We start from the raw sequence: 55,381 nt of genomic DNA, 5'->3' as shown, positions 1-55,381 counted from the left end.
TCTGCCGTCAGGTATTTGATCCGTGCCTCTGCCTTCGCCAACCGTCTCTCCATCGACTCGTCTTTCTTCGGGCGTCCGCCTCCCAGTGCCTTTCCACGTTTGTCGTTCCGGAGACCCTCCTCTCCGTCTTTTCGGAACGTTTTGCGCCAGCGAATCAACGCAGAATGCGCTTTTCGTTTCCCGATCACCGTCAGGTCGAATCCGGCCTCCGTGAAGATATGTTGAGGTCCCTTTCCTTCCATATTCTCACGTACGGCCCTGACCTTGAACTCGGTCGTGTACTGGATCGAGCGTTCTGATACGGAAGCGACGTTCGGATTTTCTTCGAGCTGATTGATTTAGGTCATGGTGAAGATGATTTTACTCATGATTGTTTCTCCCGTCTGATTGAATAGGTTCATTATAGCGATTCGTATCCATACGAAAACCCCGAATGATGCACTTTTTTTCAAGTGTCTATCATTCGGGGTTCAGTTCAACGTTCTGCCGAGTATCTTTTATTTATTGCTCTCCCGGACTTAACATTTTGTTCCATAAAAAACCTGAAATAAGATAGTTTTTCAACCTTTCTTCGTCATATTTAGATATCGCTCTTTCTATAAGAGTAAAATATTGATCCTGAACACCTGCTACAAAATCATTACTCAAATAGACTCCATTTCTCTCTTTAGAATATACAAACTCTTCAAGCATAAGTTCTCTTACTCGGGCATCATTTAACGCTATAAAATTCATAGACATCCAAATTACCTCCCTTTATTGGTAGATTAATTATGTATAAACCAAATATTAAACGAAAGAGAATTAATTAACAAATCAATTTGTTTAAATCTTCCCTTTAATTATAGGATATGCCGAACAGCGACAATCACTAGCAAAAGTCAAATGGGGTCGAGTATGGGGTGGAAACTGCCTGCTTCCTCTCCCGTCCCATGTTTGATTAGATAATTGACTCAGAGGTGCCCCAATGAAATAAGGCTCAATGGTAGATGGAGGAGCTGACAATTCGACCCAGATCAAGACGATTACAGCAATCACAGAGTACCGGGCAAATTTACCTATTAAAAAGAGCCATAACGTCAGCACACTGCCAGACAATACTTGCTCACTAGAAAGGTTCCAACTCCTTCAGACCTATGAAAAGCATCCTTATAAATCTTAACGTTTTATTCACCCCCTCTGTGGACTTCCACCGTCCAACCTTCTCTACCAGAATCGAACTATCGCCTGGTGGGGAAAATACTTCCTATCCACTTGTCGGCTTCCCTAAATCACTTATCGTCCCGTACCTCTCTCACGCCTATTTTCAATCTCTATCACTAAAATGGCTGCCCCGGTACAGTCGCGTAACCACTCAGGTAGACATACAGGTCGGCGTGTCCGTCAACTACTCGTTCGTCTTGACCATTCATCGAGCTTGAGAGGTTACAATTCTCTTGTATGGGCATCCTATCACCCCTTCCAGGAAACTTCTAATGTCTAATGGATTGGATCCAGACGTATACAGACCATATCTCCCCTGCTTATCTTTTTTGGGTAATTCACTTGACACGGAATCAATAGATCCGTAACACCATTGTTTTTGGGGATCAATGATTATATTAAATCAATCCATACTTTATAAAAAACAAGTATGTGAGGAATCCACAGATATATCCATAATCCAATAAATATTCTCCTGTTTCTATTCAGTTTTATGTATATTCAGTTAAAATTTGTATTATTTATAAAAAATGGTATGATTAGTATAATATAATATAGTATATTTTATAGGAGTGATCACTATTACTAATTCTTCAGAAAATTCATTAAAGAAATTGAATGACCTTGTTTGGTTGGACTGGGCCAAAGAAATACAGTCTATTGCCCAATCAGGCTTAGCTTATTGCCAGGATGTTTATGATCAAGAAAGGTACGAGCAATTACGAGATTTAAGTATAGAAATTTTGAACAAATACACAACAGTAGATAAAGATATTATAAAACTAGATTTTGCAAACGAAGTAGGATACGCCACTCCTAAAGTTGATGTACGGGGTGTGGTTTTTAATAAAGAAAACCAAATATTATTAGTTAAGGAAAAAGAGGATGCGGAATGGGCATTACCTGGAGGGTGGGGCGATATAGGTTATTCTCCTTCTGAGGTTGTAGTTAAAGAAATACAAGAAGAGGCTGGCATTGAAGTCGAAGCAGTAAAGATGTTAGCTGTTTTAGATAAAAGAAAGCATAACCATCCTCCAGAACAACATTATGTTTATAAAATCTTTATTGAGTGTAAACAGCTTTCTGGTGAATTAGGAGTTGGAATCGAAACAAGTGACGTCGGGTTCTTTGATTTAGACAATTTACCTGTTCTATCAATTCAAAGAAATACATATGAGCAATTGAATCTAATGTTTGAATTTAATAAGAATCCTAATAAAAACGTAGTTTTCGACTAAGTTCATATTCTATGGCGAACCAAACTACAAATGATAGGTAATTTCAAAAAGTGATTCCATTTATAAATCGACCTAAGAGAGGTCAAACAATATAATTAACTGCTTATATTGCATAAGCCCGGCCTCCTACCGAGCTCATGTTTTTTTCTTATCTTCATTAGCCGGTGTTTTAATAATTATGTAGGCATCCAGTTCTTCTAGAAAGTGCTCGACGTTTTCGAACTCTTGTAAGTAGGACACACCTAGCCTTCCGGAAGCCGAAAAGGGTCTCCACCACGGATTTATCTAGGCGGTTTCCTCATGGGACATGTACCGGGTAAAATCGCTATCCAAAAAATCGTCGTCTGCTGATAAAAAGATCAATTGCCCAACATCAACAACAGCCTGTGAAGGAGACAGAATCTATCCAATAGATGCCATCCCTTTTCGGTGAATCGGTAAATGGTTGCAATTTTAAACGGGTGACTCGCTCTACTGAATCGAGAGGGCTGGTAGATAGTTAGATGATGCATCGCAGTGTAACGAAAAAGTAAATGGATTTAAAAAGACAACTACGGCACAATGCCGAAGTCATCTGATGACAGAGTAGCTACATGGTACTCACTTCATAAACTAGCCAATAAACAGGGCGCAGTTGAGTTTTGCTTTCACTCACTTTTTCAATAGTAGGAGATGCATCTGCATCGTTCGTACTATCATCCAATTACGTTGAAACAGCGCTATCACATACTTCAAATAACAATTCTGTGAAAGAATACGTATAATGCGCTTCCTCATCACTCGGGTAAAAACACACTTTCGCCTCTTGATCATTGAAGGTCAAAGCATGTAAGTCTAAACAAACGAGCGACGAACTAAAGTCCTCCATCTGTATTCCGATTAGATATGAAGGAACTTCATTTTGAGATTTGCTACGTAGCTCCTCGTTATATTTTTCAAGTCTAAATACAATATCTAACTGGCGATTAGATGGATTGATTCCCCAAATCTCATTATCATGCGTAGCTAGGTAACTAAATTTTTTTAGAAATTCTCTGTACATCGGAGGAAGTGTGAGCTGAAGACGATTTTCGACTTCAAACATCTCATTTTCAGTTGCCCCTTTTCCTACTACGAAAGCTTGCGGATATTTCTCGATTAGTTTTAAGCACCGATTGAACTTGGCGTTAATATTCACCATGCTTTGTCTCCTTCGCTTCTTACGCGATGCTATTCAGGTAATCTTTTAAATTCGAAGGAATAGGAGAAACAGAGTGGTTCCGTATACGGAATTTGTGTGTTCCCATACACTAACATCGTGTAAAAATCTTTTCATACTTTATTCTGTAATCTGTTCTAAAGAGAAGTTCAATACTTCTACTTCACACCCTGCCGCTTCTACATCCGGGCTACACGCATACGGTCCAATCTTCAAATTGGTCACGTCATGTAAGTGTGCGATTCGGAGTTGCTCTTTGTGCTCTCCTGTTACGTGATACAACGTGACGTCTTGATTGAGGTAGTGGAGTTCAAAGACAAGCGGTGCGTCAAACAGCGTATTGTCGACGTCCCGACACGACCAGTCCGAGTACCCGAAGCTCGTCACGACAGCACCGAGATGTGACGGACCATCCGGAATGAATTCAGCCGACACTTTCACCCAGTGATCGTCGTTCACATAAAGCAAAATCCCCGCTTGATCATATGTCGCATTCGGGTTTAATTTTACTTCGATTCGGCACTTGAATTCCCCGTCCGGAGAATGCTGTAACAACGCATGACCTGTCAGACGGTTAAACTGATAATGGGTATTGCGCCAAAAATCCGTATCTGGATCCGTCACGAAGCGTAATGGTGTTTCCTCCTTGATCCGTGTCGGTCGATTGAGCCATTTCATTCATAACACCCTCCTTTTTATCGCCCTCTTAACTTCCGTAACTTTCGATAGCCACGAATGAGCATATCGAGCATACAATCCCTCCTATTTTCGATGAACCCTTAGACTACTTGACGAAGTCGTTGCATATCCTTATATAAAGCCGATCGTTTCAAACGTCTATTCTGTATTAAGTATTGCACATCCGACCGGTTATCGTACATCAGTTGGATATGGAAATAATTAATGTATTCAAGAATCGCAAAGACATACAAAAACAACGTGATTCGTAACCCGTACACTGGAAAATCGGATTGAAAGCGAATCCAATCGAGTCCGAATGCACATGCTGTCAGGACGATCAAAGCCAGATTGAAGACACGACAGTGACGTAATCGTCGGATGACGGATTCCGGGGTGATCGACGTTCCTTCCTTCTTCAGACGCCTTGACTTGCTGTACCAATACCAAGCTCCTTGAATCAACAACAGCTCAAACAAAAACAGTGACATCCAAAAGGCACTGAGTTCAAATAACTGCAGTCGTGGAAAGACACGATTGCCAAACCAGCTGAGTGGTAAAATCGTGACGACCGTGAACAATTCTCCTCGGTACAGATAGGCGAGTCGTTCCGCAACGAGCTGCTTCATGGCGTCACCCATTCAATCCGGAACTTACTTCCTGGACCAAGCCGTGCAATCAATGGTTGATCGGCCTCAATGACGCGTCCGAGGACGTTGACTCGCTCATCTGCCGACAAATTACGTTTCGTGATTTGAACCTCGCCCGCGTATCGTCCGTATTTTTCATTATCGATCGTAATCGTTCCAAGCAGACGGGCAGACGGATCTTGCGGTGTTAGATCGATCGTCGACGGCTTCATCCGCGACTCGACGGACCGAATGACATCCCGCGCCGGATCAAACCGATTCGTTTCCGTCTCTCGTTGTATCTGTCGTCCGTTCGCCACGGCTCGGAGGAGGATGATTCCGTCTTGCTCTGCTTCGAATTGCCGGATCGTCGCCTCCGTCAATCGTGAATCTCCGACGAGGATTCGATCGACGGTCGATTGTAAATCGATATAACTGGCGAACGGTGACGCATGCCGGTGTTCTTCAAGTGTCGGTAACGTCTCAAACAACGGTCCACGGAGTGTCTCGTCACCCGGTATGAATGCTTGGACCCGTAATCCTTGCGCCTGCAACCAAGCATTCTTTGCATCAAACCACGTCCGGTCGAGTCCTGTTTCCGGTCGCGGATAAAAATTATGCCACGCTTCCGTGTGATCGATTCGCAGACCCTGTGCCTTCATCTCCGTTAATTCATCTGCTGTTAACGTACTAGCGTTCAGCGCGACCATCATTTGGTTCGATAACGTCGCGATTTGCTGCGGGCTGATGCCGTAATCAAGACGCAGTCCAGTGACGCCCCAGTCCGTTAACGTCGCTGCTGTCTCCCATGTCTTGCCGAGCGTCGCGAGCGACGCTGGTGCGATGTCCGCCACGAGTTCGAATCCGAGCTCACGTGCTAAACGACCGAGCGCTTGCAAGCGTTCGACGTACAGTGAAGAATCGTCCTCGGGAATATGTAGCGATGTAAAGAGCGACGTAAAGCCAACAACACGCATCCGCTGTAGCCACTCGCTCGTCTCGTCTGTGATCGGTTCACTTAAATAGATTGATAATCCTTTCATCTACTCACTCCTTCTCTTTATCTACTTAGGGAAAAAGCAGCTGATTCCTTCTTTTTCGAAGGATTCAACTGCTTTTCAATACCTTAAATACCGTCTGCCATCTCTTCTTTGAAACCGAACCAATACGTGAACAGGAATCCTGCCGCGTACGAGATGACGAGACCACCGATGTACGTCAAGTACATTCCGTTGTCGATCAACGGTGTCAATGACAAACCGGATACGCCGACTCCAAGCGCCGTCGTCTTCATCGTTGCTTGGAAGGCACCACCGACTGCTGCGCCGAGACATGCCGTTACGAACGGACGACCGAGCGGCAACGTAACACCGTATAACAACGGTTCACCGATTCCGAGGAATCCGACCGGAATCGCCCCTTTGATGATGTTACGCAGGCGCGGATTGCGCGTCTTGACGAAAATCGCCATTGCCGCCCCGACTTGACCCGCTCCTGCCATTGCAAGAATCGGTAAGAGTGGCGTGTTGCCAATCGTGTTCAAAAACTCGAGATGGATCGGTGTCAGTCCATGATGAAGACCAACCATGACGAGTGGTAGGAAGAAGCCGGCCAGTACTGCCCCGGCGAGTGGTCCACCGACCTCAAGTACGGCATTGATTGCTTTCATGATACCGTCTGACAGCAGTCCAGCAACCGGCATGATCGCATAGAGCGAGGCAAATCCGACAATCAGCACCGTAAACAGTGGCGTAAAGATAATATCGATCGATGCGAACATGAAGCGACGGATGTGTTTCTCAAGATAGGTCATCAACCACGCAGCGAAGATGACACCAAACAATCCGCCCCTACCTGGAACGAGCGGTTCCCCGTAAATCGTGATGTCCGCAAGCACGGGGTTGAATAGAATCCCACCGGCAATCGCCCCGAGCACCGGTGTTCCACCGAACTCCTTCGCCGTATTCCAACCGACAAGGATTGCGAGATATGCAAAGACCGTCCCACCGATCAAGAGTAAAATCTGCATCCATGTCTGTGTTGCATCGACACCCGCATTTTTCGCGAAGTTCGCACCACCGTTGATGATACCGGAAGCAACAAGACCCGGAATGAGCGGGATGAAGATGTTCCCGATTCGGCGCAAGAAGCGTTTGAATGGTGACTGTTGTTTTGCTTTTACTTTTTGCCGTTCGACGGCAGCTCGTTCTTCTGGCGTCAGATTTGGATCAACGGACTCTTCCCCGATTGCGAGTCCCGTCTCGCGACTTAAGTGGTCGGCTACCCGATTGACCGTTCCCGGACCGACGACGATTTGTAACGTCTCGTCATCAATGACCCCCATGACGCCGTCAATCCGCTTTAACGCATCGATATTTGCTTGCGTCGGATCCTTTAACGATAAACGAACCCGCGTCATACAGTGCGCAAGCTGCCGGAGATTATCTTTTCCACCGACGTGCTCGAGAATCGCGTGTGCCAGCACTTCTTCCTTCTTCATCGTGTTTCCCCCTTAGAGTGCGTCTCGGACGAATCCGTTTGCTTGTTGTAATCGTTCGACGGCTTCTGTATACGAAACATTCGCGAGAATCATGACGATTGCCGTCTTGACGTGACCGTGCGCTTCACTAAAGACACGCTCCGCCGTTACAGCGTCGACTCCTGTTGCCTCACAAATCATCCGCTTCGCCCGGATCTCCAGTTTCTCGTTCGTCGACTGGACGTCGACCATCAGATTTTGATAGACCTTGCCGACACCGATCATCGCCGCCGTCGAAATCATGTTCAAGACGAGCTTTTGTGCCGTTCCAGCCTTTAGTCTTGTTGATCCCGTCAAGACTTCTGGACCTGTTTCGACTTCGATTGCATAACGCGCGTGCCCACTGATGACCGCATCCGTGTTGCAAGAAATCGCTGCCGTCACCGCTCCGACTTCCTTCGCGTAATCAAGCCCGCCGATGACATACGGCGTCCGACCGCTTGCTGCAATCCCGATGACCGTATCACGAGCTTCTAGCTGGAGCCCTTTCAAATCGTCGACGGCAAGCGTCCGACTATCCTCTGCTCCCTCGACCGCTTTGATCAACGCGCGTTCGCCGCCAGCAATCAAACCGACGACCATGTCTGGTGAGACCCCGAACGTCGGCACACATTCTGCCGCGTCGAGAATCCCGAGCCGTCCGCTCGTACCGGCACCGATGTAAATCAAGCGTCCTCCGTTTTTGAATGATGCAATGACGTGTTTGACGACTTCCGCGATGACGGGGATTTGTTCCCGAATGACCTTCGCGACCGTTTGATCCTCAGCGTTCATCACCCGTAAGACATCTTCGACTGTCATCTCATCGAGTTGCATCGTCCGTTCATTTCGACGTTCCGTTGCTAATTGATCTAACATCTGCTTCACCCTTTCTCTTCCCTCCCTTTATTATACAATTAAGAAATTTTAATTCAATATTATTTATTTAATTTTGAAATTAAATTTCGATATATAAAAATAAGGTTTTGTCCTTCTTTTTCAGGCTCGGTCTCTTGATTTCCTGCTTGTCGTAATTTCCTTATTCGCAAAGTCCAATAACGCAGACATTCGCTCCCGTCCAATCGTCGCGACGAGTAATGGGATGCGTGGTCCGTAGGATTGATTGATCGTCAGTTGATAGAGTAGCGTCGCATAGTGTTTCTGCAGGCGAAGCGTCTCCTTTTTTTCAGCTTGCCGTGTCAAACGGTAGAAGGCAGAGAGGATGTCTTCATCCGTTCGAAGAGCAACGACGAATTGTTGGATCCAGTCCTGTTCCGTTCCCGTCAGTTGCGCATGTAGTTCATAATTCGGAACAGAACTGATATGAAGTTCCCGCTCCGGACACCATTGCGTAACGAAAGTACGAGCACGGTCAATCTGTTCAGGCGGAACGCTCGCGCAAAACACATTTTCAATCAAATCAGGTTCAAAACCAACCATCGGACCAATCATCGTCAACTGCGTAAACGAAACGAGATGAGCAGTTCCACGATGACTCCAACGCAGACTTTGCTGAATGTCTTCGGATTGACGCGATGAGTGTGCGACAAAACGCTCGAACTCACTGTAATTGCGTAACACATCTTCATCTAGCCCGATATGAAAGGCGTGATTCGGACGATGTTTCGCAAATAAGAACAGAAGAATGCTCGGTGGATAGACGGCGAGTAGATCTTGCGGAGTCAAGACACCACCGCATGAACTCGACATTTTTTTCGACTCCCCTTTTAGACGAATGAATTCATACGGGAGATAGAGCGGTGCCGGCTGTTGGAAAATTTCTTGCGCAATCCGGGACGAAACCGTGTAACTTCCGTTTGCTGCTGAATGATCCTTTCCACCCGGCTCGAAATCGACGCCTTCATGTGCCCAGCGCATCGCCCAGTCGACTTTCCAGTTCAATTTCATCCGATGTTCCGTCCGCATATCGACCGTTGCCATATGACCACATCGACAGCTGTAATGGTACGTGGCTTCAGCTTCATCGAACGAATCGATGGTAGTGGCGTCGGTTCCACAAGCAGCACAATAGACGGTCGCCGGGTAAAACGCTGCTCGCTCATCATCGGATCCTGCTGCTGTCTTATGGTCGATCAAGATGTCATAAATCGCGTGACGATGGCGAAACGCGTGGATGATTTGTTCAGCATAAATGCCAGACGTATAGGCTTCGTGTTGATAACGGTAGTCTGGTGTGATCTCGAATGCTGTCAGCATCGTTTCGAATTGCTGTTCAAAGTACGTCGCGTAACTCATGTCGGATCGATCCGGTGCCGGAACGGCGCTATAAGGCATCCCGATGTATCGAGTAAATGCTTGATCGACATCCGCTGGTACTTTCCGAAAACGATCGTAATCGTCCCATGAAAACAAAAAGCGGACGTCTTTGCCGAGGTCTTGCAGCGCACGCGCAACGAAGTACGTCGTGACGACTTCCCGGAAATTGCCGATATGAACGGGACCCGATGGACTGATCCCGGCAGCACAGACGTATGTCTCTTTATCTGGCTGACACTCGATAATGGTTCTTGCAGTGTGTTCTGCCCAATGCATGATGATTCCTCCAGTAGTAGACAAAAAGCTGATTTTCGCCCGTTAGTTGCCTAAAGGACGAGAATCAGCTTCCCGTGGTACCACCTTTGTTCGTCCGCCTGTCACCAGACGAACCTTCACATGTACAATCATACATGCTCTCGATAATGGGAGAACCCATCGTAGCATCATCCATATCGGAATCCGTACGAAGCTCGGAGGCTTTTTTCAGAGAGAAACCCGGTCATCCGCTCTCACCATCTCGGACTCGCTTGGCACCGTCAATTTCTTCCTACTCTTCTCGTCATTGCCTTGATTATGTAATTTTGATTAGCATACAGATTCATCCAGTTCATTGTCAATTCTTTTTTGAAAGATGAGGGGATACAAGATAAAACTTTATTTTGAGTTTCGATGGTGAAAATCATCGAATTCAAACAGTGATTGTATCATTCCCACCCTGGAAGTGGTCGTGGTTGCTCTTCAACGAAGGCACGATATCCATCGAAGCTCAGTCCTTGACGTTGCGGATTATGGTTACGAATCAACGGATCACCTGTCTCGTCCTCGTTCTGCCAAAACCGATGTTCCGTTTGAAAAACCATGATCGACGAATACTGGAATCGCTCTGCCATTAGATATTCTCGAACCGATTGCATCACTTGTTCAAAGCGCGAATCCGAGTCGTAGCTACTGCCAAGACGTTCTTTTTCTTGTTTCCCTTCGAAAATCTTAACCGAGAAATACGCATCCCTTTTCGCAATCGGATACTCGATTTCAACGCGAACCGAGTCGACGAAGCGAATCGGTCGTGGTTTGTTCACTTCCTCTTCAGAATTGTGATTCTCTACATAATAAGCATCTGTTGCAATCGAGAAGTCCTTGAACTCCCAGAACATATCGCCTTGCGCAATAATCGCATACTCGAGGAACGTGCCGAAGTTCTGTCCAATCGGGTCAGTCTCCTCTGTCGATAACTCATGAAACATCCAGTGCATATACGGTGTCTCATCCGTCTTTGCATCTTCCGTCTGGATCAATACATATCCTTCGTTCATTTCGCCAATCATCAAGAAGTGATCATAGTCTTCATGGATCAGGTCGTCCTCTTTAGCCTGGATTGTCATTTCAATGACTTTTTCAAGTGGATAGAGTTCGATACCAAGACCTTGGATCATGAACAACTCCGCTCCGTCATGTAAACGAAGGAATGTCTTATATTCACTTGGTAACGTTAGTTTGAACTGTTTTTCAAATGACTGAATCGCCTGTTCCGTCACCGGATCATTTAAATTGAATTGAGCGACTCCTGTATCGTATCGCCGCTGAATGAAGGTCGACCCGTGACTGATTTTTTGTGATAAGACGTCAAGTACCGCTTCGATTTGGTTCATTTCTTTCATGGGTCCCATCCTTTTCATTTTCGTATTCGTGAATGATACGACTTCACCCTATACACCATACCATTTTTTCAATTATTTGGTTTATTCCATCCTACGCGTTCTGTGGTATTCTCGTTCTAATATCATTTTAAAAAATTGCATTCGAAGAGGTGACTCATGTCTAAATCATCATCGATGTTGCTCATATTACTCGCTGCGATCTTTTGGGGCACGACGGGGACCTCACAAGCCTTTGCGCCAGAAGATGCACACCCGATTGCAATTGGTGCCGTTCGTCTGGCTGTCGGTGGACTGTTCTTACTCTGTCTCGTTCTCTTCAAAGGAACGCTGACGTTACGCGACTGGCCGGTGCGGACGATTTTACTTGCTGCCGTCAGCATGGCGGCTTACCAGCCACTGTTCTTCTCCGCTGTATTGATGACCGGTGTCGCCGTAGGTACCGTCGTCGCAATCGGTAGCGCGCCGATCTTTTCCGGGTGTATCGAGTGGCTGTTCCTAAAGAAACGTCCAGCGTTGCTGTGGTGGGCATCGACCGGACTATCGATCACCGGTTGTCTGTTGCTTTTGAACAATCAAGGAACAGTTGCGATTGATCCAATCGGGATCGTCCTTGCACTCGGTGCCGGACTATCGTTTGCCGGGTATACGTTCGTCAGTCGAGACCTCGTCAAGACACACGCACCGCTGTCAGTCGTTGCCGTCATTTTTACGACGAGCGCCTTACTGTTGTCACCTCTGCTCTTCTTATTCGATCTCTCCTGGTTGTTCACGTCACGTGGTGCCGGAATCAGCCTCCATCTCGGCGTCGTTGCGACCGGAATCGCTTACTGGTTATTCGCGAAAGGACTATCGAACGTACCATCGTCGACTGCCGTCACGCTCTCGCTCGGTGAGCCGCTGACTGCCGCCTTGCTTGGTGTGTTCGTCCTCGGTGAACAGTTAAATGGTACGGCCTGGTTCGGAATCTCGTTATTGTTACTCGGAATCGCCTTATTGATCGGTTCGTCTCGCCTAGCAGCGCGCCAAACCGTTTTGACAGAAGAACGACAAACTCGGACTGGAGGCTAAATCATGCAAGAAATCACGCTTGAGAAACTACAATTTCGCGAAGATTATCACATCGGACTCAATCAGTTCTTGATGGATGTCGCAACTGGTAACCGATTGATCTTTCATTTTCGCGGGCATACGGAGGAGACGATGGTCATCGTCGGCGACTACAGCTGTAATTACTTCCGATTGACCTTCGAAGCGGATGCGATTCTGCTTCGTTCACCGGACCTCTACGAACTAAAAGAAGATGTTGAGATCAACCCGATTCCACTTCTGACGCTGACAGATTCAAAGCTACTGACGTTCGCACGTGAAATGATGAATCTCGATCCTACAAAAGACTGGGTTCATTACTGGCTCCGGGCGTTCGAGCAAGATTTTCATGTCTTGTCTCCCCGTCCACCGGTTCTGACCGATCTCGGACATAAGCGCAGTGATGCGATCGTCACCTATTCATTTGATTCGTTTAGCGTTGAATGACCTGAACCATTTTCATACGCAAAAGATCCACGAAACGGATATTCGTTTCGTGGATCTTTTCTATGAACATTCATAGGAGCAGATTATGGATGATCAATCGTATACTCCATCATCCAGCACGTATCTTCATTGATTTTTTTAACTTTCTGAAACCCACATTTTTCATAGGCTTTAATTGCTCTAAGATTTGATACGTCAGGATCTAGAATAATTCGATTTACTTCCTTATCTCGAGCGATATCTTCAACGAATAACTTTATCATTTTCGTTCCAATACCCTTATTAAAAAGTTCAGGATAACCAATAAACTGGTCAATTCCAATTATGATAAAATTCGCAGGATATCCAAATACCTCTTTTTGTTCGTCCGTTATCAAATAACGTTGCATGAATCCAATAGGTTCATCCTCTAACTCTACGATGTATGGAGCGACAGGTATCTCTCCATTTACTCTCGGTTCGTATTTATCTATCACTTGTTGCAACGTAAATGGTGCGTTCATATCTCCATAGAACTCTAACACTTCTTTTGTACTTAACCATTGAGACATGATTTCATAATCAGTATGTTGCATCTTTCTGATTGAGATAGAATTGATTTTCATATGTACCTCTCACATTCATTCGTAACCGTCCGACGATTCACACCGGACGGTTATTTGGTTTATAAATACAAAGATAGCGTTCTTTCAACTGACTGGACGGAATCGACCGGACTGAACCGCTGTACGACACGACCTTGGCGATCGATTAAAAACTTCGTATAGTTCCATTTAATCTTCGACGACAGCAGACCGGAGCGTTCGCGTTTTAGGAATGTATAAAGCGGATGCTCATTTGGTCCATTGACGTCGATCTTCTGAAATATCGGAAACGTCACGCCATAGTTCAGCTGACAGAACTGCATCGTCTCTTCCTGACTCGCGAACTCCTGCTGATTGAATTGATCGCACGGAAAGCCAAGCACCGTGACTCCTTGCTCGTCATATTTATCGTACAATGCCTGTAGTTCGCCAAGTTGTTTGACGAGCCCACATTTGCTTGCCGTGTTGACGATCACGAGGACACGCCCTGCATAGTCACCTAATGAAACAGTCTCGCCCGCTGCGTTTTGTACGGTTGCATCGTATACGGTTTGCATGTTTCCCAGCTCCTTTGCCCCGAGTATAAGACAAAACGCGCACCCTGTCGTTTTCAGGCATGCGCGTAATGCTTTACCAAATCGTCTCTTCTTTGTCGCTCAGTTTGATGACGAACGGTAGGATCAAAACGAACAAGAGACTGACGTATCCGAGCGATAAGTAATGTTGCGAGTCTTTTGAAATGTATTGCTTCACACCGCAGTTCGGACACGCTTTGCCATGTTTCGCAAATCCGACAGCGAGCACTTCTTTCGTTTTGAACTTATATTGGCAATTCGTACAACGTACCATCTGATCATCTCCTTCTTCCTTATCTACTGGTGGATTCAGGAAAAGTTTCATGAAATCGAAGGTAACCGACATCTTACCTCATCGATTCTTCCCGGTCACTCAACCGAATCAGAAATGGCAAGAACAGGACGAACAAGAGACTAATATTCCCGAGTGATAGATAAAATTGTGACTTCCGGGACATGTATTGTTTCACGCCACAGTTCGGACATGGTTTGCCTTTCCCGTGTATTGCAACACTGACAGCGAGTAGTTCTTTTTTGTTGGACTTATACTGACAATTCGTACAGCGTGCCATGACATCATCTCCTCCTCAATTTAGCTGTCCCTCTTACAATTACCTTTCAGATGGATACGCATTAGACCAGTGATAAGGTTGAAGCTGTTGAAGTGATTTAAACAGAATGGTTTGCTCAGTGTTCGTCACTGCCGCTAGAACATCCGGTCCAAAATAATTCAATCGTTCCTGACAGACTCCACACGGCGTCAAGATTTTAAATGGTGCTTGTTCATCATCCCGAACGACACACATCGTATGCGTGATGCGGCAATTGAGTTTGTGCGCCTCAAGAATCGCTCCGGTTTCTATGCATAACTCGGTCGAAGCGTTCACTACTTCTGGCGCCACACTCGTCAAAACTTGACCGTCATCGGTCGCCATCGCTGCTGCCCCACCCCATCCATTTGGATATCTGCTATTGATCAATTCCGTCGCCGCCTCGAATAATCGTTGTTCGATTGTCATGACATCACTCCTATCGATAAACGCATCTTCAAAAATTCATAACTTCCACCATTCGTCGCCTGTTGGAAGCGTTCGACGGGAAGGAAGCCACTTTTCGTATACAAGCGAATCGCCCGTTCGTTGAATGTCGCGACAGCTAATTCAATTTGTTTAGGTGCATACCGGTCCATGATGAACGCAAGACCGGCCTCTAAAAATACCACTCCATTTCCTCGGCCCGTCAAATCTGGTCGCATGCCAAGACCGACGTCAACGACGTCTGCGTTTGGTTCAAATACATAATAGCCAATCAATTCTTCCCGATCTAACACAGCAAAATAATGTTCCGTCCGCTTTGCTGGATTGAGAAATTCTGCTAAATCTTCTTCGTCGTTCGGCATATCATAAAATGCAAACGTCCCGTCATATTGCCACTCGTAGGCAATTTGTTCCGCCTGTCGTTGTGTCAGCGGTGAAAATGTATAGCTCACCATGATTCAGCTCCTCTTCGGTTCGTCAACGCGATCGATTCTTTCGATAGTCTAACAGTAGCGGCAATACGTTTAATCCGATTGAGATGAACGTCAACACCCACAGTGCCCGCTCCATGCCCGGTACGACGTCTTGTAACGCTGCCCAATCTTCTCGAGCCACGAATTCCGCGACGAGTCGGTATTCCGCGCACAGCGTCAGTGCCGTAAAACTCAGTCCAAGCACCATCAGGAAACGATAATCCTTATCAATCAAATAAAAGATGATATTCAGTGCCGTAAATCCAATCGCCAGTAAACCCAGTATGATCCACATCTTTCATTTCCCCCAAAGATAATTCGTTGTGTAATACCGTTCGTTTTGAACGCTTTTCAAGATTATGTATGCCTCATGCTACTTCACTCATACATTTTTGGTATCATTCATTTACTTTAATTAAGACGCGTATATTCAAGTGCGTGGTGAGCGGTATTTATAAATACTCCAGATGCTGAAAACACTTAAAGTCGTTCCAATGAACGAAAATAATGTTGTCGTCATTCCATTTTGTATCATGAAGCCAATTGGCATTAATCCGATAAATGTCAGAACAATAAAGGATTGATAGACTACATTGATGATATTGATTAGTGGATGGTTAAAGAACGATAAAATGAGCGGTGGTAAGAACAATACGATGGTCATGATCACCGAAATACGAAAGGCTACCGGCTCCTCTAACGAAATGACGTGATCTCCTACTGCATTTTTTGATGCGATGAATAATAATGCCACTGCGGAGCACATTGTTAAAAACACGAGCAATACTTTTCTAAGCATAATTTGACCTCCTTTTTTCCATCATACCATTCCCCTAAATAAAATGTTTATATTATACTTTAAATAACATCATTTAACAATTATTAAAAAATTTATATTTTTATTTTTTATCTTTTTATAAACTAAATAGCATTACTTTCTATACCTTACTCACAAAAAATCCCTTCTTAGACTAAAGTCCATGTAAGAAGGGATTTAATATGCAAAACGATACATTTCTCTTTTTTTAGAGTGTTATGGATTTAACTGATCAACAAGAGTATAGTTACCTGCTTCGACATAAGTCGTAAAACGATCCAGAATACTTTGCCATGAAGCACGTTGTGCATCCGGATCATTCACTTGATCGTCTTCAAAAATTTCAATCACTTTCGTTCGATGGCGCAACGGAATGAACATGACTTCGACAAGTCGTCCATCTTCTAATTGATAGCGCAAATGCTCTAAGGGTGAGACCTCCTGATACGTACCCAAATATTCGACATATGTCGGACTTCCTTCGCGTTGCATTCGACTTTTAAAATGTCCCTGTTCCATTAATTCGTTCTCGACATGTGTCGTGTACCAGCCATTCGACGATCGATACCATTGCATCATGTGCTGCGGTTCTGTCCACAGACGCCATACGGTCTCGATTGGAGCTGAAATCGTTGACGATATCATTAAAAAATTATCCAACATGTTCCCTCCACTTCAAAGTCTTCATTAAAGAAGTTAATCCTCTTAGATTTTTTCTAAGGATAACTTTCGATAGACTAGTCTAATTTCCCTACTTATTTATCGAAATAGTTTTAAAGAACTAAGAAAACAGGTCAGATGAAATGTTTATTCAGGAACTTTGTACCTTAGTCATAAAAGAAAGTAGAAATTCAAAATAAAAAACCGCTCAACAGAGCGGTTCGTGAGAAAAATCCCGATTTTCACATCAACTGTGCAATGAGATTTTTATAGGTGCTAGAAATGGCTTAAGCCTGCGGACGTTTTCGACGCAAACCATAGTATTGGTAGAACTGAACTTCGATGTTCCCGTTATAGAGCTTCCGGCGCTTCGTCGCTGGACGACCGTACGCTTTTTCGAACTCAACATACGACGTGATCATATAGACACTGTAGTATGGGAATTCTTTGTACGCCGTTCCAATCTTACGGTAGAGCTGATGGACTTCACGTGCGTCCTCCAAACGCTCCCCGTAAGGCGGGTTCCCGATGATGACACCGAAGTCTTCCTTTGGTTTGAAGTCTGCTGCGTCGCGTTGCATGACGTTGATCGCATCGCGGACGTCTGCGAGTTCTGCGTTCGTTTTCGCGAGCTTGACCATCTCTGGATCGACATCGCTTGCGTAGATCTTCAACGGTTTGTCCCACTCTGCTTTTTCGTTCGCTTCGTTGATCGCATCGAACCATGCCTTCTTCGGAATGCATTTCCATTCCTGTGAGACGAACTCGCGGTTGATGCCTGGTGCGATATTACGCCCAATCATCGCTGCTTCGATCGCCAGTGTACCTGAACCGGTGAAGACGTCGTAGAGCGGCATATCCGGCTTCCAGTTCGTCAGCATCAGCATCGCTGCTGCCATCGTTTCTTTGAGTGGGGCTGCTGAGTGGAACTCACGGTAGCCGCGTTTGTGTAATGCGTCGCCTGACGTATCGATCGTTAATGTTGCGATATCTTTTAACAACGCAACTTCAATCGGATAGCTTGCGCCTGTCTTCGGCAACCATTCCGTTCCTTTGTTGTACTGTTCTTGCATGTGCGAGACGATTGCTTTCTCGGTGATCTTCTGACAGTCACGGATCGAGAACAGCTTCGACTTGACCGAACGACCGTTGACGATGAAGTTCGCATCCCACGGCATCAATTCGTGCCACGGCAGTGCCTTGACTTGATCGAACAATTTTTCGAATGTCGTCGCGCGGAACTCAGCAACGACGAGTTTGATCCGGTCCGCTGTCCGAAGCCACATGTTCAAACGGGGAATGTCCTCCATCTCACAATCGATGTAGACCTTTCCGTCCTCGACCGTACATTCGTATCCTAACGCACGGACTTCTTTTGCGACGAGCGCTTCGATTCCCATCGCCGCTGTCGCGATGACTAAGCGTTTTGCCATATCGCGTTCACTCCTTTATTGTTTCTTCCACTGAATCGTTTCATTGCAATAAAAAAAGAGCCCAGGGTGGACCTGGACTCTCGTTCAACTTAAAAATAACAGCCTATGTGGTCCTGTAAGCCATGTTCTGTTCCTTAGTGTTTCAAACGGTTTGACCCTCACACGCAGGCGACAATCATCTATCTCCGTATTTGCATACGCTCTCCTTCGCGTTCAGTTCCGCTCCGGAAATTCCCCTACCAAATTTGGGTTTCTCGCTCGTGGGGTTTACCTCGTTCCACCTTCATGGTTTCCCATGAAGCTCCGTCACTGTGGCACCTTCAAGAAGTTTCGGCCCTATCCGAAGACTTAGGCGTTCCTTCTGCCGTCAGCTTGACGCTGCCTACACTTATCTTTTTGTGTAGCACGATCACTACAGCCATCGCAGGCTGTGCGAGCATGGACTTTCCTCAAAGCACCGAAATGCCCCGCGATTGTCCGAACCAACATAGTCACTGCTTATGAGTGTAGCGTAGATGCCGCTTTCCTGCAAGAGGCAATTCTCGTTTTATAAACGAAAAAGTTGCGTCCCTGCCTCATTTCACGGTATAGTACAAGAGTTCAGAAGGGGGCATGCAGTATGAAAAAACGACGCTCTGGTACGAACCGGCGAACGGTTCGCAAGTTGACGTTCCTGATCGAGATCGATGAGATCAAGGCACTTCATCTGCGAAACGGCATCTTCGCCTTCTATCGTCAAGGAGAGCTCATCCACGCGTTCGAGCCGTTCAACGTCAAGGCGCCCGATGCACTCTCAAAACGTAGCTATCATTTCGATCAACACGATATCTTGCTTATGAATGAACGTTTCCCTGAGCAAATTCCGTTGTATGATGAAGCAATGACGTTACGCTCTTGGGCCGACCAGGTCGCTTATGGTTTATACCAATTGATCGATTCCAGTCGCCTGTCGTTCGTCCATGAGGATGACACAGGATACAAAATGGAAGCGATGATCACGTGGACTGGAGAGGCATTAACACCTCCGACGCCCGTCTATAAAAAAGGAAAAGACCCGAAGTAACCTTCAGGTCTCGTACAGCGTTTCCCACTCGGTGGGAGGCGCTTTTTTTATTTGACGGTCAGGAGTCGTTCGACCGTTCGCGTATGGCGTCCACCACTCGTCTTGAATACGAGTTTATAGGACCCTTTTTGTTTCAATTGAAACGTGAACTTGTGCGTCCCATTTTTTAATTTCGACTGGGTGAACGTTTTAATGACTTTCCCATCTTTATAAAGACGGGTCGTCGTTTTCGCATTCGAATATTCGTCAAAGTAAAACGCGAATAGTTGATTCGGTTTGACTGTTGAAGGGAGCGACACTTTAGAAATCGGCGCCGGAAGCGCCGCTAACATTCCGGCATTCAAGCGACCGACTCCGTAATGTGAACTTGTATCTCCTGTTTTTTTGGTCGCAGCAGCATACAGTTTACTGCGCATCGCTTCATTCGTGACGAATGGATTCTTTGATTTCGCAAGCGCCAATACCCCGCTGACGACCGGTGTTGCCATCGATGTCCCGTCTAAGTAACCATACTTATTCCCAACGATCGTTGAATAAATCCCTTCACCCGGTGCCATGATGTTAAGTCCTTTGCCGTAATTCGAGAACGTCGACGCTCGACCGAGTGTGCCAACAGCCCCAACGGCGACGACTTGACTCATCGAACCTGGGAAGAGCACTTTATTGCGTCCATCATTCCCCGCTGCTCCAACGACAAGGATGTTCTTCGCTTCTGCTTTTTTGATTGCTTCTTCCATGTAGGGATCGAATTCATATTGTCCAAGCGACAGGTTGATGACGTCTGCTCCCTGCTCGATCGCATACAAAATACCGTCACCGATATCAATCGACGCAGCAAAGTCACCATCGAATACGTCGGCTCCGATCAATTTAACACCGGATGCGACACCAACGATCCCTTTCCCGTCTTCCCGTGCCCCGACGATCCCAGCGACGTGCGTTCCGTGATCGTCCGGTTTACGGATGCCCGAGATCGTCGTCGTTTTATAAATGACGTCCTTGAACTCGCGGTGTTTCGTATCGATCGCGTCATCAATGATTGCAACGCGAATATCCGATTTACCACGGCTGTACTTCCAGTAAGTAGGGATCCGTGACTGATCGAGATACGTTTGCTGGAACTGGGCAGAATCCGTCGCTTTCTTGACGTCCGTGATCGGAATCAAGTCGGCATCGATATCCTCTTCTTCGAGATGTGCAAGTGGCTCGACGAGAGAGAATCCTTTTTGTTTCAAGGCACGAATCTCGCTTAGCCCCTGATTCGCCAACCAGTTTTGTTTTTGTTGTTCTGTAAAAGTTGGGTCGTATTGTACGTATTGAGACTGCGCAAAGGCAGACGTTGGCATGGCGACGATTGTCGCTAGCGTGAGTAGTGCAAGTTGCTTTTTCATGGGAACCCTGCCCTTCTCTGTTTACGCGCCGACCGAAGAATCGTCTGGACTAAAGCGGAACCGTACCGTCCGGTTCTTCGCTGACTTCAAAAGGAATGATTTTTCCGATCGTCACGTAAGCATAATAGCGTGCAAGGACCGCACGCCAACGCGTTGCATCGATGCCTGTCAGATCTTCACCTAACGGGGACCCGTCGAACGTCTCGAACTGTTGGCAAAAGAACGCTTCCTCTTCTTCATGCCACGTTACTTCTTCGCCGATGAACCCAGTCGAAAAGCGGACGAAGTCCGCAATCGAGGGTCCAATCACTTCTGCCGGCAAGCGTTCGCTCATCCGTCCGACCAGTTCATACCGGTCGCGTTGTGCTTGTTCCGCTTCTTCAATCGAATGACACAGCAGCACTTCACGATTTATTTCTACTAACACGACATAGTCACCACTCGGTAAATTGACGTGAATCATCCCTACACCCCTTGGATTGGATTCGTGCGGCTTCTAGGTGTCATTTTTTCTTCGATAATTTATAATGTCCATTTTCGATCAAATGTTAATTCAATCGGCTTGTTATCTTTCGACTTTAACATAACGACCCGTGTCGTTTCAATTTGATCGAGGAGATCCGCTTGACGAAGAGACTGAATTTCCTTCGACGAACCGGCTTCAATCCGATCTCTGTACGGGGCAAGCAACGCTTGTTGATTGCTCGCGAGCGCGTACCAGGCAAGTCGAGCGAACGGCTCATCTTTTGCTGTCTCGAGCGCGTAGCTCTCGAAGATATCTGGAAGATAACTGCTAAATTGATCAAGCGCGTCGATGCGTTCTGCAACGTCGAGAATCGTTAACCAACTCGGGAGCGACAGCAACGATTCACTTGACCACCAGTCGAGTAAATCGACATGTTCTTTAAGTAATTGCTGTGCTTCTGGTCGATCAATCATATGTTGTAGGGTCTGGATGAGTTCGTTCCAGGCAAGCGACCAGTATTCTTCCGATGGATTAGCTGAAAGGAAGAATTGACGATAGACCGTCAGCAATTCTGAAACGTCCGTTAATGGTTCGACTTCCAATCGCTGATTAAAACGGCTAACTGCTTTTGTAAAATAATTTGGTTCAAGCGTCAATGCCATATAGAGTAATTTTGGTGCGTTTTTAATTTCTCCTTGATCGACCGTCTCGAATAATTCTTGAATCCATTCTGGTTGTGGTTGTGTCATAATCCTTTTCCTCCGTCTAGTAAATTTGTTTACTATACCCGAAAAAAGATTAGTTAAATCCTTTCTTCCCTAAATCGCTCCAATTCGATTCGCCGTCTCTTCTGAGCAAAGGACGATCAACGTCCCGTTTTTCGGAATCGTTTCATCAAGTCGCCGATTCAAATCAAGCCGTTTCCCGTCGGACAGAATCGTCACCCCTTCTTCTAGTAAGGCATGAAACGCATCGCGGTATGTCGCCCATTCCGGTCGCGTCGGAATCGAGAACATGCCTTCACCGTCTTTCGTCAACAAATTCGTCACGACTTTCGTCACGCCAGGATGATGGGACGCGAGGATCGCCATCCTGGCAATCGTCTCGTCACCAAGCAACACCTCATCGACCTTGACCTGTTCGAAGCTGTCGAGGTGTTCTTCGAGCATCATCTCGACGATCGTGTAGATGTTCGGGTTCGCCCGTTCGATGCTTGAAGCGATCAACAGTGTCCGTCCGTCAGCATGGACCGGCGGAATCGAATGATCCGCGAGGACGATCGCACGGACCGCCTTTTCGATGTGAGCTCGCTCGAGCGTCGACGTCAGCGCCGGATCACCACAGACGTAATGGAATCGGGGGTGACTGAATGGCTCCCGCTCTAGGTCGTCGACGAGGACGACATCCGTATGTTCGAGCAATGACTCGATGACGTGCTTCGAACGCCGACTGTAACCGAAGACGACCGTATGTCCTGTTTCCTTCACTTGTAACAACCCTCTTTCCTTTTGATTACGAATCAACTGGACACCGTCGACCAGTTTTGAGATCAATCCACCGACGATCCCGATCCCGAAGATGAAAACGAAAATCGTCAGAATCCGACCGGTATCCGAGTTCGGGAAGAAGTCCCCGTATCCGACCGTGACGACGGTCGTCATCGTCCAGTAAACAGCGCGGAAGTAGGACCCGAACGTCTCCGGCTCAAGCGCATACATGATGCCCGCGACACCGAAGACGAAAATTAAGGACGCATACCCGAGCGTCCGCATCCGTAGAAACGAGACTTTTCGTAAAAAACGTAACCAGACCATGTTTTTTTCATTCCTTTCGAACAATCCGGTCTCTTCCCCTGTCAATAAGGGCGAAGGAGGTGATACACATGACACAAGCAGAAGAAATCAAGACGAGTCTCGTCATCGTCTTCGAGCGTAAAGACAAGGTGACAGCAAACGGTGATGCCGTCGTCGCTCGCCGCCGCTACAACGGCTTACGTTCGAATCTTCCAGCAGACGTCGTCGCTTCGATCGGGCAATCGATTGGCAGCTTACTCGACGGACGCTACGCGCTGACGGAAATCAGCCGTGACTACGCTTTACTGAAGGCATAACCCACCCTCTACATTTCATGAAAGGAGTGACCATTGATGGAACATACGATCGTCCTGACGTTCGATACGGTGACGAAAAAACCGTATCGCTTACGCATCGCTGGTGCGAAGGAGAATGCGACCGTGGCTGAGATCAAAGCAATCGGTGACTTATTTGTCGCCCATGACCCGTTCATGAACGGTGTCACACGTCTCGCGTCCGCCGAATTGCAAAACAGTTCGGAATCGGCATTCGTCTTGTAAGCTTTTTCAGTCCATCGTCACGGGATTACGTGACGATGGCTTTTTTTTGGTATACTAGAAACATCAACCAGCTGAAAGGAAGTCAATTTATGGCCAAACGCCCACTCACTCCTCGCGAATGCGAACTCGTCGTCTGTAGTCTCTACGTAATGGAACTCATCCCGTTCGAAGGCATCATGGAACGTCTCGAATCCATTACGCTTCGAGACATCATCGGCCCCGTCGCACGTGGTGAATCGACGCGGGAGCAAGCTGCTGACGCGCTTGACCAGTACATCAAGGTCCGACGTCGCCGGTTCCGCAACGTCCCACCGGAACATCTGTGGTCGCTTGACGACCGGATTGAACAAGAGGCACTGCGGATGATCCGCAAACGTTCGCCGCTCTCGGCAGGAGAAAAGCTCCAGCCGAAAGCCATTCCTCATGAAATGGGGGATACAGTCGAGATGAAAGTGACCGAAATCCAGGACCGCAACAACAAAGTGACCTTAATCGGAAAAGTCGGTAACGTCACGGCGAAACTCCCGGTCGCGAACCGTCAAGCCTATAAAGGCAACAAGACGATTTCCGCCTGGATCACGGGTGTCGAGAAGAAACCTGCCTTACTTCATTTATCGACATCCGACTATGGCAAACATCAGCCGTCAGAAGACGTCAAGGCAGCGTATGCGACTGCCGTCGCCGCGTTACGTCGCTATTTCGAGACGAACGAGCTCCCGACGACCGAAGAAGTCGATCTTGCAAAATCACTGTTCCAACGGATGATCCGTCGCGATCAGAACGATTGGTTCACGGTTTACGTCGCGATGGGTCGCCCGCAACTCGATCACGTCCGGCGCTGGGTCAAGGTCATCCAGATGCTCGCCCGCTCCCTGCGTGGTGACGAAGAAGCGACACAACAACTTGCTTCGCAGGAAGATCGCTTCTTCAAGGATGCCTTGTTGCGCGCCTGTAAAGCGGCAGAGAAAAATTTCACGTCTTAATGCTTTCGCCTTAACACGTATCGATTCCTAGTCAAAACGAAAAAATAACGCTTCGCACCGGACAACTTTTCCGGTGTGAAGCGTTTTTGTATTCGTTGATCATTGAATTGAAAAATCGTAGATATTCGTTCCTTTTTTGCGATTCGCATCCTTGATTTCTCCCTGATATATCAATTGCTCATGCTTCAAATCAATCACGGACACTTGGAAGCCAGCGTTCGTCTCGGATGAGAGATAAAGCTGCATCTCGTCCGTAGAATCCAACCAATCAATCTTTTTCAAAACAAGCGGACTACTTACACTATGCTCGGATAATCGTTTTGTTTCCAAGTCGAACGTCGACCATTCGATGCGTTTCGTCTCTCCTTCTGGCAGACGGAGTCCAATCAGGTAACGACCATTTGCATAAGGCGTATAACCGATTTGTTGCTGATCTAACTCCTCGATGGACCGAACGCTTTTCCCATCATCAAGGAAATAAGAATGTTTCGTGTTCTCTTCGTCGCCATCAAATGGTTGTTCCGTGTAGACGATCTCATTTTGATGAATTGCTAAAAATTGACGCGCGTTTTTAGGCGCTACTGGTTTTTGAAGAACGATTTCTTCGACTCGGTCGCCTGATAAATCGAGCACAAGAAGTTTCGTTTTCGTGGGCTGATCGATCCGATCAAGTTGGATGTAAACTTTCATCGCCTGCTTATCGATGACACTGGCTTGTAAGTCAATCCCTGTCTCAAGTTTTGTATCATACTGAAATGTTTTCTCGAACATCTCCTCCGTCTTGAACGTAAACATCTTAAATCGTAATTTATTGTGTTTAATCTGAATCGCATACTCCGATTGTTCATCTCCACTGACATTTGTTTCCATTTGCGTCGTGAATGCATAATATTTGTCTGGTAAATCCGTCATTTTATCTTCACGGAATAGTTGTCCGACGTAAGAGTTTGACTGTTTTTCGATGTCACCCTTTGCGTTGACATCATAAATCGTCGAGCGCATCCCTTTCGTCTGAAGACGTAAATTAAAATTTTCGATTTGCGAAGTCTTTCCACTGACGGTCTCAAGCGACAAGTCCGCCCCTTGGATCGATAGTGTATAACCGATGTAGCTTCCAATTGTCATGAGAATGATCAATCCATAGATCAAAAGTTGACGATATCGTTTCATGAGAGTTCTCCTTTAGACGGATAGGCGCGTCTGGACTAACCGCAGATTTTTGTACGACACATATAACGTCAAGAGCACGACGTACCCGAGATAAAATTGCATGTGCAGTTGACTCAAATCGTTCGAAATAGCTGACAACGTCACACCTATCACGATCCACCCGGCAATCAGCGCAATCCCGGTTAATCCGACGAGGAAGAACGCTTTGCTCTTTCGGAACGATCGCTCAAGTAAAACTGTCATGAAAACGAACGAGATGACGATGAATGTCATCAGTAAGATGAATAAAATATCACTCGGATACATTGTGTAGAACAACTTCATGTAGAAGGAGTATTCGTTGATGCTAGCTGTGACTTGTTGAGCATCTGGTAATAACCATAAGTAGAGAGTGCGACTAAGCAACAACAAGACCCACTGGATGCCGATCAGACTAGCGACGACAAGTAAGAGTGTCGTCATCTTCGATGCAACAATCGCCCGGCGTGATCCAGGAAGCAATAGTAGCCGGTAGATGTACTTCGTCTCGCCCATCCAGTCGCGGTACCAAATCCAGAACGCGAACAGGACAATCATCCCCATCGCTAATACAATGATCGAATCGTAAAAATTCGTTGCTTGCGCAAATAACAGCGGACCACCACCCTGCTCGATGGCGTCGAGTTCTGATATCTGTTCGATCCGCATCGTTGCCTCAACCGAGTGCTGATAATCGTAAATCTGATAGAGCAGTGACGCAATTTCTGCGACAATCAATCCTGAAATCAACAAAACCAGTAATTTCGTACTTCGTTTCAGTTCTTCATTCGTTAATAACAACCAACGTTTCATCCTTGATATACCTCCCGCATCCGGTCCTGGACCGATTGATGATGACGGCCGCGCAGCTCATCCGTCTCTTTGACTTCGACGATTTTCCCGTCCCGCAAGAACAACACTCGGTCAATCACCTGCTCGACCTCGGCGATCTCGTGAGTCGTCATCAGGATACTCCGTCCTTCCATGAACTCACTTGAGAAAATCCAAGCGATTTGTTCTTTCATGAAGAGATCGATTCCTGCAAGCGGTTCGTCGAGTAATATGTACGGTCGATCAAGCGCGAATCCTAAGACGAGATTGAACTTCGCCTTGTTCCCTTTTGACAAGTTCGCCATTTTATCCGTCGTAAACAGCTGGAACGTCTGCAGCAACCGTTCCGCTGTCTCTTGATTCCAATCTGGATAATGATCCGCCATATACGCGAGCGCTTGTCCGATCGTCATGTAGCTCGGCATCGTCTGGAGATCAGGCACGAACGCGATCTGGTCGCGCGACGTTTTGCCATTGACCGTCACTGTCCCGGCATCCACCGGAATCAGACCGAGTATCGCTTTTAAAATCGTTGACTTCCCTTCCCCGTTCAAGCCGATCAGACATGTCACTTCGTTTAAACCGACAGAGAACGTCACGTCACGTAAGACGTGCTTCTTTCGTCCGTATCGCTTTTGTAGCCCCTTCACTTCAAGCACTAGACTTTCCCTCCTTCATTATCACCATTGTATTAAGACAATAGTACATCTGTTAACTGTATGGTACATGCCATACAGTCTAGCGTCAACCTGTTTTTTCCTGCTATCATCCAGAAAATGAAAAGGAGCCGGACAAAAATGTCCGACTCTGCGAGTATTTCGATTTCGTTTTTGCTATTTAATTTATGAAAGAAGAGACGTTTTGTTCACTCGAAAACGCTTTCTAGTGAAACGGTTCGATATGAACAAAAAAGAGAGGACGCCCTGATGGACGCCCCCTCTGAACACGTGACTGGTGTTTCAATAAATATCAATCGTTGACTCCAGTGCCCGGCATGTCCGACGCACGGTCGGTAAGAAGTCGGTCCGTTTTGCGACACCGCCTTCAATCTGGACATGCTGAATGCCCTTCGTCCGCTGCATCGCTGTTAAGACGGTGACCAGCTCGATGAACCAATTCGAGATCAGTTCGACGACCTGTTCGTCAAAAGCGGCAGCACCATACACATCATACCCGTTCTCGCAGAGATGGTTCGGGAAGCGGGCTTTAAACCGATGAATCAAAGTGTCCGTCGTCGGAATCAAAAATTCGTCGTAGATGACACGTTGTTCGGCATCAAGCGTTTGTTCTGTCACACCATCCATCATCAAATGTGGCTGATTGCCGATATTCAATGTCCAACTCGTCTTCTTTCGCTCGCCAGTGGAAGTGATCGTTCGCATGGTTTCATCCATCTCCTTTTGATGTGTAAGCGTTTACCTTCTCATTCTACCTGTCATTTGACCTGTTCTGCAACCGTCAACTTGACCAATTTAAACGATGACTTCGCTTGACATTCAGTCTACCAAATTCAACGCTTTTTGACGATGTCAGGAATTAACATCGTCCTTGTAAACGTAGACGGCAACGAGATCGATCAAGACATGGATGATGATCAGCGGCCAGAGCGTCTCGAGCGCTAGATACAAGTAGCCGAATCCCGCTCCGATCAGTCCTGTCACGAGAATCGCGAACCACCCTTGATAGCGATGGGCAATCCCGAACAGGATGGCACCGATCCAGACGAAGCTAATGTCTGAAAATGGTAAAAATAATCCGAGCGCATGGAATAGAAAACCGCGATAGATCAACTCTTCCGTCACTCCTGCCATCAGCGCGACCATTTGGAACCCGGTTCGCTCCTCTTTCGTTCGCGGCAGAATCAGTCGCTCCGCCTCACTTTGATAGAGCGGCAACAAACGTTTACGAAACGCTGGAACGGTCGCTGTCAAAAGCAAGACGATGCAAAGCAAGACGATCAGTCCGATCGTCGCGTACCAGACCGGACCACTTGGGACAAAAAACGTCAAGCCGATTTCCGGCAACCGTGTGCCGCTAATCAGCGTTCCACCGACGAGCAACAGACATAAGATGGCGCTCGACTGGACCATCGAGGGGTAGAATTCCTTACGTGGGACGATCGTCAAGTCGACCGGTCGGACCGCTGCGATGATCGAGAGGACGACGAGCAATCCGAGTAAAAATCCATTTACAAAGAGATACATGACTTCGACTCCTTTTTTGATTCCACACTCCCGTCACAGAAAGTGCTATTAGACCCTACTAAAATATGATACCATTCAGTGGAATCCTATACAGAGGAGAGAACAACATGCGAAAAGTTTTTCGAATCAGCATCTTGTTCGTACTGTTCGCCCTCATCGTCAGTAGCTTCATCTACTGGCAAAATCGGGAACGTGTTCAAAATGAAATGTATCGTACGTATTATGGACAGCATGGCGTACCTGCCGAGAACATCGACATCTACGAACAAGCCGCGGCACGTTACGGCATCGACTGGAAGCTCCTCGCCTCCATTCATCGCGTCGAGACGATCTTTTCGAACTCGTCAGCGATGCAATCGTCCGTTGGCGCCATCGGCCCGTTCCAATTCATGCCGAAAACATGGGTCGGTTGGGGATACAAAGGCGGCACGTCGCTCGGTGACATCGAGCATGACGGCATCGACGTCACGGATCCGGAAGCCATCAAAAAATATGGTGGTCTCGGAGTCGACGCGGACGGCGACGGCAAAGCTGACCCAACGAGTCTCGTCGACAGCGCCCACACGGCAGCGAAATACCTGAAACAACACGATGTTACGAAGACATCGGACCGAGACACGCTCGCGACAGCACTGTTTGAATACAATCGCAGTGAACAATATGTTTCTGACGTGCTCGCCCAATATGATCGTTACCAGCAACACGTCGAGGCGATCGATGCGAACGACCTCGATCTCAAGAAGAAGACACTCGCGTTCTTCCTTCGCATCAGCTCACGTTTGACCAATTAAAAGGAGGCACCACCCATGACACCAGCCGATTCTTCCGAACTCTTGATTGAGGAATCGTCGATCCGCGTCCAGACGACGTTTGATCGAGACAAGACGAAACGCTATTTACGCAGCTACATCTTTGACGACATCGCAGAAGGTACGCACGTCGCCGCTTTAATCTACACACCACGGACGACGGACGCCTTTCTCTCTGGAACGACGACACAACGTGCGTACAATTTGATGAAGAAATATGTCAGTGATCCTGTTAAGCAATATGACATCATCAGTTTGATGCCGGACCTGCTCGTCAGCGAGGATCTGCCGTTCGCGCAAGCGAGCTTCGATGAGACGAACTATGAGTTCGTCGCAAAGACACTTGCTGAAGTCAAAGCGAAAAATGGCGTCGTCCTCTGTGGCTGGGGATCGCCTGGTCGACTGATGCACCATTTACCGGCTTACGAGGATCTATTCAATGAATATGCCGACATCTTGTACTGCTCCGGCATTACGAACAAAGGCGAACCGAACCATCTGCGCTTGACGATGGACGATAGCCCGATGATCACGTACAACGACATGAAACAAAAAGCGAAAAAATTGCGTCGTAAATGACGCAATGGACCCTTCCATAACGGCAAGGGTCTTTTTTTGAAACATTTTCCATCAACTTCGCGTATAATCAAAGTCTACATATTACATAGCAAGGAAGGTCATACGATGCCATTTTGGGATGAAGAATTACAGGAAGAACCGATGATTTCAGTCAAAGAAACAGACATTAAACGAATCGAGCAAGCCGTCAACGGTCGACTCCCCGTCCGTTACCTCGAACAAATCCAGGAACAAAACGGTGGTGTTCCGGAAGCCATGGCCGTGATGGTCGAGTTCGAAAATACATGGTCGGACGAAGAAACCGGATTACACCTCCCACTCCGCTCCATGACGTCATTGACATTCGAACGGTATCTGGACGAATTGTCGGTCCTCCGGGAATGGGACGTCGAGGGAAACGTCATGATGTTCGCGGAAGGAGAAGGTAGCTATTTTTGGTACTTCCATTTTACGGAAGCCACCGAGCCGACTGTCTGGTGCCTCGATATTTCAGATGAGACGACACATTTCGTCGCAGCGACCTATGACGAGTGGTTAACGAAGCTAAGTACTGATGTTCCGGAAGTTGTCATGTCAGAATTCGTACTGCTGACGCTACCCGAAATCAAGGATATCCTTCGTGGAGATGACGAAAATGAAAAGCTCCTCGCCTACTCCCACTGGATGATTCTCGATGAAGAACAGGAAGAACTCGTTGAAGCGTTCATGACACTGATTGAACGAAACGACCATCCTGATTTCCTCGACTCCTATGCGTATTACCTCATGGAAGTCTTGACGAACAACCCGGAGTTGTTAGAACAGAAACGAGCCGACGTCACGGCCTTGATCCTCAGCAAAGGTGACGATCTCGATGCAGAGGATCTGTTGTCTTGGATGGACGAAGAGAAAGACGAAGAGTTATGACCTAAACCATAAAGCCAGTATTCCTCGTCCAAACGGATGACGAATACTGGCTTTTTGCATGCATGTAAAATCTTTTAAGACAACATCAACTCAAGCAGGCAGTCGACGAGATCCTTCTCGAGTTCAAGTGCTTGCAACTGGTGCATCATGTTGACCGGATCGAGCTTTTGTGACAATAGACGGTACAAACGGTCCTTCAGGTCATAGCTGATTTCCGCTTGGTCGAGAAACGCATACAACCGGTCCATCTTGTTCTCGTTCGTCGACATCTCGACTTGAAGCGACAACGTGATCGTATCCGTCACTTCACCGAGTTCGACACGAAGTGACTGCGTCGCATGATCATAGACGCCGGTGACACTTTCCCCGTCGCGCTGCACGTAACCTTCGCGGACCCCGCGTAAAATCAATGTGATTGACCGATTTTCCGGTAGCAAGTCATGGTGTCCGGTTGGTGCCGCGATCGTCAACTCACGTGCTTCCCAGTCGAGCGCAAACGTCGTCTCAACGTTGACACCGTCGCGGTGCGCGACACCTGTGCTATCGTCTTCGAACAACGTAAACCGGTTCGATGCTCCCGGGAAGACGACGACTTCGAGATCGTCCGGATTATGCAGGGCATTCGACTGTTCGAGATGACGACCGAGTGGAACGATCGCACCGGCTTTTGCGAGTACGCCTTGGTCTTCGAGATAACGGAACAGACGGATCTGTTTGCCACCTCGATAACGGTGCCCATTGAAGAAATCGAACCATTCTCCTTCTGGCAACCATGCAGTCGCAGCCGTCATGTGCAGTTTCCGATGCATCGGCGTGACCATCGGCGCGACGATCAATTCCGTTCCGAAGTAAAACTGATTCGGGACATTGTATGCTTGATCGTCTTCTGGATGCTCATAATACATTGGTGAGACGAGGGGCAAGCCGTCAAAGTGATTGCGGGCATTCATCGTGTAAATGTACGGCACGAGCTGATGCCGGAGTCGTAAATATTTCTTCATGACGTTCGCCGCATCGGTTGAATAGCGCCATGGTTCTTTCCCGTTGAAGATGCTCATCGTGCTGTGCAGACGCATGATCGGACTGAAGACGCCATACTGGAGCCAACGTGTCGATAACTCGTCATCTTTCTCTCCGCGTTGGTGACCCCCGATGTCATGGCTCCACCATCCATAACCGATGTTCGACGCTGTCGCCGTGAAGTACGGCTGGAATTGGAGTGATGCCCACGAGATGATCGTATCGCCTGAGAAACCGACCGGATAACGATGACTTCCGGGTCCCGCGTAACGCGAGAAGATCAACGGTCGATTGCCGTCGCGGGCGATATCGAGCGCGTGATAATGATTGAGCATCCAGAGCGGATCGAGCCCTTTCATCTTCGAGTTCGCACCCTGTTGCCAGTCGATCCACCAGAAGTCGACGCCATCTGCCTCGTGCGGATGATGCAGCTTCGTGAAGTAGTTCTCGATGAACGTCCGGTCCGAGAAATCAAACGGGATTCGGACATCCGATTCGGGATCGACGCCCATCGCGACTGCCATCGCCTCGTAGGCTTCCTCAAACCCACGCACACCGTCCGCCGGATGCAAGTTGAGCGTGACCATCCGGTCGTCGTCCTTCAACCATTGTAAGAATCCGCGTGGATCCGGGAATAGATCACGGTTCCACGTGTAGCCCGTCCAGCCACTTCCGTAGCGTTCCGGGATATCGGTGACATGCCAGTCCATATCGATGACACTGACCGAGAACGGAATGTCTTCTGTCTTGAAGCGCGTCATCAAATCCTTGTATTCCTTCTCACTATAACGCCAGTAGCGACTCCACCAGTTGCCGAGTACCTGACGTGGTAACATCGGCGTCGGTCCTGTCAGGTGGTAGAAGTCACGCAGTGCCTGTTTGTAGTCGTGACCGTATCCGAAGTAATAGATGTCATGCGTCCCGGAGCGTCGCGGTTCGACGAAGTGGTCTTCCGTCAGGACGAACGCGTTCGAGTCGTCGATCGCCGCGTAACCTTGCCGGGAGACAATTCCTTCTTCGAGTGGGATGACACCGTCCGCATGGTCAAGCGTCCGTGCCGTTCCTTTTAACGTCCGGAGCGGTCCGCCGAACGTATAGCGGCTGTAGTAGGTACTGAAGTTCCCTAAGACATCGATATAAAGTGTGTTCGCAGCGAACGGTCCCTTCGTATAATGCAGATGGACGTGCTCGGTGATGATTTGCAATTCTTCCTCGTTTTCGACGATGCGGTAAGCAGGTACCGGGAAATCACGATTGAAGACCGTTTGGGTCGGTCGATCCTCGAACTGTCCATCCGCCGCGTACTCGAGTCGAATCATCCGACTCGTCAAGACCGTGAAACGGTAGACATCTCCTTGGATGATGGCGTCTGGTCGTGCTTGTGGTTTCATGTCGCGCGTGTAGAAATGGGATTCATCAATTGTTCGCATACGGGTTCGGGACTTGCGCCCCTTTCACTTCCTTCCAGGCTAAGTAGTGTGCAACCGATTACACATCTAGTGTATAAGAGTTCATGTTCCCACTTCAAGGAAGAATGAACCAAAAAAACGTCCCGCACCTGAAAATCGATGCGGGACGTTGCGTCATAATAGTGGTGAAATCAAGCGCGAGAGCGACTCAAAAATGCGGAAGCGAAGCGGACGTTTGACGTAATCGTTCGATGATAACTGAATTGAGACATCGAAATCAGCGATGAAGTCACGCTCGAGCTGTTCCGCACTTTCCGTGTCGTACAGGAACGCCATCAGTTCATAGTTGAGGACAAAACTGCGAATGTCCATGTTTGCCGTCCCGACGGCACCGATTTTCCCGTCGACGAGAAACAGTTTGGCATGGATGAAGTGACGGTTGTACGTGTAAATCTTGACGCCGTCCTTCAGAAGTGGTCCGAAGTAGGACCGGGTCCCGTAATAAGACGTAAAACTGTCGCCTTTCCCCGGCGTCAGGATGCGGACGTCGAGTCCGGCACGTGCCGCGAGTCGGAGTAGCGTCATCGTCTCATTGTCCGGAATCAAGTACGGTGTCGCAATCCAGATCGAACGTTGCGCTGCGATGATCGCGGCAATCAACGCATTGCGAATCGCGGGGTCCTTTGAGGTCGGTCCGCTCGTGACGATTTGAATCGCCCCGTCTGACGCCACATCATGTTTCGGGAAGTACTGGTGGATTGACTCATCCCCCGCAAACGTCTCCCATGTGTCATCCGATTCGATTTGGGCATAGATCCAGTCGTCGAGGAACGTCGCTTGTAATTCTTTGACGGCACGTCCTTCGAGCCGCAAATGCGTATCACGCCAAAACCCGAACTTCTTACTCTTGCCGTCGTACTCATCCCCTACGTTCAATCCGCCGGTGAAGCCAACTTTTCCATCAACGACGACGATTTTTCGGTGATTGCGGAAGTTTGCCGTGAAGATGAACAAGGGACTCGAGATTGGATCATAGGCTGCGATATGCGCTCCAGCGTCGCGTAGCGGGCGCAGGAAGTTCTCACCGAGCATATAGCTTCCGAGTCCGTCATACATGAACCGCACCGTTACTCCGGCTTCGAGTCGTTCCATCAACGCTTCACGGATTGCCTTGCCTGTCTCATCGTTCCGATAAATGTAGTACTGGATGTGGACATGATGCTGCGCTTGACGAATCGCGTCCAAAATCGCTGGGAACGTCTCTTCCCCGTTCGTCAGGATTTCACTTGCTGTATGAACGTCCACCCCGCCGCCACCGAAGTTACGAATCGTGTTCGCAAGCTTCAAGTGATTCGGTGGCAACTCACTGACAGCAAGCGACCGAACTGGACGAATCGCTTGCTTGAGCAATTTCCGTTCGTCATGCGAACGACGATTCCGACGGCGACGCCGTGGATTCCGACCGAACATCAACCAGATGATGACTCCGAGAATTGGTAAGAAAATCAGAACGAGGAACCAAGCGATCGTTGATTCTGCTGTCCGGTTTTCGATGAAAATGATCATGATGACGGCGAGCGGCACGACCGTCGCTGAAATCGTTAAGACATAAAATAAATAGCCGAGTTGATATAGTCCCCAAATGATGCCACCGGCGACTAAAAATACGAGTGCGAATTGTAAAATCCGGTTGCGCACAGATTTTCCTCCTTCAATTAACATACCTTCACTAGTATTCTTTCCCCATTCACTATGAAAATATAACAAAAAAGAGAAACCGCAGATACGGTTTCTCGAAAGATTGACCTCTTATAAAAATGTTTCTTCGTACATCTCGCGACCAGGAATTGGATCATTCAATGATGCCCAGTCCGTTTCGTCTGCTTGGACGAGACACGCATCGAATAGCGCTTCGAGCTTCTCTTGTTCTAGTCCGATGCCGATCAAGACGAGTTCGGTCCGTCGATCCTCATCTGATGCAAAACGACCAGCGTATTCCATGTTCGACGCATATCCTGCCTGATGGAACAGCAATGCCATCTCGGGACGTGTCGCAAGGAATAAGAATCCCTTCGCCCGGACGACTTCTTGCGGCCAGTCTTCGATCAAGGCAAGCAAACGCTCCGGGTGGAACGGCACGTCGCGCTTGTAGACGAACGAGCTGATCCCATACTCTTCCGTTTCCGGAATATGTTCTTCCGCATTCAACTCACGGATCCAACCAGCACTCGCTGCCGCTTGTTCAAAATCAAATAGATCAACATCTAAGATGTCTGCCGGATCGACTTGACCATACGTCGTCTCGATCAAACGGGCAACTGGATTTAATGCCTTTAGATAACCGATGACGGTATGGCGCTCTTCCGGTGTCAGGCGATCGACTTTATTCAAGACGATGATGTCCGCGAACTCGACTTGATCGACGAGTAGATCGACGACTTCGCGCACGTCTGTTTCATCGACTGCCTGTTTCCGCTCAATCAACGATTCACCAGACTCGAAGTCCTTCAGAAAACGATATCCATCGATGACCGTGACCATTGCGTTGATTTTCGTGACTTGTGATAAGTCGATGGCACTGTCCGTATCTTCGTACGTAAAAGTCTGTGCGACCGGAATCGGTTCCGAGATACCACTCGACTCGATGACGATACCGTCAATATCGCCTTGGTCGACGAGGCGTTTGACTTCAAGTAATAAATCGTCACGTAACGTGCAGCAAATGCACCCGTTCGAAAGCGTGACGAACGACTCTTCCGTTCGCGAGAATCCGCCTTGCTCAATCAATGCCGCGTCAATGTTGACCTCACTCATGTCGTTGACGATGATCGCGAGGCGGCGCCCTTCGCGATTATGTAGTAAATGGTTCAATAGTGTCGTTTTACCGGATCCAAGATATCCAGATAAAACGGTGATCGATATCGGTTGCATCATCATTCATCTCCTAAAACGTAATCGTTACGTTTTATAGAGTAACCGACTTTTTACCTGACGTCAATCGTAATGATTTCGATTTATTTTGTTCCCTAAAAAAAAGCCGATAAGCATCGACTCAAGGAGTAGACCGGTCTGACTCCAAAAAAATGACGCATCTTCTCACGCCCTTTCCTCAGGCGAGACACAAGCCAGTTTTCCTGCTTCCTTCAAGCAGGAAAGCGGGTCTTGTTTGTCTCTGACAGCGCATAATGCGCTTTTTCCTGTAGGAGTGGCGTGTGACGCGTCATTTTTTGTAGATACTGGCTTTAGAGTCAGCTCCGTCAGATATTCCGAAGCACAAGAAAAAAACGTTTTTTAGCTCGGAATCGCTTTCTAGGGAAATACAAGCAGAAGCGACCCTGCAACGAAGTGAAGCGGTGCGATGCTTGTCCCAGGAAAACGATTCGAGCGAAACGAAAAAGCGTAACCTTACTACTGACTTTGAATAGGTAAATCCCATGTTGTACCAATCAAATCCGTGATCCGCTCCGCTGCCTCGTGCGAAAACCCGGCAATCGTGTAATGATTTGTATCCGCAATCACATGATACATCCCGTTCGGTAAACTATCGGCGAACGCAGCGTGAGCCGCATTGATTTGTTCGGTCAATGCTGGATTTAACCAACTTTCTGGCATACCACCCGCCCAGTTCGAAGCGGACAGGACGAGGACCGGCTGTGTCACGTCTTCAAGCAACGAAAGAATCAGCTGATTGTTCTCCTCGACCGTTTGCCATTCGTCGAGCGTCCCTCGCCAATGCCCGGGTGCTGCAAAATGCCGCCACATCGGTAATTGATCGGCTTCCGGTAAGACACTGAACATCTTTTTGCCGAGACGATCAGGAATCATCCAAGCGATCGGTCGGACGTGACTAAGGAAATAGAGGAATCGATTCCACTCCTCTTGTGTTCGTTCGTACCAGTTCGGTAATGCCGCATCGACATCCGGATGCGACGGATCGAGCAAGACGATGCCACGTGTCTCGTCTGCAAACAGACGTCCACTTGCGAGCGAGATATAGGCGCCGAGCGAGTGACCGATGAAGACATATGGTCCTTCGACACGAAGCATCCGTAAGACGTCCGCGAGCTCATCCGCTTGATGAGAGAAGAGCCGTTTATTTTTGCCACGACTCGACCGCCCATATCCGAGACGCGAATATTCAAAGACCCGTCCCCGTTTCAATAATTCAGTCCGTAACCAGCCCCACTGGTGTCGATTCGACATCATTCCGTGATCGAGGACGAAGGTGACGTCCCCACTTCCCGTCAGCCGGGTATCAAAGCGACCGGCTGATGTTTCAACGATATATTCCATACACTATCCCTACTTCCATTCATTCAAATAACGAGATCTCTAGCTCGTACCCAAGGATATTCAAGTAATCAAATAACTGGGATCGATGATGATAGAGATGCACGGCTGCTTCGATTGCCCAGCCATTCATCGAGTCGGTAACTCCCCAGTACGTCGGACGCGTCGAAAATCCGGTCGTGACTTTTTCTTGATAGACAGAAAACGCACGATTGATTCGTTCATTTAACTGATCGCGCGGGACCGGTTCCGCATAAAACGCCTGCATCGCTTCAGCCGTCGCCCCTTCTGCGATCATCAAATCGGCTTCGAGTAACACAGCGAGATGGACAGCGACTTCACCGACGGTCCGTTTCCCGGGGATTGGTCGCGCGTCCCAGTCCTGCGCCTCGATCTTCTCAAATAATGCTTTCGACGTCTTTACACCAACACCGACATGGCGAATGAGGGCATGTTCCCAGTCAGTCATGCGCATTCTTCCAAGCGATTGCGCGGTGTTCGAGTTCCTTGACGAACGCATCCTTGCCGGCGATATAGGCTTCGATATCAAGCGGATATGTCGTTGCTAATTGTTCCTTTAATGCTCCGTAAGCAGCGGCTTCTTCTGGATGGGTACGTAAGTAATCCCGAAAGACGAGATGACGCATGATTTCTGGATTTCCTGCCGCATAGAGATGGATGTGATGCGTCCGTTCGTCTCCACCTTTTCGATAGTACCGACGCCCCGGCATCCCGAATTCACCCTTCGCTTCGTAACCGAGCGCTTCCATCCGTCCGTCGAACTGCTCAATTCCCTCGAGTGTATCTACGACGGGTAAGATATCGATGATCGGTTTTGCAGCGAGTCCCGGAACTGATGTACTTCCCATATGATGGATCTGCTTAAGACGTGCTCCGAAAACCTCTCGTAACTGATCCGCTTCTCGTGAGTATTCACTCGCCCATTCTGATTGATACGGTAACACAATGACTTGTCGCATGGTCGTTTCCCCCTCTCAATTCAGTATGCCAGTTTTTGGGGTAAAACAAAACGACCATCCATTTTGGAGGTCGTTAATGTTAGAGAGTCGTTAATCCGTTAAATAATCATACAGTTTCGCAGGTCCACCAAGTCGAAGATCAGCGATGATATGCTGGGCATCGACGATCTTCCGAACAGGGAAGTCAGCGAGTGGTGCCATGACATGTTCGAATAACTGAAGTCGCGCCGGTCCACGGTATGCTTCTTTAATCTCAAGATCCGTGATTTGACTCCGCGTCAGTTCGGAGATGATCAACTCGCCTTGATAACCGCGATGCTGTTTGAGCATGAACTGCGGCGCACCGACAATCGATTGTGCCTCTTCGACCGCCATCGGAACATACTTGTATCCCATCGTCGCTTGGGCAACGCGGAGCGAATGATAGTCAAGCGTTCCAACGAGTACATCATTGTCGAGATAAAGCCGGGGTGAACCATACTTCTTCGGAAACGCAGCCACTTCACGACCAGAAGCGATCGCCGGCTGATTGTTGACATACATCGAGAGATAAAACTCACCGACCTCTTCTTGATACCGAACCGGAATGACTTGCCCGCACTCGAGATAACTCCCAAGACCTGTGCTATCCGGCATATTGATGATCTCAAACTTGATCTGATTACTCAGCACCTCGAGCGGTTCCGGAACGACTGCTTGTAACGCTTCGATGTCCGTCTCATAGATGATGTTCAAGTATTCCCGATTCCGAAAGAAGATATCGACCGCCGGAAAGACCGGTGCATTGATCGGTGTCGCGACGATATTTTTTACATCTTCCTGTCTCATCTGAATCCCTCCTTTATGCGTTTAACAATGCGGCAAAGCGTGCGACACTTGTTTCAAAATCTGGAACCGTCTTCGCTACTTGCGCTTCTTCGACGATTTCTTGAATGAGTGAGTTGAACGGCGTTTTGATATCGTACGTGTTGCCGTACATCGTAACGATCCCATTGATGAAACGAATTTCGGTCGGTTGCCCTTTTTGTAAGTCCTGCAACATGCTCGCTTCTAAGTCACGCGACCCGTGCATCAATTGTGGCACGGTGATCAGTTTTTCATCGATATCGTCTAGTGTTGCGTAGGCTGCCGGCTCAAACGTACTCATCGGCGCGAATGTGATGCCGTGGGCGTGACCGACTTCAACGACTTCCTGCATCGTATGGATCGCTGCCCGTAGCAAGACCGGATGATCGAGAACGTCGCCATACGTACCGTTACACGCAGCGGATAACCCACTGAACGTACTATTGATGACGAGTTTTGACCATTTCGTTCCCGGTAGATTATCAGAGACTTCCGTCCCACCGATGTGATCAAGGATTTCCTTCAAGTGAATGATTCGGTCCGTCTTCTTACCGTCCAGTTCACCGATTTGCATCGCATATGTCTTGAAGTGCTCGTAATCCGATGTCAGACGTGACTCACCTGGTCCGACGTACGTCGCTCCGAACTCGACGGATCCCGCGATGATACGTTCGCGCGGAATCTGTTGTTGAATGAATTCTTCTGGTACACCGTTCTGCAAGGAGACGAGAATACCGTCTTCCTTCAAGATCGTCCGGACTTTCGCCAGGACCGGTTCATTGTAGACCTGTTTCGTCAGCAACAATACGATATCGTACATCTCCGTGATGTCATCCGGATGCATCGCATGGACGGCTTGCGTCAAATCTGGTCCAATGACATGCGCGCCTGTTGTGTTTAGCGCTTCGATATGTGCGCGATTCGTATCGATCAGATCGACACCCGCATACTGTTGACTCAAATAAGCTCCCATGATGGTTCCTAGTGATCCTGCTCCGTAAATTCCGATTTTCATATCTATCACCTCTGGTATTTACGATATACTGGTTTCATCATAAACAGAAATATATATATTTATATATTTTAATAACCTATAGGTTATGTTAGGAGGATATCATGGAACTCTTACATTTGAAGTATTTTCGTCACGTCGCGGAGGAATTGAACGTGACGCGTGCTGCCGAACGATTATTCATCAGCCAACCCGCCCTCAGTGCGACGATCAAAAAACTAGAACGTGAATTGAACACGACGTTGTTTCATCGAAAAGGCAGAACGATCAGCTTGACCGACAATGGACGACTTCTGTTGCAATCAGTCGAAAAAATCGAACACGAGCTGACACGGGTCCAGGAACGCATGGCGCGAAATGATGCCTCTACCGAAACACCACTCAGTCTTGCCAGTTCGCACGGTCGCTTCATCCAATTAATCCTACGGGAATTTCTCTTGCCGCAGACTGCGCCTTTGTTCAACTCGGACATCCTCTCGAATCGCGACATTTTAAGTGGCCTGCTCCATCAAGAATTCCATTTCTCGATCAGCTTCATGGAACTCAAGCATCCGCTCATTACGAGCGAACCGATCGTGGAAGAGGAGATTGTCATCACCTATCCTGCTTCCTATTCAGAGAAAGAAGCGATCACGGCGCTCTATGCGGACGCAACGGAGACTGCCTTTTTATTTCCCTCCCACAATAAGGATTACAACCGCTTCATCCAATTGAAGATGGCGGAACTGAACATTTATGCCGATACCACGCACTATATTGATGACGTCTCGCTGCAACTCGCCTTACGTCAGCAACGGTATTTCAGCTTCGTTCCCGTCTCCGTCTGTCGCGAGATGGGACTTCCCTTCATCACAGACGATGTGTTTACCGTTACCTCACAACTCTACATGTCGCACGCGACGGATCAATTGACGGTCGAGCAAGCAATCATCTATGAACGCATTAAACGGTTTCTGCTCTCGCAACGCACGTATCTAATCAAATAAAAACAGATGCCTGCATATGCAGACATCCATGTGAGATATTACTTCGTAATGAAGTAGCGTGACTGATCGAGATGATCTTTCGCTGTATAGATGTTGAGTTTGTACGAGCCGTTCGTCAATGCTTGACGCATCTTCAAGACATAGTTCCCGTGCTGATCCGCTACGTCTTGAGCGATCAATTGATAACCAGCTTCTGTTTTTTGGTAGAGGCGGACGATTTGTCGTTTTTCGACTTTACCTGTCAACGTCTTTTTGCCTGACCATTTTTTGACCGGATACGTGTTCTTAATCGTGAACGACGCCTTTTTCGTGATCTTGTTCGAGATGTCTGTCGACTTGACCGTGTACGTACCTGTCGTTAGACCATTTTTGACCGCAATCTTGAAGCCGCTTGCCGTCGTTTTCGCTTTAGCGATTTTCGTCGATCCTTTATAGAGCGTCACGTCAAGACCTTCCGTTGCTTTACCGCGAAGGACCGTTGAACCGTAGACTGCTGACTTTTTATCGATCGCTGGTGTCGCAACGACACCTGTGCCGACTGTGACGTTCGTTTCTGTCTTCATGAAGCTAAGTTCCGAGACGATCGTCAACTTGTCACGCAATTTGAGCGGACGTGTCACGACTTCGTATTGACCCGCTTCGTTTGCTGTTGCTGTACCAAGGACTTTTTCGCCAAGTTTGACTGTGACTTTCGCACCTGGAACGGCTTGACCTGTGACGACTTTTGCCCCTGGTTTGACTGCTTTTGCTGAGACCGTGAAGTCTTTCATCGGCACGTTCATGTTGAATTTGAGGAACGTACCTGTCTCACCTGGACGTGTTTCACCTGTGTTCGTGATGCCTTCATAACGCTTGACGTACGGTGCAGCTGCAGCCGCTGAATCAAAGCTGACCGTTGTCGGTTTGCTTGCGACGAGTGACCAGTTGTCATCGGCTTTATAATCAACCGGTTGTTTCGCTTTGATGAAGTCCGAAATGACGTTACGTGTTTCGTAGGCTGATTTGTAGACGATATTCTTTCCGCCACCAAGACCTGGGAACGTCGCACTGCCTGCGCGGTAGTTGTTCGTCGCGACAAGGAATTCTTGATCGTCTGCGATCGCTTTGCCTTGATACTTGATGTTTTGGACGCGATTTGCGTCTTTATTGACGACGACACCGTTAAAGTCGAACTTCGCTGGTTTCGTGATATCGATTTCATATGTCAATCCATCGAGGATATCAAAGTTATAGCTACGGAAATCTTTGTTCAACAAGTTCGTTTGCTCACCGCCGACTTGGTTGAACTGACCGGCTGACATTTCGAGCCAGTCTTTGACGTCAGCACCTGTTACTTTGACGACTTCGAGTGTATTCGGATAAACATAGAGATCGGCGACGTTCTTGAGTGCGATTGGTCCTTTTTTGATCAATGTATAATCGGATGCGTTGACTTGGTTACGACCACCAGTCTTGAATGGTGCACCTGCTGACAACAATGGAAGATCTTTATATTTCGCGAGATCGGCATTTTCTTTGAGTTGTTTCTCGACATACCATTTCTGAGCGTTCGTTACGAACTGAACTGAATCATCGTCTTGCGCGAGAGCGAAGAAACTTTGGATGTCATCATTGATCGTTCCGACTTCTTGACGAATGTACGCGAGTGTTCCTTCATGTGTTTTTTCAATCAACTTGACGGCACCGGCATCTGCTGTCGTGTCTTTCGTGACGTCCGCTAGTTTCGCACCTGACGTATCAACGACCCATTTCCCGTCGACTTGCTTCAACTGAAGATCGATGACACCGACGTTTTTCCCTTGTGTGTTTGCCATGACGACTGGTTTACCATTGATTAGACCTTTTTCTTTATCAACATTCGGCAATTTATTGAACGCTGAATCGACTGCTGGGAACTTTCCGTGCTGGTGACCTGTCATCAAGACATCGATGTCTGCAACTTTTGTCAATGCGTAGCCGACATTCTCATCGCCGTCTTTTTGATCCGTCGTATCCCCGATACCTGTGTGTGCGAGTGCAACGACGACGTCTGCGCCAGCATCTTTTAATTTCTTCGCTGTTGCTTTAGCAGTCGGGATGATATCTTCAGCCGTGACTTTCCCTGTCAGGTTCCCCGCATCCCATGCCATGATTTGTGGCGTGACGACTCCGAACACACCCACCTTGACTGTTTTCATGTCACCGTTCTGGTCCTTGACTTGACGTTCGATGATTTGATAGTCTTTTCCATCTTTGTTGTAGTCCGCGACGATCGGCTTTTTCGTGACTGCATCCAATACGTTCGAGTTGACGAACTTGATTGAACCGCTCGAAGCACTCATCGCTGACTTGAGGAAATCAAGACCGAAGTTGAATTCATGGTTTCCGAGCGTGACCGCATCATAACCGAGGTATTCCATCAATTCGTACATCGGATGTTTGCCTTTGTTTCCTTTGTCGTACTGGTTCTTCACGTAATCACCGAATGGCGTTCCTTGAAGTGTATCCCCGTTATCGAATAAGAAACTGTTCGTTGCGCCTACTTCAGTTTGTTGCTGTTTAATGACCGTAGCGGCTTTGACGAGACCAATCGTTTCGTCCTGCGCATCCTTAAAGTAATCGTAGTTCATTGAGTTCGTATGTAAATCCGTTGTTTCTAGGAAGCGTAACTTGACGACACTGTTGTCGGCAGCAAGTGTCTTGACTTGAACGACTGGTACGAGCATCGGTGCGATCAATGTCGACGCGATGACGAGTTTCGTTGCTTTTTTCATATGGATTTTCCCCCCAGGATGTTTTGACTGCTTCATTAATTTAGCATGGTTCGATTATAGCTAATAGTCCTTTCAAATAGGTCGGACATCCGTCTTATTTAACCTACTTAACTAATTCCAAATACTGGCTTAACATTGTTGATTTTACCTTTACAAACCAAGTTTGAATGGTAAAAAAAGGGGGTGGTGAAAATGAGATGAACCACGTAAAAAAACGATACGTTTTCAGGACATGAACCTGAAAACGTATCGTTTATGCTTGATGTAGAACGTAACTGTTCATTCTCGACTCCTACAGGGAAAGAAAGCATGTTTTTCGCTTGCGTCAGGGTCAGGTGAGACCCGGTAGACGAAACGTATAGTTTAGGATACCGCGGCTTACCTCCCGCCTGTGGAAAGCGAGAATGACAGCAACGTTCGTCGTCCCCATTCATGGTACATCTCCTAATGGAGGAGCTTCATCACTCCACGTTCCTTAAACCGCTTTGTCTGGCTTCCGTCGGACGACATAACCAAGAATTCCACCAAGTAACGCAAGCCCTGCGGCGTATAGTACTGTCCAGCCTGCCGTCTGTTGAGCGAACTCGAATAAGACGTCACTGCGCCATTTCATTGCGAACTGAACGTACGAAGCTTGACTGACGATGAAGCTGATGACACCGATCGCGATCGCAAAGACGAACGGATCGATGATCGATTTGAAGCTTCGGATACTACAGACGAAGTAGATCGCAAACGTTACGAGCAACAACACCCAATACGCACTCTCACTTGAGACATTCGGTGGCGTCGCTCCTGCCGATTCCGCATCAATCACTTGAATCGTCTGCCGCGCGACGCCGTAATCAACAGGATCGAGCTTCAATTGTGTTGCTGACAAATCAGGACGTTCTCCACCGAGTAACGTCAACAATTGTTCTGTCACCCGGTCCGTGTCGATCCCATCGACGACTTTTTGGATCGAGTCATTGAGTTGATCCGTTGAAGTCTCCCCGTTCAACATCGAGACGGGAATTTCCGCATTCGCTCCAAGAACGTCTGCTTGATACACGACTTGACCGCCGTGGATCCAGTCGTACATCCCGCCACTTCCGGCGTTCAGACTCGCGACGGTGAGTGCCGTCCGTAGTGAGGAATCGCCGTCATATTCCGCTTCGTCCTGTACCGTAAAGACGAGTTGAAGCGTACTTGCGAGCATCAAAATCAGTAAGCTGGCACGTCCAGCAGCTGTCAGACCGGATAACTTTTGCGGGAAGAACGCCATCCAACCAAGCAAACTGACGACGAGAAGCGGTAAGATGCCACTCATCGCATAGCCGTCTTGTAACGAGAGGAATGGCACGTCGTTTCCGCGTCCGGCAAGGACGAACCAGATGATCCCGACGGTTAAGAAGAAACTAACCGATCGAATCGTCCACCCAAGACGACTTGCCTTAATCCGTAATACTAAAAATAACAGGCCGATTAAACCGATGCCAAAGACAGAATAAAGTAACGTGCCGTAAGAGACATCGAACGTAAGTGGTGCGAGGACCTGTTTTAAGTCGATCCCAAACAACGATAAGACATCACCGGCAGAACTCGCGTCGAGTACCTGATTGATGATCCCTTCCCGGACCGCACTCGGCATCGTGATCGACAGCCCACCGACGAACAGTAGCATCAATGACACCGTGATGTCTGCATCTTTCCAGGAGACATCCGCCTGTTGCATCTGCGTCACGAGATCCTGATAGTCTGAGGATGAAGTGATTTGTGAAGTCAAAAATGCCATCACGCCATAGATGACACCGAAAAAGAAGAGACCGATAAGGACGCCAAACAGGACATCCCAGACGGAAAACCGTCGTTGTTTCCTTTCTTGCCTTGACTCCATCCCATTTCCTCCTTTTTATGTCTGATGTTTGAATATTCCTGCTACAGCAAAACCAAAAACATCAAATTCATTCAACAGCCATTATATCCCACCTTTTCTCTGACTGTCTCCACTGATTTCCAAAATAAAAACCGACTTCTCACAGTGAGAAGCCGGTTGAACGATCAGGTGCCATGGTATTTTTCTCTATTAGATGCCTTCGTATGCTTGTTCCATGATCGTCCGTAACTCAGCGACAAGCGGCATCTTCGGATTCGCCGTCGTACATTGATCCTCGAAGGCATCGACTGCCATCTTATCGAGTTTTGCCTCGAAGTCTGCTTTTTGAATGCCTTGCGCCTTGAATGACATCTTGATGTTGAGACGTTGTCCAAGATCAGCAACCGCTTGAATGAGTGATTCGACCCCTTGTTCCGTCGTTGCTGCCGGAAGACCGAGGTAGCGTGCGATGTCGGCATACCGCTCATCCGCAACGAATGATTCATATTTCGGGAATGCTGCTAGTTTTGTTGGACGTGACGCGTTATAGCGAATGACGTGCGGCATCAGGATCGCGTTCGTCCGTCCGTGTGGCGTGTGGAATTCACCACCGATTTTGTGCGCGATCGAGTGGTTGATGCCGAGGAAGGCGTTCGCGAATGCCATCCCTGCCATCGTTGACGCGTTATGCACTTTTTCGCGTGCTTCGGCGTCTGATCCGTTAGTATATGCTCGTGGCAAGTAGTCGAAGATCATCTTGATTGCTTTCAGTGCCAGTCCATCCGTGTAGTCGTTTGCAAGCACCGAGACGTATGCTTCTGTCGCATGCGTCAAGACATCCATTCCGGTATCAGCAGTGATTGAAGCTGGAACGGTCATGACGAATTCCGGATCAACGATTGCGACGTCAGGTGTCAATGCATAGTCAGCAATCGGGTATTTGACATTTTTCTCTTTATCCGTGATGACGGTGAACGGTGTCACTTCTGAACCTGTACCAGAAGTCGTCGGAATCGCGACGAACTTCGCTTGACGACCAAGTGTCGGGAATTGATACGCCCGTTTGCGAATATCGAGGAATTTTTGACGTAAGTTTGAGAACGTTTCGTTCGGTTGTTCGTAGAAGAGCCACATTCCTTTTGCAGCATCCATCGCTGAACCACCACCGAGGGCGATAATCAAGTCAGGCTTGAAATCACGCATCGCTTGAGCACCTGTCTGAACAGTCGTCACCGATGGATCTGGTTCGACTTGGTCGAAGATCCGGTAACTGACGGACTGTGGTAAGTTTTGAATTACTTTATCGGCATACCCGAACTGTACCATCGTTGGATCAGTGACAATCATGACACGTGAGACGTCAGTCATCGACCGCAAGTACTGAACGGAGTTCTTTTCGAAGTAGATTTTTTCAGGGACCTTGAACCATTGCATGTTCACGCGTCGTCTCGCCACCTTTTTGACGTTGAGTAAGTGTTTCGCTGTCACGTTTTCAGAAACAGAGTTTTTCCCGTATGATCCGCAACCGAGTGTCAGTGATGGTGTCAACTCGTTGTACAGATCACCGATTCCGCCATGAGCAGATGGGCTGTTGACAAGGATCCGGCAGGCTTTCATGCGGAGTCCGAACGCTGTCATCAAGTCATCGTTCGTCGTATGAATGACGGCTGTATGACCGAGACCGCCGATTTCAAGCATCTGTTCTGCAATCGTGAACGCTTCTTCGGTCGAAGCGACGCGGTACGCACCGAGGACGGGACTGAGTTTTTCATGAGACAATGGTTCTGCCGCTCCGACGTGCTCGAGTTCTGCGACGAGCATGACCGTCGTTTCCGGAACATCGATTCCGGCTTTTTCTGCGATCCATGTCGCAGGTTTCCCGACGATGTCCGCGTTGACGGCACATGTATCGGTTTTGATGACGAGTGATTCGAGGCGTTGTTTTTCTTCCGGTGTACAGAAGTAACAACCGAGTGCTTCCATTTCCGCACGAACCGTCGCATAAATCTCTTGGTCGACGATGACAGCTTGCTCAGACGCACAAATCATCCCGTTATCAAACGTTTTTGAAAGAACAAGATCGCTGACTGCCCGTTTGACTTTCGCAGACTGTTCGATATAACACGGAACGTTCCCTGGTCCAACACCAAGTGCCGGTTTACCTGTTGAATACGCCGATTTGACCATTCCTGCTCCACCTGTCGCAAGGACCATGGCGATTTTTTCATGGTTCATCAAGACTTTCGTTGCTTCAAGTGATGGTTCTTCGACCCATTGAATACAGTCTTTTGGTGCCCCTGCTTTGATGGCTGCGTCGCGGAGTGTTTTCGCTGCTTCGACGGAACATCGTTGTGCCGATGGGTGGAACGCGAAGACGATCGGGTTGCGCGTCTTGATCGCAATCAATGCTTTGAACATCGTCGTTGATGTCGGGTTCGTGACCGGTGTGACACCACAGACGACACCGACGGGTTCAGCGATATATGTGATGCCGTTTTGGACATCTTCTTCTAAAATCCCGACCGTTTTTTCATGACGTAGACTGTTGTAGATGTATTCTGTCGCAAACATGTTTTTAATCATCTTATCTTCAAAGACACCGCGTCCCGTCTCTTCTGCCGCGAGACGAGCGAGTTCGACGTGCCGTTCAAGTCCGGCAAGTGCCATATCCCGAACGATCGTATCGATTTTTTCTTGATCGAATGTCAGTAATTCTTGTAATGCGCGTTGCCCTTTTTCAACGATTTGTCCAACTGCTTGTTCGACCGGCGTTGCCGTCGATTTTGTTTTTTCTTTCACAGCCATGAGTGGTTTCCTCCCTGTCGTGGAACGAATCTGAGTTTGATTTGCTAACCATTATGTCAGGAATGCCAAGCTGTTTTTCAATAGTTTGTGCTTTCCTTCACAAATCAATCATAACCCCTTTTTCCTGTTTTGTGCATGACCATCCTGTGAATTCCATCACACCTTTGATAGCGTTTACAACTGTTGTGAGTTCTTCTTTTTCATCGTTTTGCTTCATGTACATAGATGTGTGCGATTTGTCACACCTCGCATTTTCGTGACTTGATAGCCGTTTCATCATCTTGTATTCTGATATGGGGTACATATTAAGAGCTACCACTAAAGGAGGACACTTGAATGTCAGTTGTACAGGAAATGCTAGCCTTCAACGAGCGATTCGTCGCCGAAAAACAGTATGAGCAGTTCGTCTCGGATAAGTTCCCGGACAAAAAGGTCGTCATCCTGACGTGTATGGATGCCCGATTGACGGAGCTCCTCCCACACGCACTTGGTCTTAAGAACGGGGATGCGAAGATCATCAAAAATGCCGGTGCTATCCTATCGCACCCATTCGGTTCCGTCATGCGCTCGATTCTCGTCGCATTGTATGCTCTTGGTGCTGAAGAAGTCGTCGTCATCGGTCACCACGACTGCGGCATGAGCACGATTGATCCTAACCACATGATCAACGAGATGAAGGATCGGGGCATCGACCAACAGATTCTTCACACGCTCGAAGTATCTGGCGTTGATTTGAATCAATGGTTGCGTGGTTTCACGTCAGTTCAAGAAAGCGTCGCTCACTCGGTCAGCCTCGTGAAGAACCATCCATTACTACCGCCAGGAACGAACGTCCACGGACTCGTCATCGATCCGGGTACTGGTAAGCTCGACGTCGTCGATTGCTGATCACTCTCTATAGAAGAAACGCAAATAGATTCGGATATTCTACTCCGTCTTAATTTAAAAATAACGTGCCATATTTTCTCGTAACGGAGAAGGATGGCACGTTTTTCGTATGAGTCATTTTCAGTGTTCAAAACGCTTCTCACTTCATGCTTCGGGGTATAACAGAATGTAACTTCTTGTGGAGAGCTAAAAAGCGTATCATTCATCTTTCGATTACGAGGTCAGACTTTTACTCTTGACAGCATTCCAACATGGCTGTAAGATACTTTAGTATAGTACAGTGATAACAAAAGAAAGTGTGGTTTTACTGAATGATAAACGCCGTATTGTTTGCCGTCTTTTTACTATTTATTTTAGCGATCTTCCGCGTCCACATCGTGCTCGCGATGGTCATCAGTTCGTTTGCTGGTGGTCTCGTCGGTGGTCTTGACCTGACTGCGACGACAAAAGCATTCTCCGGTGGTCTTGGTGACGGAGCAGAAATCGCCCTTAGCTACGCGATGCTTGGTGCATTTGCCGTCGCCCTCTCGAAAACAGGTTTACCGGATGCACTTGCGCACTCTTTGATTGCGCGTTCGCGTGGTAACGCAAGTGCCGCTTCCGTCAAAAAATTAAAAGGATTCATCTTGTTCGCGATTCTCTTGCTTGCGATCAGTTCACAAAACGTGTTGCCGATCCACATCGCATTCATTCCAATCATCATTCCGCCGTTGCTCGGTCTCTTTTCTCAGCTTAAGATCGATCGACGCCGGATAGCGATCATCATGACGTTCGGTCTTGTGACACCATACATGTTCTTACCGGTTGGATTCGGAGACATTTACCTCAATCAGATTTTGCTGAAGAACCTGAAGGCAAATGGTCTCGATACTGCTGGAGCTTCCGTCATCGAAGCAATGGCGATTCCAGCACTCGGAATGGTCGTTGGTCTCTTGATCGGTTTGTACACGTACCGGAAAGAGCGGACGTATGAGATTCGCGACATCGCTCCAGACGATTATGAAATTCCGGTCATCACGAAAACGAAGCTTGTCTTAAGTGGAGTCGTCGTCATTGCGACCTTGATCGTACAACTACAGACCGGATCAATGATTCTCGCTGCGACGACGGGGTTGATTCTCTTCTTGTTACTTCGTCTTGTTCGCTTCAGTGAAGCAGATGACGTCATTACACGCGGTATGCGCATGATGTCATTCATCGGTTTCGTCATGATTTCAGCGAACGGATTCTCAAACGTCTTGCGTAAGACGGGCGATATCGAGCCTCTCGTCGAGAACTCGAAAGCGTTGATGGGCGATTCGCAACTCGTTGCCGCCTTCGTCATGCTCTTGATTGGCCTTCTCGTCACGATGGGTATCGGCTCGAGTTTCTCAACCGTTCCGATCATCGCTGCCATCTTCGTTCCACTATGTATCCAGTACGGATTCAGCTTAGAAGCGACGATTGCTATCATCGGTACATCCGGTGCTCTCGGTGACGCAGGTAGCCCGGCGTCTGACTCGACACTCGGACCAACGAGTGGTTTGAATGCTGATGGTCAGCATGATCACATGCGAGAAACGGTCATTCCGACGTTCCTGCACTACAACATTCCATTACTCATCTTCGGTACGATCGCTGCGGTTGTATTATAAAAACAAGACGGATTCGCTGTCATCGCGGATCCGTCTTTTAAATTGTCTCCGTTTTTTTCCTTTTCATTTCGTCCTCGGTTCTCTAAAATAAAGGAATGAACTGATACAAAGGAGTTGTCTAACGTGTTATCTCAAGTCGTCAACCAGATTTTGCTTTCGCTTGCCGATCTCGGATATTTCGGCATCGCCCTCGGGTTGATGATTGAAATCATACCGAGTGAAATCGTCCTCTCTTACGGTGGATTCATGATTTCCCAAGGAACGATCGGCTGGCCGCTTGCTATCGTCGCTGCCGTCATCGGTGGATTATTCTCGCAATTATTCTTATATTGGTTCGCTCGCTACGGCGGTCGTCCCCTTATCCTGAAATACGGGAAGTATGTTTTGATTTCAGAACATCATCTCGATCTAGCCGAGCGTTGGTTCTTAAAGTACGGACAAGGCGTCATCTTTGGAGCCCGTTTCATCCCGGTCGTCCGTCATGCCATCTCGATTCCGGCAGGTCTTGCCAAGATGGATCAAACGAAGTTTTCTCTTTATACGGTGCTTGCGATCATTCCGTGGTCGATCTTGTTCCTGTATCTTGGTGAAACGCTCGGAACGAACTGGCGCTCGATCAAGGAAGTGGCTGCACCGTACACGAACGGTGTCCTAATCGCTGCCGTCGTCTTGATCATCTTCTATGTCATCTACAAACGCCGTCAACGAACGGTTTGAACAACTAGCAGTCTGTCTGACGACGGACTGTTTTTTTAAACAAACAGGAGGTCCTGCCATGCTCACATCCCCACTTGCTCATTTTCCGTTACGTCGTTTGACTGCATCCTATCGGGCGGGTCATCCTGTCGCGACCGGGATCACCGTCGACGGACATATTTTAATCGTCGAAGAAACCCTCGACGAAGCACGCAATGAACACGTCCTTTCCATTCATCAATTGAAGGATGATTGGCGTAAGACGACGATCGTTAAAAAAAGCGAAATTGATTTTTCGCTCGTCGATCGATTTCCGGATGGACGTTTGTTACTCGTCGCTTCCCGTTGCGATGATGACGTAGACGGAACGTGGTTGCCGAATGCCTTTATTTATGATGTTCAGGGAAATCTAGTCAATCAATTTTGTTTAGATGATGGGATTCAAAACATGCAAATCGATGAACGAGGGTGGATTTGGGTCAGTTATTTTGACGAAGGTGTCTATGCTGACGCCGTAACCAGTTCAAATGGTGCCTTTGGTCTCGTCGCTTTTGACGATACGGGCGAAGTAAAATATAAAAACCGTCAATACCCGATTGATGATTGTTACGCCTTAAACGTCTGTTCATCAAAAGAAATCTGGTTCTTCTACTACTCTGATTACCGTTTCATTCGTATCGATCAAGAGGAAGATCTCGTCTGTGAGGCACCTACGATCGCCTTTTCTCAGTTCGCTCGGTACGACGATTTTCTGCTTGCCGCAAATTCTGATGAAGCACATTTACTCGAACGGAAAGGTACGCTCTTTGAAAGTGTTCGTTCGATTCGATTCATGACAGAACAGGGAAATACCCTGTCAGGTGACCTTACAATGCGTAATGACTTGATCGTACTAGCGACCTCGGAACACCTATATTTCGGGAGACTCGGTCAGCGACTTGTCTCTCTCTTAGCAGGCAAATGAAAGCCATTACACAGTTGTTTCATAATCTTTTTACTTTTGAAAACCTCTAACCCAAATTTTCAAAAAGACTAGCGAGTTCTATCTGAGGATAGTATACTCAGCGTTATAGTTATTCGGACAAATTGTCTGAACATTATGACGTCACAGAATTTTTTTGGGGGAAATGATGAGTTCGAATTTGAAACGAGATTTAACAGCACGACAGGTACAAATGATTGCACTCGGAGGAACGATCGGGGTCGGTCTTTTCCTTGGAGCATCGAGTACGATTGCTTGGACGGGACCATCCGTCTTACTCGCGTACATGCTAGCAGGAGTCTTTATCTTTTTCATCATGCGGGCACTTGGTGAGATGGTCTACACCCATCCTCACAGTGGTTCGTACGCAAAGTTCGCAAACGACTATATCCATCCAGCAGCTGGTTTCTTGACAGCAAGCAGTAATATCTTCAACTGGGTCGTCGTCGGGATGAGTGAAGTCATCGCTGTCGGGACATACTTACGCTTTTGGTGGCCGGAACTACCGACTTGGATTCCAGGCGTCGTCGTCATCATTCTCTTGACGCTCGCGAACCTCGCTTCCGTCAAGATGTTCGGTGAACTCGAGTTCTGGTTCGCCTCAATCAAGGTAATAACGATTCTTCTGATGATCGTCGCCGGATTCGGCATCATCTTCTTTGGTCTAGGGAATGACGGAAACCCGGTCGGCTTCTCGAATCTTTGGGCGAACGGTGGATTCTTCACGAATGGTTTCACCGGCTTCTTCTTTGCGCTCTCGATCGTCTTCGCCTCTTACATCGGTGTTGAGTTGATCGGCGTGACAGCTGGAGAAACGAAAGATCCAGAGAAGAACATTACGAAGGCAATCAATGGTGTCGTCTGGCGAATTTTGATTTTCTACGTCGGATCCATCTTCATCATCGTTACGGTGTATCCATGGAATGAGTTGTCGGATCTCGGCAGTCCGTTCGTTGCGACATTCGCCAAGGTCGGTGTCACGATTGCTGCCGGTATCATCAACTTCGTCGTCATCACAGCCGCTTTATCCGGTTGTAACTCCGGAATCTTCAGCGCAAGCCGGATGATCTATGCATTGGCTGAAAAAGGACAAGTGCCGTCCTTCTTCTTAAAGGTCAACAAACGCGGCATTCCATTCTACACGGTCTTCGCGATTTCAATTGGGATTTTCTTCGGTGTCATTCTTGATATCACCTTGCCACTCGTTCTCGGGAAGGATACGAACATCTTCGTGTATGTCTACAGTGCTTCGGTACTACCAGGGATGGTACCGTGGTTCGCGATTTTAATCAGTCATATCCGGTATCGTAAACTCGAAAGTGAACGGACAGCCTCACATCCGTTCAAGATGCCCGGTGCGCCGGTGACGAACTATCTATCAATCGTCGCGCTAGTGACAGTGCTCGTCGGGATGTTGTTCAACGATGAGACACGCGTCTCGATCTTAATCGGAGTCGCTTTCTTGATCTTAAGTACGGTCTATTACATCGTAAAAGTACCGAAAATCGAAAAATAAACGTCTGTCTCTCCTCTCATAACCGCATGAGAGGAGTTTTTTGATGGAGATGATTTTCTATATTGACATTGAATAATATTCATGATAGATATTTTTCGCGAACGCTTAAACCCTTAAGACGTCGTAACATTCTTGATTTCAATGCATAAAGCCGTATTTTATCTACTATTTTTCTAATAAATAGATAAATTTTCAGAATAAATAGTCTTTTTATTCTAAGTGCATTTTCATGTTTCGAGTTCGTTTGAGCGGGAATATTCTCACCATACACATAATATTTCATGTGTAGAACAATCACGTTAAAACAATTTAACGGCAGAAAGGAGAGATGTAACATGAACGGATTCAATCGTTTCCTACTCGTCCTGATCGGCATTCTCGGTTTAGTCAGCGTCGGTCTTCTTGTACTCGGCGTCTATGATGTT

General features: G+C 47.7%; 57 protein-coding genes, 1 other RNA gene and 1 pseudogene (1 of these 59 only partly in view). 17 read left to right on the top strand and 42 right to left on the bottom strand.

Going from position 1 to position 55,381, the window contains the following annotated elements; all coding sequences use genetic code 11:
• From ASF99_RS17565 to ASF99_RS17710, 3 genes and pseudogenes are all read right to left on the bottom strand, one after another.
• Positions 1-338: pseudogene (locus ASF99_RS17565) on the bottom strand (IS3-like element ISBsp3 family transposase); the annotation flags it as partial.
• 163 nt (positions 339-501) lie between these two features.
• A complete protein-coding gene (locus ASF99_RS05360) occupies positions 502-741 on the bottom strand; it encodes a hypothetical protein (protein ID WP_055967454.1) in 240 nt (79 codons plus the stop codon).
• Positions 742-1,319: 578 nt separating this feature from the next.
• Positions 1,320-1,448 (bottom strand): hypothetical protein, encoded by a 129-nt coding sequence (locus ASF99_RS17710; protein WP_268761038.1) that lies wholly within the window; start codon positions 1,446-1,448, stop codon positions 1,320-1,322.
• 387 nt (positions 1,449-1,835) lie between these two features.
• Here ASF99_RS17710 and ASF99_RS05355 point away from each other — a divergent pair, with 387 nt between their 5' ends.
• On the top strand, positions 1,836-2,441 hold the full coding sequence (locus ASF99_RS05355) for an NUDIX hydrolase (RefSeq protein ID WP_235515868.1): 606 nt from the start codon (positions 1,836-1,838) through the stop codon (positions 2,439-2,441).
• Between the two features lie 703 nt (positions 2,442-3,144).
• Here ASF99_RS05355 and ASF99_RS05350 read toward each other — a convergent pair.
• From ASF99_RS05350 to ASF99_RS05315, 8 genes are all read right to left on the bottom strand, one after another.
• On the bottom strand, positions 3,145-3,621 hold the full coding sequence (locus ASF99_RS05350; protein WP_055967447.1) for an SMI1/KNR4 family protein: 477 nt from the start codon (positions 3,619-3,621) through the stop codon (positions 3,145-3,147).
• Positions 3,622-3,759: 138 nt separating this feature from the next.
• The gene (locus tag ASF99_RS05345; protein ID WP_055967443.1) at positions 3,760-4,317 is read right to left on the bottom strand and encodes a DUF1349 domain-containing protein; all 558 of its coding nucleotides are present in this window, start codon (positions 4,315-4,317) and stop codon (positions 3,760-3,762) included.
• A gap of 101 nt (positions 4,318-4,418) precedes the next feature.
• The gene (locus tag ASF99_RS05340) at positions 4,419-4,946 is read right to left on the bottom strand and encodes a general stress protein (RefSeq protein ID WP_152995358.1); all 528 of its coding nucleotides are present in this window, start codon (positions 4,944-4,946) and stop codon (positions 4,419-4,421) included.
• Entirely contained in the window at positions 4,943-5,989 is a 1,047-nt protein-coding gene (locus ASF99_RS05335) for a DUF871 domain-containing protein (protein ID WP_055967438.1), read from the bottom strand. The genes ASF99_RS05340 and ASF99_RS05335 overlap by 4 nt, the downstream gene beginning before the upstream one ends.
• Positions 5,990-6,072: 83 nt before the next feature.
• Positions 6,073-7,446: a PTS transporter subunit EIIC gene (locus tag ASF99_RS05330; RefSeq protein ID WP_035397903.1), complete on the bottom strand. Its 1,374-nt coding sequence runs from the start codon at positions 7,444-7,446 to the stop codon at positions 6,073-6,075.
• A gap of 12 nt (positions 7,447-7,458) precedes the next feature.
• A complete protein-coding gene (gene murQ / locus ASF99_RS05325) occupies positions 7,459-8,343 on the bottom strand; it encodes an N-acetylmuramic acid 6-phosphate etherase (RefSeq protein ID WP_055969441.1) in 885 nt (294 codons plus the stop codon).
• Positions 8,344-8,463: 120 nt separating this feature from the next.
• Positions 8,464-10,017: a lysine--tRNA ligase gene (gene lysS, locus ASF99_RS05320; protein WP_055967434.1), complete on the bottom strand. Its 1,554-nt coding sequence runs from the start codon at positions 10,015-10,017 to the stop codon at positions 8,464-8,466.
• Between the two features lie 428 nt (positions 10,018-10,445).
• Positions 10,446-11,399 (bottom strand): SMI1/KNR4 family protein, encoded by a 954-nt coding sequence (locus ASF99_RS05315; RefSeq protein WP_023467996.1) that lies wholly within the window; start codon positions 11,397-11,399, stop codon positions 10,446-10,448.
• A gap of 156 nt (positions 11,400-11,555) precedes the next feature.
• Here ASF99_RS05315 and ASF99_RS05310 point away from each other — a divergent pair, with 156 nt between their 5' ends.
• Complete coding sequence (locus ASF99_RS05310) at positions 11,556-12,467, top strand: EamA family transporter (protein WP_055967431.1); 912 nt, start codon at positions 11,556-11,558, stop codon at positions 12,465-12,467.
• A 3-nt stretch (positions 12,468-12,470) separates the two neighbouring features.
• Complete coding sequence (locus ASF99_RS05305) at positions 12,471-12,932, top strand: hypothetical protein (RefSeq protein ID WP_055967428.1); 462 nt, start codon at positions 12,471-12,473, stop codon at positions 12,930-12,932.
• Positions 12,933-13,015: 83 nt separating this feature from the next.
• Here the strand turns inward: ASF99_RS05305 and ASF99_RS05300 are convergent, their stop codons facing one another.
• From ASF99_RS05300 to rnpB, 11 genes are all read right to left on the bottom strand, one after another.
• Positions 13,016-13,537: a GNAT family N-acetyltransferase gene (locus ASF99_RS05300; protein WP_055967425.1), complete on the bottom strand. Its 522-nt coding sequence runs from the start codon at positions 13,535-13,537 to the stop codon at positions 13,016-13,018.
• 59 nt (positions 13,538-13,596) lie between these two features.
• Positions 13,597-14,073 (bottom strand): glutathione peroxidase, encoded by a 477-nt coding sequence (locus ASF99_RS05295; protein ID WP_035397916.1) that lies wholly within the window; start codon positions 14,071-14,073, stop codon positions 13,597-13,599.
• A gap of 73 nt (positions 14,074-14,146) precedes the next feature.
• Complete coding sequence (locus ASF99_RS05290) at positions 14,147-14,365, bottom strand: hypothetical protein (RefSeq protein WP_029341406.1); 219 nt, start codon at positions 14,363-14,365, stop codon at positions 14,147-14,149.
• 73 nt (positions 14,366-14,438) lie between these two features.
• Positions 14,439-14,663, bottom strand: coding sequence for a hypothetical protein (locus ASF99_RS17340; protein ID WP_055967422.1), 225 nt, complete (start codon positions 14,661-14,663; stop codon positions 14,439-14,441).
• 39 nt (positions 14,664-14,702) lie between these two features.
• On the bottom strand, positions 14,703-15,110 hold the full coding sequence (locus tag ASF99_RS05280) for a cytidine deaminase (RefSeq protein ID WP_055967419.1): 408 nt from the start codon (positions 15,108-15,110) through the stop codon (positions 14,703-14,705).
• Positions 15,107-15,583 (bottom strand): GNAT family N-acetyltransferase, encoded by a 477-nt coding sequence (locus tag ASF99_RS05275; RefSeq protein WP_326937796.1) that lies wholly within the window; start codon positions 15,581-15,583, stop codon positions 15,107-15,109. Before ASF99_RS05275 ends, ASF99_RS05280 begins: the two co-directional genes overlap by 4 nt.
• Before the next feature lie 22 nt (positions 15,584-15,605).
• A complete protein-coding gene (locus ASF99_RS05270; protein WP_055967416.1) occupies positions 15,606-15,896 on the bottom strand; it encodes a hypothetical protein in 291 nt (96 codons plus the stop codon).
• Between the two features lie 135 nt (positions 15,897-16,031).
• Positions 16,032-16,400 (bottom strand): hypothetical protein, encoded by a 369-nt coding sequence (locus ASF99_RS05265; protein WP_055967413.1) that lies wholly within the window; start codon positions 16,398-16,400, stop codon positions 16,032-16,034.
• A 234-nt stretch (positions 16,401-16,634) separates the two neighbouring features.
• Positions 16,635-17,081, bottom strand: a complete 447-nt coding sequence (locus ASF99_RS05260) for an SRPBCC domain-containing protein (protein ID WP_023467987.1) — start codon at positions 17,079-17,081, stop codon at positions 16,635-16,637.
• A gap of 284 nt (positions 17,082-17,365) precedes the next feature.
• Positions 17,366-18,511, bottom strand: coding sequence for a THUMP domain-containing class I SAM-dependent RNA methyltransferase (locus ASF99_RS05255; protein ID WP_029341397.1), 1,146 nt, complete (start codon positions 18,509-18,511; stop codon positions 17,366-17,368).
• Positions 18,512-18,622: 111 nt separating this feature from the next.
• Positions 18,623-18,996: RNase P RNA component class B (gene rnpB / locus ASF99_RS17055), an RNA gene on the bottom strand.
• Between the two features lie 134 nt (positions 18,997-19,130).
• Between rnpB and ASF99_RS05250 the strand changes: the two genes are divergently transcribed.
• Complete coding sequence (locus tag ASF99_RS05250) at positions 19,131-19,574, top strand: hypothetical protein (protein WP_029341396.1); 444 nt, start codon at positions 19,131-19,133, stop codon at positions 19,572-19,574.
• Between the two features lie 47 nt (positions 19,575-19,621).
• Here ASF99_RS05250 and ASF99_RS05245 read toward each other — a convergent pair whose 3' ends face one another.
• From ASF99_RS05245 to ASF99_RS05230, 4 genes are all read right to left on the bottom strand, one after another.
• Entirely contained in the window at positions 19,622-20,965 is a 1,344-nt protein-coding gene (locus ASF99_RS05245) for a S8 family peptidase (RefSeq protein WP_035397930.1), read from the bottom strand.
• 49 nt (positions 20,966-21,014) lie between these two features.
• Positions 21,015-21,428, bottom strand: coding sequence for a hypothetical protein (locus ASF99_RS05240; RefSeq protein ID WP_023467922.1), 414 nt, complete (start codon positions 21,426-21,428; stop codon positions 21,015-21,017).
• A 59-nt stretch (positions 21,429-21,487) separates the two neighbouring features.
• Positions 21,488-22,180 (bottom strand): hypothetical protein, encoded by a 693-nt coding sequence (locus ASF99_RS05235; protein WP_055967411.1) that lies wholly within the window; start codon positions 22,178-22,180, stop codon positions 21,488-21,490.
• A gap of 69 nt (positions 22,181-22,249) precedes the next feature.
• Positions 22,250-23,245: a potassium channel family protein gene (locus tag ASF99_RS05230; protein ID WP_235147642.1), complete on the bottom strand. Its 996-nt coding sequence runs from the start codon at positions 23,243-23,245 to the stop codon at positions 22,250-22,252.
• A gap of 68 nt (positions 23,246-23,313) precedes the next feature.
• Between ASF99_RS05230 and ASF99_RS05225 the strand changes: the two genes are divergently transcribed.
• The 3 genes from ASF99_RS05225 (at position 23,314) to ASF99_RS05215 (ending at position 24,767) form a co-directional block, all read left to right on the top strand.
• A complete protein-coding gene (locus ASF99_RS05225; RefSeq protein ID WP_023467919.1) occupies positions 23,314-23,541 on the top strand; it encodes a DUF1659 domain-containing protein in 228 nt (75 codons plus the stop codon).
• Positions 23,542-23,577: 36 nt separating this feature from the next.
• Entirely contained in the window at positions 23,578-23,784 is a 207-nt protein-coding gene (locus tag ASF99_RS05220) for a DUF2922 family protein (protein WP_029341392.1), read from the top strand.
• Between the two features lie 89 nt (positions 23,785-23,873).
• The gene (locus tag ASF99_RS05215) at positions 23,874-24,767 is read left to right on the top strand and encodes a hypothetical protein (protein WP_023467917.1); all 894 of its coding nucleotides are present in this window, start codon (positions 23,874-23,876) and stop codon (positions 24,765-24,767) included.
• A 99-nt stretch (positions 24,768-24,866) separates the two neighbouring features.
• Here the strand turns inward: ASF99_RS05215 and ASF99_RS05210 are convergent, their stop codons facing one another.
• From ASF99_RS05210 to ASF99_RS05190, 5 genes are all read right to left on the bottom strand, one after another.
• Positions 24,867-25,937 carry a hypothetical protein gene (locus tag ASF99_RS05210; protein WP_055967408.1) on the bottom strand — a complete coding sequence of 357 codons (1,071 nt, stop codon included), beginning with the start codon at positions 25,935-25,937 and terminating at the stop codon, positions 24,867-24,869.
• A 12-nt stretch (positions 25,938-25,949) separates the two neighbouring features.
• Complete coding sequence (locus tag ASF99_RS05205) at positions 25,950-26,768, bottom strand: hypothetical protein (RefSeq protein WP_023467915.1); 819 nt, start codon at positions 26,766-26,768, stop codon at positions 25,950-25,952.
• On the bottom strand, positions 26,765-27,445 hold the full coding sequence (locus tag ASF99_RS05200) for an ABC transporter ATP-binding protein (protein WP_050677058.1): 681 nt from the start codon (positions 27,443-27,445) through the stop codon (positions 26,765-26,767). Before ASF99_RS05200 ends, ASF99_RS05205 begins: the two co-directional genes overlap by 4 nt.
• A 300-nt stretch (positions 27,446-27,745) precedes the next feature.
• On the bottom strand, positions 27,746-28,168 hold the full coding sequence (locus tag ASF99_RS05195) for a hypothetical protein (protein ID WP_055967405.1): 423 nt from the start codon (positions 28,166-28,168) through the stop codon (positions 27,746-27,748).
• Positions 28,169-28,315: 147 nt separating this feature from the next.
• On the bottom strand, positions 28,316-28,990 hold the full coding sequence (locus ASF99_RS05190; RefSeq protein ID WP_055967402.1) for a CPBP family intramembrane glutamic endopeptidase: 675 nt from the start codon (positions 28,988-28,990) through the stop codon (positions 28,316-28,318).
• A gap of 107 nt (positions 28,991-29,097) precedes the next feature.
• Here ASF99_RS05190 and ASF99_RS05185 point away from each other — a divergent pair, with 107 nt between their 5' ends.
• The 3 genes from ASF99_RS05185 to ASF99_RS05175 all read left to right on the top strand — a co-directional run bounded on the left by ASF99_RS05185 (position 29,098) and on the right by ASF99_RS05175 (position 31,284).
• On the top strand, positions 29,098-29,781 hold the full coding sequence (locus ASF99_RS05185; RefSeq protein ID WP_035397942.1) for a lytic transglycosylase domain-containing protein: 684 nt from the start codon (positions 29,098-29,100) through the stop codon (positions 29,779-29,781).
• Between the two features lie 15 nt (positions 29,782-29,796).
• Entirely contained in the window at positions 29,797-30,378 is a 582-nt protein-coding gene (locus tag ASF99_RS05180; protein ID WP_035397944.1) for a DUF1643 domain-containing protein, read from the top strand.
• A 105-nt stretch (positions 30,379-30,483) separates the two neighbouring features.
• Complete coding sequence (locus ASF99_RS05175) at positions 30,484-31,284, top strand: SMI1/KNR4 family protein (RefSeq protein WP_055967399.1); 801 nt, start codon at positions 30,484-30,486, stop codon at positions 31,282-31,284.
• Between the two features lie 74 nt (positions 31,285-31,358).
• Here ASF99_RS05175 and ASF99_RS05170 read toward each other — a convergent pair whose 3' ends face one another.
• The 8 genes from ASF99_RS05170 to ASF99_RS05135 form a co-directional block, all read right to left on the bottom strand.
• A complete protein-coding gene (locus ASF99_RS05170) occupies positions 31,359-33,734 on the bottom strand; it encodes a glycoside hydrolase family 31 protein (protein WP_055967396.1) in 2,376 nt (791 codons plus the stop codon).
• A 153-nt stretch (positions 33,735-33,887) separates the two neighbouring features.
• On the bottom strand, positions 33,888-35,411 hold the full coding sequence (locus ASF99_RS05165) for a cardiolipin synthase (RefSeq protein WP_055967393.1): 1,524 nt from the start codon (positions 35,409-35,411) through the stop codon (positions 33,888-33,890).
• Positions 35,412-35,522: 111 nt separating this feature from the next.
• Positions 35,523-36,644 (bottom strand): GTP-binding protein, encoded by a 1,122-nt coding sequence (locus ASF99_RS05160; RefSeq protein ID WP_055969434.1) that lies wholly within the window; start codon positions 36,642-36,644, stop codon positions 35,523-35,525.
• Positions 36,645-37,121: 477 nt separating this feature from the next.
• Positions 37,122-38,006, bottom strand: coding sequence for an alpha/beta fold hydrolase (locus ASF99_RS05155; RefSeq protein ID WP_055967391.1), 885 nt, complete (start codon positions 38,004-38,006; stop codon positions 37,122-37,124).
• 19 nt (positions 38,007-38,025) lie between these two features.
• A complete protein-coding gene (locus ASF99_RS05150) occupies positions 38,026-38,472 on the bottom strand; it encodes a DinB family protein (RefSeq protein WP_055967387.1) in 447 nt (148 codons plus the stop codon).
• On the bottom strand, positions 38,465-38,983 hold the full coding sequence (locus ASF99_RS05145) for a GrpB family protein (RefSeq protein WP_023467904.1): 519 nt from the start codon (positions 38,981-38,983) through the stop codon (positions 38,465-38,467). Before ASF99_RS05145 ends, ASF99_RS05150 begins: the two co-directional genes overlap by 8 nt.
• Positions 38,984-39,073: 90 nt before the next feature.
• Entirely contained in the window at positions 39,074-39,811 is a 738-nt protein-coding gene (locus ASF99_RS05140) for an acetoacetate decarboxylase (RefSeq protein WP_023467903.1), read from the bottom strand.
• Between the two features lie 13 nt (positions 39,812-39,824).
• On the bottom strand, positions 39,825-40,844 hold the full coding sequence (locus ASF99_RS05135) for a ketopantoate reductase family protein (protein WP_055967385.1): 1,020 nt from the start codon (positions 40,842-40,844) through the stop codon (positions 39,825-39,827).
• A 101-nt stretch (positions 40,845-40,945) separates the two neighbouring features.
• On the opposite strand from ASF99_RS05135, the gene ASF99_RS17705 reads away from it, so the two are divergent.
• Positions 40,946-41,827: a LysR family transcriptional regulator gene (locus tag ASF99_RS17705; protein WP_055967382.1), complete on the top strand. Its 882-nt coding sequence runs from the start codon at positions 40,946-40,948 to the stop codon at positions 41,825-41,827.
• A gap of 38 nt (positions 41,828-41,865) precedes the next feature.
• Here the strand turns inward: ASF99_RS17705 and ASF99_RS05125 are convergent, their stop codons facing one another.
• From ASF99_RS05125 to adhE, 3 genes are all read right to left on the bottom strand, one after another.
• Positions 41,866-44,580 (bottom strand): bifunctional 2',3'-cyclic-nucleotide 2'-phosphodiesterase/3'-nucleotidase, encoded by a 2,715-nt coding sequence (locus ASF99_RS05125; RefSeq protein ID WP_055967379.1) that lies wholly within the window; start codon positions 44,578-44,580, stop codon positions 41,866-41,868.
• A gap of 475 nt (positions 44,581-45,055) precedes the next feature.
• A complete protein-coding gene (locus tag ASF99_RS05120; protein WP_055967375.1) occupies positions 45,056-46,456 on the bottom strand; it encodes a hypothetical protein in 1,401 nt (466 codons plus the stop codon).
• Between the two features lie 189 nt (positions 46,457-46,645).
• Complete coding sequence (adhE, locus tag ASF99_RS05115) at positions 46,646-49,240, bottom strand: bifunctional acetaldehyde-CoA/alcohol dehydrogenase (protein ID WP_055967372.1); 2,595 nt, start codon at positions 49,238-49,240, stop codon at positions 46,646-46,648.
• Positions 49,241-49,576: 336 nt separating this feature from the next.
• Here adhE and ASF99_RS05105 point away from each other — a divergent pair, with 336 nt between their 5' ends.
• The 6 genes from ASF99_RS05105 to amaP form a co-directional block, all read left to right on the top strand.
• A complete protein-coding gene (locus tag ASF99_RS05105; RefSeq protein WP_035397969.1) occupies positions 49,577-50,128 on the top strand; it encodes a beta-class carbonic anhydrase in 552 nt (183 codons plus the stop codon).
• A 314-nt stretch (positions 50,129-50,442) separates the two neighbouring features.
• The gene (locus tag ASF99_RS05100; RefSeq protein WP_035398635.1) at positions 50,443-51,762 is read left to right on the top strand and encodes a Na+/H+ antiporter family protein; all 1,320 of its coding nucleotides are present in this window, start codon (positions 50,443-50,445) and stop codon (positions 51,760-51,762) included.
• A gap of 123 nt (positions 51,763-51,885) precedes the next feature.
• The gene (locus ASF99_RS05095; protein WP_023467894.1) at positions 51,886-52,479 is read left to right on the top strand and encodes a DedA family protein; all 594 of its coding nucleotides are present in this window, start codon (positions 51,886-51,888) and stop codon (positions 52,477-52,479) included.
• A 58-nt stretch (positions 52,480-52,537) separates the two neighbouring features.
• Positions 52,538-53,422 carry a hypothetical protein gene (locus ASF99_RS05090; RefSeq protein ID WP_055967366.1) on the top strand — a complete coding sequence of 295 codons (885 nt, stop codon included), beginning with the start codon at positions 52,538-52,540 and terminating at the stop codon, positions 53,420-53,422.
• Between the two features lie 163 nt (positions 53,423-53,585).
• Positions 53,586-54,956: an amino acid permease gene (locus ASF99_RS05085; RefSeq protein ID WP_035397971.1), complete on the top strand. Its 1,371-nt coding sequence runs from the start codon at positions 53,586-53,588 to the stop codon at positions 54,954-54,956.
• Positions 54,957-55,291: 335 nt separating this feature from the next.
• A protein-coding gene (gene amaP, locus ASF99_RS05080; RefSeq protein WP_023467891.1) for an alkaline shock response membrane anchor protein AmaP crosses the window boundary here: on the top strand, positions 55,292-55,381 show its 5' portion. 453 nt of this gene lie beyond the right edge of the window; the window shows 90 of its 543 coding nt (coding positions 1-90); the start codon lies at positions 55,292-55,294; its stop codon lies beyond the right edge, outside the window.

This window comes from Exiguobacterium sp. Leaf187 (assembly GCF_001423925.1).
GTDB lineage: Bacteria > Bacillota > Bacilli > Exiguobacteriales > Exiguobacteriaceae > Exiguobacterium_A > Exiguobacterium_A indicum.
This window is presented reverse-complemented; position numbering and strand designations above follow the sequence as displayed.

Bases quoted from the DNA above. Each gene is read 5' to 3' on its own strand.
- ASF99_RS05170 (WP_055967396.1), bottom strand. From the start codon at position 33,734: ATGCGAACAATTGATGAATCCCATTTCTACACGCGCGACATGAAACCA.
- murQ (WP_055969441.1), bottom strand. From the start codon at position 8,343: ATGTTAGATCAATTAGCAACGGAACGTCGAAATGAACGGACGATGCAA.
- ASF99_RS05305 (WP_055967428.1), top strand. From the start codon at position 12,471: ATGCAAGAAATCACGCTTGAGAAACTACAATTTCGCGAAGATTATCAC.
- ASF99_RS05215 (WP_023467917.1), top strand. From the start codon at position 23,874: ATGGCCAAACGCCCACTCACTCCTCGCGAATGCGAACTCGTCGTCTGT.
- ASF99_RS05185 (WP_035397942.1), top strand. From the start codon at position 29,098: ATGCGAAAAGTTTTTCGAATCAGCATCTTGTTCGTACTGTTCGCCCTC.
- ASF99_RS05330 (WP_035397903.1), bottom strand. From the start codon at position 7,446: ATGAAGAAGGAAGAAGTGCTGGCACACGCGATTCTCGAGCACGTCGGT.
- ASF99_RS05085 (WP_035397971.1), top strand. From the start codon at position 53,586: ATGATGAGTTCGAATTTGAAACGAGATTTAACAGCACGACAGGTACAA.
- adhE (WP_055967372.1), bottom strand. From the start codon at position 49,240: ATGGCTGTGAAAGAAAAAACAAAATCGACGGCAACGCCGGTCGAACAA.
- ASF99_RS05245 (WP_035397930.1), bottom strand. From the start codon at position 20,965: ATGAAAAAGCAACTTGCACTACTCACGCTAGCGACAATCGTCGCCATG.
- ASF99_RS05175 (WP_055967399.1), top strand. From the start codon at position 30,484: ATGCCATTTTGGGATGAAGAATTACAGGAAGAACCGATGATTTCAGTC.
- ASF99_RS05230 (WP_235147642.1), bottom strand. From the start codon at position 23,245: ATGGTCTGGTTACGTTTTTTACGAAAAGTCTCGTTTCTACGGATGCGG.
- ASF99_RS05290 (WP_029341406.1), bottom strand. From the start codon at position 14,365: ATGGTACGTTGTACGAATTGCCAATATAAGTTCAAAACGAAAGAAGTG.
- ASF99_RS17340 (WP_055967422.1), bottom strand. From the start codon at position 14,663: ATGGCACGCTGTACGAATTGTCAGTATAAGTCCAACAAAAAAGAACTA.
- ASF99_RS05300 (WP_055967425.1), bottom strand. From the start codon at position 13,537: ATGAAAATCAATTCTATCTCAATCAGAAAGATGCAACATACTGATTAT.
- ASF99_RS05120 (WP_055967375.1), bottom strand. From the start codon at position 46,456: ATGGAGTCAAGGCAAGAAAGGAAACAACGACGGTTTTCCGTCTGGGAT.
- ASF99_RS05205 (WP_023467915.1), bottom strand. From the start codon at position 26,768: ATGAAACGTTGGTTGTTATTAACGAATGAAGAACTGAAACGAAGTACG.
- ASF99_RS17705 (WP_055967382.1), top strand. From the start codon at position 40,946: ATGGAACTCTTACATTTGAAGTATTTTCGTCACGTCGCGGAGGAATTG.
- ASF99_RS05180 (WP_035397944.1), top strand. From the start codon at position 29,797: ATGACACCAGCCGATTCTTCCGAACTCTTGATTGAGGAATCGTCGATC.
- ASF99_RS05345 (WP_055967443.1), bottom strand. From the start codon at position 4,317: ATGAAATGGCTCAATCGACCGACACGGATCAAGGAGGAAACACCATTA.
- ASF99_RS05250 (WP_029341396.1), top strand. From the start codon at position 19,131: ATGAAAAAACGACGCTCTGGTACGAACCGGCGAACGGTTCGCAAGTTG.
- ASF99_RS05160 (WP_055969434.1), bottom strand. From the start codon at position 36,644: ATGCAACCGATATCGATCACCGTTTTATCTGGATATCTTGGATCCGGT.
- ASF99_RS05315 (WP_023467996.1), bottom strand. From the start codon at position 11,399: ATGAAAGAAATGAACCAAATCGAAGCGGTACTTGACGTCTTATCACAA.
- ASF99_RS05360 (WP_055967454.1), bottom strand. From the start codon at position 741: ATGTCTATGAATTTTATAGCGTTAAATGATGCCCGAGTAAGAGAACTT.
- ASF99_RS05210 (WP_055967408.1), bottom strand. From the start codon at position 25,937: ATGAAACGATATCGTCAACTTTTGATCTATGGATTGATCATTCTCATG.
- ASF99_RS05105 (WP_035397969.1), top strand. From the start codon at position 49,577: ATGTCAGTTGTACAGGAAATGCTAGCCTTCAACGAGCGATTCGTCGCC.
- ASF99_RS05150 (WP_055967387.1), bottom strand. From the start codon at position 38,472: ATGACTGACTGGGAACATGCCCTCATTCGCCATGTCGGTGTTGGTGTA.
- lysS (WP_055967434.1), bottom strand. From the start codon at position 10,017: ATGCATTGGGCAGAACACACTGCAAGAACCATTATCGAGTGTCAGCCA.
- ASF99_RS05335 (WP_055967438.1), bottom strand. From the start codon at position 5,989: ATGAAAGGATTATCAATCTATTTAAGTGAACCGATCACAGACGAGACG.
- ASF99_RS05145 (WP_023467904.1), bottom strand. From the start codon at position 38,983: ATGCGACAAGTCATTGTGTTACCGTATCAATCAGAATGGGCGAGTGAA.
- ASF99_RS05235 (WP_055967411.1), bottom strand. From the start codon at position 22,180: ATGACACAACCACAACCAGAATGGATTCAAGAATTATTCGAGACGGTC.
- ASF99_RS05220 (WP_029341392.1), top strand. From the start codon at position 23,578: ATGGAACATACGATCGTCCTGACGTTCGATACGGTGACGAAAAAACCG.
- ASF99_RS05140 (WP_023467903.1), bottom strand. From the start codon at position 39,811: ATGAGACAGGAAGATGTAAAAAATATCGTCGCGACACCGATCAATGCA.
- ASF99_RS05295 (WP_035397916.1), bottom strand. From the start codon at position 14,073: ATGCAAACCGTATACGATGCAACCGTACAAAACGCAGCGGGCGAGACT.
- ASF99_RS17710 (WP_268761038.1), bottom strand. From the start codon at position 1,448: ATGCCCATACAAGAGAATTGTAACCTCTCAAGCTCGATGAATGGTCAA.
- ASF99_RS05280 (WP_055967419.1), bottom strand. From the start codon at position 15,110: ATGACAATCGAACAACGATTATTCGAGGCGGCGACGGAATTGATCAAT.
- ASF99_RS05155 (WP_055967391.1), bottom strand. From the start codon at position 38,006: ATGGAATATATCGTTGAAACATCAGCCGGTCGCTTTGATACCCGGCTG.
- ASF99_RS05125 (WP_055967379.1), bottom strand. From the start codon at position 44,580: ATGAAAAAAGCAACGAAACTCGTCATCGCGTCGACATTGATCGCACCG.
- ASF99_RS05275 (WP_326937796.1), bottom strand. From the start codon at position 15,583: ATGGTGAGCTATACATTTTCACCGCTGACACAACGACAGGCGGAACAA.
- ASF99_RS05190 (WP_055967402.1), bottom strand. From the start codon at position 28,990: ATGTATCTCTTTGTAAATGGATTTTTACTCGGATTGCTCGTCGTCCTC.
- ASF99_RS05090 (WP_055967366.1), top strand. From the start codon at position 52,538: ATGCTCACATCCCCACTTGCTCATTTTCCGTTACGTCGTTTGACTGCA.
- ASF99_RS05260 (WP_023467987.1), bottom strand. From the start codon at position 17,081: ATGTTGGATAATTTTTTAATGATATCGTCAACGATTTCAGCTCCAATC.
- ASF99_RS05135 (WP_055967385.1), bottom strand. From the start codon at position 40,844: ATGAAAATCGGAATTTACGGAGCAGGATCACTAGGAACCATCATGGGA.
- ASF99_RS05310 (WP_055967431.1), top strand. From the start codon at position 11,556: ATGTCTAAATCATCATCGATGTTGCTCATATTACTCGCTGCGATCTTT.
- ASF99_RS05225 (WP_023467919.1), top strand. From the start codon at position 23,314: ATGACACAAGCAGAAGAAATCAAGACGAGTCTCGTCATCGTCTTCGAG.
- ASF99_RS05340 (WP_152995358.1), bottom strand. From the start codon at position 4,946: ATGAAGCAGCTCGTTGCGGAACGACTCGCCTATCTGTACCGAGGAGAA.
- ASF99_RS05240 (WP_023467922.1), bottom strand. From the start codon at position 21,428: ATGATTCACGTCAATTTACCGAGTGGTGACTATGTCGTGTTAGTAGAA.
- ASF99_RS05255 (WP_029341397.1), bottom strand. From the start codon at position 18,511: ATGGCAAAACGCTTAGTCATCGCGACAGCGGCGATGGGAATCGAAGCG.
- ASF99_RS05265 (WP_055967413.1), bottom strand. From the start codon at position 16,400: ATGCTTAGAAAAGTATTGCTCGTGTTTTTAACAATGTGCTCCGCAGTG.
- ASF99_RS05270 (WP_055967416.1), bottom strand. From the start codon at position 15,896: ATGTGGATCATACTGGGTTTACTGGCGATTGGATTTACGGCACTGAAT.
- ASF99_RS05195 (WP_055967405.1), bottom strand. From the start codon at position 28,168: ATGCGAACGATCACTTCCACTGGCGAGCGAAAGAAGACGAGTTGGACA.
- ASF99_RS05350 (WP_055967447.1), bottom strand. From the start codon at position 3,621: ATGGTGAATATTAACGCCAAGTTCAATCGGTGCTTAAAACTAATCGAG.